Here is a 55,969-nt window from a genome sequence, read left to right as displayed (position 1 = left end):
GTATGGATCAGTTCTTTCCTGTGAAAGATACCTTGTGGGAAAACGCCTGGTTTTGTGCTTTAATCGCTTTTATTCTTAATACGTCGGCTTATACAGCAGAAATTATTCGTGGTGCGATTAATGGCTTGCCCAAAGGTGAAGTAGAAGCTGCCAAAGCGTATGGGATGAGTAAGTTTATGACATACAGACGTATCATCTTGCCTAGTGCACTGCGTCGAGCATTACCAGCTTATTCAAACGAAGTGATTTTCATGCTGCACGGTAGTGCGGTCGCGGGTATCGTTACCATTATGGATCTAACTGGCGCTGCGCGTTTAGTTAACTCACGTTACTATGCGCCATTTGAATCTTTCCTAACGGCGGGGCTGTTCTACATGGCACTGACGTTTATGATCTTGTGGTGCTTTAAAGTGGCAGAGAAGCGCTTCTTGGCATACCTACGTCCTTTAAGTTAATAATTAATGTCAGCAATGGTATCGAAATGGGTACCATTGCTTTTTGATGATTTTGTTATCTTCATTCCTATTTTTCCTACCGATACAAAAGACTATTTCTTTTTATTCATGTACTTACATTAATATTTGATAAACCCATTGTTTAGTAAGTAAAAATGAAAAAAACAATTCTATCGTTGGGCCTTGCCGCCGTTGCCACTGGATGTGGTGGGGGAGAGGGAGAGTCACAACCTAATGCTCAAGTAAAACCAACGCCAGTTCCAGTTCAACAAGCTCTGGAAACTGGTAATGCACTGCTCGTTTCTGACCCGAACGATTTCATTCGAGAAAGTCGGCAAGTTGTGGAAGGGCACAAGAAACAGTCGAATACGATCAAATCTGCAATTGCGAAAAACCTTTCTGGCCTTTATTGGGATCCAACCCATGATGCAGCGATCTTGGCACCTCAGTATGGGTTCAACGACACCATCTTGATGACCAACGAGGCCATGGCTAGCGGTTATAAAGATCAGGCGTTGTCAATTGGCGTTGCTGGAGAAAAATCTAATGGTCAACGTTATGCGCTATTAGGTAGTAACCCATTTAGAACGGCACAACGCTTTCCCGAGTCTTCGAATGCAGCGATGACGCAATGGCTAAGCAACCTGGTCACTTGGTTGTCAGGCGGAGCTACTTCAAACGTTGTCATCGCGCAAATGGATCAGTCTTATTACTTCCCTGATGAGCAAGCGACTCGGAATTGGCTGAAAGACAATGTTTCACAAGAGTTGGCGTTTAACGAGGCCAACCTATGCGATGGTTCGAAGCTACTTAGCTGCTTGCAAACCAATACTCCAAACTTATTGATCTTGTCACAGCATCTGCAATCTGGCGACACCAACCAACAAGTACTCGATGCTCTGGCATACGCTGAGCAAGCCCAAATTCCTGTTCTATACCTGCATTGGGATGGAGGACTAACTGAACTTGGCCGAGACATTTTGGAAAAATTCCATGTTGATTATGTGGGAGATAACTATTGGCGTAAGTTAGGCTTGGTTGATTGGGCGCCTTCATCACTCATGAACTTCGTGCCAGACTCTGTTACTATGCAACAAGCGCTGCTGTCTCGTTTTGAATCTCAAAACTTCAATGTTGACTTGTCACAGTGTGATGACAAATCTTGTCCTGACACTGCGAATATGGAAAGTCAATTTTATGCAGGGGCAAACAGTATTCGCCATCGGTTGAAAAAGCTTGATGAACAAAAAGTAGATTTGTTTAATCAAGATGGCTACCAATACGAAAAACTCATGGTATTGCTGGCTGATCACTATCGTCAAACGGTTGTGTTCCCAATGGACAAACAATCAACCCAAACGACCGAATTCCTAAAATCGTATTTTGCCGATTACGTACAATACAACAGCCGAAGCGTGAACCCAAAACAACCAAATATGGGGAACTTCAGCCGTAGTGAGTTTAGCCCTGAAGTAAAGAGAATCAGCGCAACGATTAATATGGAATCAAAGCGTAACTTCCGCTCTGCTGGTGTGTATGCGCTTCCTGGGGAGACCTTTACGGTCACGCGCAATGACAGTAATGAAGTGACGACTAAAATTGTCATCAACAGTTTAAGAAGTGGCGCAACTCATGAGTTCAGCAAAGATGGATACACGCGACCAAAAATGCTGACTTCTTTCGCCTATGAGGTGAAGCCGGGTGAAACCATCACGCTGACTTCACCTTATGGCGGGCCTATCCAGGTTCACTTTAACAATAATGATGTACCAGTAGCTCTAACATTTAGCCATGTAGCGCAACACCCTGTATGGAGAAGTGAAAAGGATAACGATGCGTTTATTCAGGAGCTTGAAGCGAATTTGTTCGATTGGGCTGAACTGATCACGCCTGGATTTGAGGTACACTCTAAACGTGACAAAATGCTTGAATCTGTCAACGATGAGATGTGGTCGACACCGGCTGAAATGGCGCTGGCGACAGAAGAGTATGTTCATAACTACCCACATGTCTTGGCTGGTTTCCAAGGGCCGGGTATCGATGAGGTTCCGGAAATTATCCAGTATGCCAAAAATCAAGGTTGGGAAATCGCCAATATTGATATGGTGAAGCATATGAACGCTGACCAAGCGACGTGTGGTTACGGCTGTTCTGGTAACCCATACGATGCTTACTGGTCATTCAGCCCACTCGGTCACGGTGATTTACATGAGCTTGGTCATGGCTTGGAAAAAGGTCGATTCCGATTTGCAGGCTGGGAAGGGCATTCAACGACCAATTACTACTCGTATTACAGTAAGTCTCGTTTCTTCCAGAATACGGGGAAAGTTTCAACTTGCCAAAGCTTAGATTTCAAAGGCCAGTTTGAATTATTGCAAGCAAGCCGAACTCAAGCGGATCCAAACGCTTACATGGCAGCGCAAAATCAAACTGGTTGGAGTTGGGGAGCTCGCGTTTACATTCAAATGATGATGGCGACGCAGCATGAAGGTGTACTGCAAAATGGTTGGCATTTATTGGCGCGATTGCACCTGATTGAACGTGAGTTTAACCGCTTGAAATCGGATGATGCGCTTTGGAATGAGAGACGATTGAGTATTGGTTTCACCAACTACTCTCGTGAAGAGGCAAATAGCATCTCAAACAACGACTGGTTGCTTATTGCTCTGAGCTACATCTCTCAGCGAGACATGACGAGCTATTTAGATATGTGGGGCTTCTCGTTCACAGAAAAAGCGAAACAGCAGGTTGTGGCGCTGAATCTACCGCCGATGCCTCTCACTTACTTTGCAAGCAGCAATACCGGCTACTGTCTGAACGAATTTGCTCAAACGCCAGTCAGTGTTGATGGTCAAACGGTTTGGCCGCTGAACTAGCTGAGTAGAAAGTAACTTGCATGAAAAAGGGAGACAGAGTCTCCCTTTTTCATGGGTTAAGCTTAGCGTTGAGTCCCGCTTATTGCTCAGTTATGTATTACTTGAACGTCGACCAAATTGGAGCGTGGTCTGAAGGTTTTTCAATACCGCGCAATTCATAATCGATACCCGACTCAATACATTTTTGCGCGAGAGAAGGGGTCGCCAAAATGACATCAATTCGTAGACCTCGGTTATCATCAAACCCGCGAGAGCGATAATCAAACCACGAGAATTGATCGTTCACTTCTGGATATAGCTTGCGGAAGGTGTCCTCAAAGCCCCAATCTAGCAAGGTTTTCAGCCATTCGCGCTCTTCCGGTTGGAATGAACATTTACCTGTTTTTAGCCAACGCTTACGGTTTGGTTCGCCGATACCGATATCTGCATCAATAGGGCTGATGTTGATGTCACCCATAACAATCAATTGCTCGTCACTATTGTGATGATCGTTTAGGTAGGTCATCAGATCTTTATAAAACTGACGTTTGTATGGGAATTTTGTTTCGTGGCTGATGTTATCCCCTTGAGGGAAGTAGCCGTTTAGCACCGTGACCTTTTCGCCGTTTTCATTTAAAAACGTTGCCATGATCATGCGCTTTTGGTGCTCTTCGTTATCCGTCGGGAACCCTTTTTGTACGTGTAGAGGCTCTTGCTTACAAAGCATTGCTACGCCGTAATGTGCTTTTTGACCATGGAAATACACTTTGTAGCCCATGGCTTCGACAGCTTCAATCGGGAATGCTTCATCGTGAACTTTAATTTCCTGAAGACCAATCACATCAGGTTGGTGTTTGTCGATTAGCGCTTGGAGTTGGTGCAGTCGCGCACGTAGTCCATTGATGTTAAAGCTGATTACTTTCATATGCTTTTAAACCTATTGTTATCCCTTGCAATGCCTTTTGGCTAAAGGGTTTTTTAAAACTACTAAAATGTATGTTGATGGATAATAGTGAAGTTTGTTGAGCAATGCCGCCACTTTGTCGCCATTTATGTCGTTATACTTTAAGGCCGCTGATAGGGTTGAAATTGACTACCGACGAAAGGTGATCTGGCGAAAAATGGGCGTAAACCATCGTTTGTTCAATTTTGACATGGCCTAGTGCCGCTTTCAAATCGAGGATGTTACCGCCATTACGCATGAAAGCCGTGGCGAAAGTATGGCGCAAAACGTGAGTAGCTTGTCCCTTAGGTAATTCAGGTAACGCTTTATCAATCCACTTATGCGCGACACCATAACCACATGTAAATATTCGACCGCTGGATGTGGGGTTAAGCTCTGCAAACAACTCTTCAGAGATTGGGATAGTTCTGTTTCGCTTACCCTTGGTATTTACAAACGTTATCTTATTACCGAATACATGCTCACCTCGGAGTAAAACCGCTTCATTGATGCGAGCACCAGTGGCTAAGCAGATTTTATAAATCAAACGCAGTTCGTCATGTAGCCAGCTTTTCTTAATCGTTTCAAAGAGGCGGATAATCTGTTCTTCCCTTAAAAACGTCAATTCAGATTGCGCCTTTTTGACAGGCTCGATGCCTGTCACGGGATTTGGGTTTCGCCACTCATTGAGTGCTATCAAGCGATTGAACATTGATTTCAACAGCGCAATGTCACCGTTGTTAGAGCTGATCGCCATTTCCCTGTTTTCACGGCCGCGACCTTTATTTACACGAGCAGCCCGGTAATGGGCGAGGTCATTAGAAGTCAGTAAAGACGCAATCGGGTTATTTAGTTCTTTGGCCGTAAGCATCATGCGGTATCTTGAACGCTCACCGGATTTCAGGTTCTTACCGTGCAGTTGGTACCACAGTTCAATCACATCGGTTAAGCGGCGGTGATCGGGCTTATCGCCAAGCCAGGGCTTGTCGTTAACTTCGCGCATGGTGAACTGCTCAAAGGAAACCGCTTCACCTTTAGTAGCAAAGCGTTTGCGAATGCGCTTACCAGTTCGGCCCTGCGGATAGCACTCACAGAGCCAAGGCTTTTTACTGGCGTCTTTAAGATTTCGGACGGTCATGGTTTAACGGAAGAAAAAGGACATGATTTCAATGAACAGATAAACAACGACCAAGGCAAATAAAAGACCACCAATTGAATACCGAGCAGACCAGAGGATGTATGTCTTTGGCTTTAATACCTTTTCGAAGTGGCGAGTTTCAACTTTACTAATGATGATGTCGCAAGTCTCTTGAAGTGAAAACTTTAGTGAGCCCTTTTCTTTGTTATCGGTATCTTCATCAACAAAAGCATCGATATCAAAATCATATAGGGCTCTCAGTTCGTCTTCAGGGACTAAGTCACAAGACGCTAAAGTGTTCAGCTGTTTGACTTTCCAAAAAACGCTTTCAACTTTTGTGTTGTACCTTTCGCTTTGATAGAAAGAATTATCTTCCTTGTCTTGCCATGAAAGGTCGGAAATGGAAGATAGTGCATCAACGAGGGAATCTTTGTGATTCAGAATCGCAACCCGTTTGATATTATGGTGATGAATGAAGAGCGATATTATCCAGCTAATAAACACCCATTCAAATACAAAGCCTTTAACCATTTTGAGTACGTTTCAACTCTGCAGCTGCGATTCGTTCGTTCACTATATCTATGAAGTTTTGATTGGTATCGTGCTTAACTACTAGTTTTGCATCCAATTGAGCCTTGGTAAGCCCTTCCCTAGAAATAAGTCCAGCAAAGGCTTCAGATAAAAATGAACGACCGTATCGGTTGTAGCCAGTTAAATCTACAATAACTTTTTCGTACTCTTCATTTTTCATCGCCTTGATGAGTATGTTTTTTCTAAAAACCTCACCTGCCGTAAATTCACAACCAGGTGCATCTGTTGCGTACCTACCTTTAGGACGGGTGTGAAACTCATCGACCAACTTGATTTCTCTAATCGAGCTCATCTAAATTTATACTCCATTGTAGCATTGTGCCGGGCAGCTCATGTGAATGTTCAATTCGTGAATGTTCTTCACTGTGCCCTTTGTTGTATTGATAACAACCTTTATTACTAAACACCAGTAATAAACTGTCTGCGTCATTTGTAATGACGTCTTTTATTGATTTACTGCCTTGGCCGTGATCTTCGTCATCTAACCTTGTTAAGTCTTGCATCATTGACGCATAAATTAAACCTGAATCTCCAATCATATTCCTAAACGGTAAAACGTAAGAGCCAAATGTTCTCGCTATTCCAGTAAGAGCATGTTTTTTATTTCTAGCAACATCATCGCCTTGGATCAACGTTTTATATTGTTGAGGATAGTGCCTTTTAACCCTATTTTGAAAAACGGGGCTATCCGAGAACGATGATGGAATACCTCTTCCTGCATCATAAATTGCCAAAAACATATACCTATCAGTTGCGTTCGCATCAGTGTGCCCAACAGAGCAAATCAACCACCACTTTTTATTGAGATCTCTTTTTTCGTCTGGATAGGCATGACGTCCAACGTTTTCTAAAGTTTCTGTAACGGCTTGGGCAATTTTATCTTCTACTTTCGTGGGAATATCGCCATCGTAGAACTTGTCTCGAATAGCATCAACAAGTATGTCGGGGAAGTCAACGAACTCTTCATTGCTGCCGCTAATAACGGGTATTCTAATGTCTTCACTATCAGCAAGGGTAGCTCTGCGCTTACTTGCGCTCTCAAAAGCTCCTGCTTCGATGATAGCTTTGTTTACAGCATTAAACTTATTGCTTGCCCAGATGACAGATATCTTAGCGTTATATTTCTCTTGAATTGCAACGAGCATCAAGAACATCGGAAGCCTGACTTTTTTCGTCTCTTTGAATGACAGGTAAATGTGATTGTATTCACTTAATAAACTTTCAAGATAAGTAATAAATATGACAAGTTCTTCTGAGAATCCATCTCTCGAAAGATCTAAGTACTCGGGAACGGGGAGTATAGGTTTTCCAAACAACGTGTTAATTGTTTCATACTTAGATAGTTCTGTAGTACCTAACCCATCGAATACTTTTCTATTTTTCCTAGATGAACTACGAGGCTTCAAATACCTTTTGGCGTATTCTCTATCTGATTGTTGTAATTTTTGTTTCATGCCTATACTAGCCAGTTAATCATTATTTTTGCCGTTAAACATCCGCTGGCACTTCACCAGTTTCCAACAGTTCTTAATTGGTGACGGTCTAAAATTGTTACGCCTTTAGCCAATAACTTTACGAGCTATGCGACTGCTTCCGCTAGCTGCTCTTTAGCGATAGCAAGACTTTCTCGGTACTCAGCTGCTTCTGCTTTAAGAGTCCAATGAACATCCGTAACCCCATTTTGTTCTACAGCTTGTTTGATTTCCGCAACCGATGTTCTGAAAAACTCTTTGCGTGGATTAACCTTGTTCACAGAGTCCAAATCAAACCTTCTATGAAGTTCTTTTTCTAGAGCTGGGGCGTCTTCACTGTAAATCATTGCATGGACATCAAATGAGAACGGAACGGAAGCGTCTCCTAGTTCTTTGACTCGATCCATTGGCTCTAACCTTCGAGTCATACCAATCTTAAAGACTTCTTCACCAAAGCTGCCGATGTTACTAATAACGTAAACGTGGCCTCTGCGAGTTTGTTGGGCCATAGATAGGGCGCGTTGGCCTTTCTCTTCTGCTTCTTTAAGTTTGCCTTCGAGTTCAGCAAGCTGTGATTCATACTGAGCTCTTTGCTCATCATTCGCGGCTGCAAGTTCAGCGCGAGCTTTCTCAAGCGCTTTTTGAAGCAGGCGCTCTTCTTTCTCTGCCTCTTTACGAGCCTTTTCCATTTCTCGAATAGCTCGCTCTTCTTCTCGAATTTGCGCTTTGATTTCGGCTTGCTCTTCTCTTTCGATTTTTTTGAGTTCAAAAGTAGCTACTGCCCACTTAAGCTCATTGAGTCTCGCGTCTAGATACTCTTGGTTGATACGTGCATTTCTGAAGGGGGCGCCGTTATGATTAACGAGAGCAAAAGCATCGATGATTTCTTGCTTAATTTTCCCGTAATTATCATGTTTAACTTTCGATAGTGCGCTATCTACTTTCCCGTTAAAAGCGTCGACAGCAAAATGAATGGCATAGGTTTTACGGTGAACTTCTGCATAATCACATGCACCGGCATAACCATCCTTAACCATATCACGAACTCTCTTTCTTGCCGCTTTGAGTTCTTCACCAGCTTCCTTATGACCAAACTCATCAGCTAGATCGTCTAACACAGAGTGGTTCGGGATGATGTAGTCATCTTTGTAGCCTTCAATGGTGTTTCTCATTGCGCGAATAGCTTTATCATACGAGTCTGCTTTCGCTTTGGCTTCGTAAGCGTCACCTGCAATTTCCTTAGCTTGAGCCTCTGCAAAGCTGATAACCTTCTCAGCTTCGACTCTGGCTTCACTCTTAATTAATTCGGCTTTTTCTTTCGAATCTTTCAATCTTTGAGTCGCTTCTGACCTAAGGGACTTAGCTTCCTGGCGAATTTCGTCCGCATTTGCTTCGGCTTCAGCTAACAACTTTAAAGACTGATCACGTTTAGATGCTGCATCTTCTTCTGCTTCATCGAGTAATTTGGCGGCATGGCCTTCTATATCTATGATCGGGCCATACTTAGTTTTCAAGTCTCTTCGCTCTTCTTCAAGGCGAGCTACTTTGCCATATACATACTCGAGTTGTTTGTTAGAGTCTGCGAGTTTTTCTTCATAAGCCTTCTTGTTCTTTTTACCTCTCATCCAGCTGATGACGAGTAACAATAAAGGTAAAAAGAAAATAATGAGGGCAGTTAATGCACCTTTATCCATATGTTTTTGCTCCTAGACAACCAATTAATATTTATTATTTTTATTTCCACACCGACACGCGGCGTTTTATTTTGTACCAGCCGTTGTTAGGTTTTACCCTTCACATTCGCTAGAAAACTTCTCAACTGGCACTCGCATCATTTTCCATTGCTCGGTCATACCGGCTTTATCGCCGTTATTGCGGACACGGTTATAAACTTCTTGAACGAATAGCTTTGTACGGATGACAAACTCGGTGCTCACCTCGTGAGATATCGGTTTGTCTTTGTAACGAGCTGCCGCATCGTAAACACCGTAATGCGTGTCAATTTCTTCCATCGCAGGGTTGAACACCTTGACGCGCCACTGAGCTACTTCTTTGTAGTCTTTTGCAGATGAAAGCGACATGGCCTTTTGAATATACGGAGTCGTATCTTGAATCATATGGCCTGCTATTTCGCAGTCGCTCATCGTTGATAAATCTTCAACGTTAACAGCTTGGGCTTGTGAGGTTACTAGGGCTAACCCTAAAGCTATTGGGATTAGTTGTTTCATTACTTTTTTCCTAGCCAATTTTTATTATTTAAGTTTTGTTTCTAACACTACCTTACCGATTACCTCGATATCACCGTCCTGAACTTCAATCGTTTGTCCGTCGAAAGCGATGGCGAGTTTACCGGGTAGGCGTTGAATCTGGTTAATTGAGTGTCGGCCGTCGATGCCTATGAGGTAATTACCGTTCATTGCGTCGTTCTCTTTCTTATCGACCAGTACCACACTTTGGTTGGTTTCAATTTCAATGAGATCGGCATTCTCCAAACCAAAGCCATTAATGCGACGAACTGAATACGGCACTTTGCCTGTATCTAGCAGCTTTCCATTCGTTAAGCAGTAGCTTTTTATGATGACTGAGCTGTGCTGCGGGTTTTCCAAACGCTCAGCGCTATGATAAGTCGCCGCTTTTTTTGCTGCGTCACTGCTTCTTACTTTATCTCGGTCTTCCGGTTTTAAAGCCAGCTCTTCAATAGGCACACCCAAAGCTAAATGAAGCCGAACCATTAACTCATGTGACGTGCGATCGTGAGTGTTCCATGTGCTGAAAGTTGTTTTTGGAACGTCAAGTAACTCGCTTAGTTCTTGGAAATCATTGCAATCAGTTAAAAGCTTTAATCTCCTCGTAAAATCACTACCTTTCAAGTAGTCAAACGGAAGTATTTTTCGTTTTTTCATATGCCAAGTTTGTCCAATATCTCAAAAATAGTCATTTAACTATTTGCACAAGTCGTATGACGATCTAAGATTCTCGTGTCTCAAGATTAGTTCGAATAATCGTGAGTACAGTGAAATGTTATTAAATCAACTAAATAGGATACCACCATGTTGTCATACAACCCAGTATTACCCGTGCCATTTGTGACGTTTGAAGAATACTCACGCATCACTGGCCTAAAGCTTGAAACGATTCGAGACTACGTCCGTAAAGGCCGCATCATCATCCAAGAAAAAAGAGCCCCAAAAGAAAAGCCGCTGGTAAACCTCATTGCAATGAATGAGATAGCCGCTCGTGAAGCGCTGGCAAAACTAGGATAACCCATGCGTTTTTCCTCCCTGATTCCAACCAAAACTTACTGCCCGCTTTGGCTTCATTTATTTGCCTGGGCAGTCATTTGCATTCCAACGTTGCTATAAGGATTGTCAAACATGGACGCAAACATCGCCATGTGCAGATTACGTGAGGCCAAACAAAACGCGTTTGACGAGGCGTGCTGCGCATTTGCAACCAATCACAACATGGCAGGGTTAGCCAGAAAGATGGACATGGGCGAAACCATGCTGCGCAACAAGCTCAACCCAGAGCAGCCGCACAAGCTCTACGCCATTGAGTTAGCCTGGTTGTGTTACCACTCCGGCGACTACTCAATCCATAACGTTCTTTATAGCAATTTGGGCACCGTAACCGTGGCGCTGCCAAAGGAATCAGAACAGAAAAACTTCATCGAGCGCACGTTACTTAACAACGCGCTAAGCGGCGAGCTTTCTGGCGATGCAATGCAAATGTGCACCGCAGAGCGCCTGCCGCGTTCAACCAAAAACAAGACCTTAGCCAAAGCGCATGCCGCGCTCGGCAACCTTGTTTTGATGATTTCCGATTTAGAGAACCGCACGACTGGCGTGACCCCAATGTTGTCTATGGGGCTGGATTTCTTTGCCAACGGTGCGCCAATTCCCGGTTTAGCCTAAGGAGAACCAATGAGTCAGTTAGCTATTCAACAAGAACCATTACAACAAGCACCCAACGCCAGCGAGAGCATTGCCGCATGCAAAGCGCTTTTCAATGGTTCCGCTACACGCGGCAAGTTGAGAAAAATGTTCAACGAGCTGCCAGACAAAAGCCGTGGTTTGGTTCTTATCGCTGGCGGTATGTCACCAAAAGATTACCAACGTGAGTTTGAGTCGTTCAACGATTTAGAGCTGCAAAAAATCCGCTCAGGCATGCAGTACCTCAAAGAAATGATCGTGGGCTTTGACAACACACTCGGCGATGTTCGTCGCCTCAAACATTACCAATTCAGTAACACCCATTAATCACCAAGCCAGCCTTGCCCCCGCTGTATCCATGGGGGCCTTTTTTTCGTCTAAGCGTAGGAGCAAAGAAGATGAATACTTATGAAAAATTAACTCAAGCAAGGAATCTCATAGACGAAGCGTTAGCCACTAACACTAACGTTGGTTCTATCGGTCACCAAGAACTGCCAGCCGAAGCCTTGGCACAAAAACAAAAGCTGTTCAGTGGTCTGAATAGTGAAAAAGAAGTGTTCGGCATTGTTAACGCAATCAACGCTCTGGCTATGGAGAATACGGATGTGATGCACATCTTCACGAGCTTTTTAGGTCATGTGAACAAATTAAACGTCCATGCGGTTCCGGCTAACACGGATTACCAATCTAATAATTACAGCAGGGTATTAGATGAGTCAGTTCGTCTGGAAAGTAAAGATGCACTACAGCAACTTTTATTTATCGAAGGGAAACTAACTGAACTAATCATTGAAGCCCGTGAAGCTGCCGAAGCGAAAACGGAGGTGGAAGCATGAGCACACACGTAATGTTAGATCTAGAAACCATGGGCAACACCAGTAACGCAGCGATTGTCTCTATTGGCGCCGTTGTTTTCTCTCCGGTCACTGGTGCACTTGGTGCGGACTTTGAAGTTGTCGTTAACCTGAACAGTTCGGCTTACTACAGCGATATCGACGCATCGACCGTTACTTGGTGGCTAACGCAAAGCGAAGAAGCCCGTTCAATATTCTTGAGAGATACGCCTAAGTCATCACTAAAAGATGCGCTACTTGAATTAAACCAATGGTTCGCTGACTTGGGTGATGCAAAAGATATCCAAGTGTGGGGCAACGGTAGCGGCTTCGACAATGTGATCTTAATGAACGCATTCAAAGCGACTCGCATCAAACCTAACTTCACGCATTGGAATGACCGAGACGTAAGAACCATCGTTGAAATGGGACGTTCAATTCTCGGTATCGACCCGAAAACAACCTTTATCCGTCAGGGTGTTCACCATTCCGCGCTAGATGATGCGAAGTTCCAGGCTAAATACGTTTCAGAGATTTGGCAGTCTTTTGCAAAGCAAACGCAACAGAAGGTGGAACTATGAGCATCCTGACTATCTATCGCAAAGACTTAGAGTTCGGCCTTCGTAGCGAGGGCTTCACCTCACGCAAAATCGAGCAGTTTATTCGCGTATTCAATCCGGTGGAATCAAGCCAGGGCAACATGCTGGAGCTTGATTCTACTCGCGCCATGTTGGTGAACGTGAATGGCACTGAGCAAGGTTTGTGTCTGGAAGACTTCATCACCGCATGGTGGGTTTACTGGGTGGTGGTATTCAACCAATCAACAGACAACGCAACGCATCATCAGGCCATTGGCGCAATCCGCGCTCTTTTCTTTATCTCTGCATGCACGAAAAGCACAAGCCAAAACACCACCATGCAAACGTGGTGGCGCGACTGTGAACCTCTGCATGGCTACCCAACGCTGGAGGCAATTTGATATGGCATCACTCACTCAGTTATTTAATGAAATCGGTGACGAGAACGTAACGGTTCAAGCGCTTCACCAGTGTATGGACTCAGCCCAATACAACAAAGGGCGCACCACAATCAAATTCAAAACCGATGGTCTTGGTGCCACCGAACTAGCGGACGGCAAAAAGACCGCTCTTATCGTTTGGGTTGATGCAGCTCAATACAACAATGCACTAGCGAACGCCAAAACAATGAAGAAACCGAGCATTGTGGAATCACTACGTGAAGCTATCCAACAGGCCGAAGAGCTAGGTTTAGTCAGAACTGAAGATGGCACGGTCATCACCGGAGCTATTGAAACTGACGATGGCATTGTTTTGGTTAAGGAGTAAAGAGCTAATGGAATATGCAGCAATCATGCTTTGCCCTGATGGTGGCGTTGTTCGCCATGAAGACACGCAAGAAGTTGCCAATGTAATGGTTGGCGATTTCGACTCACTAGACCAAGCGATAGAACAGGCATGTGTTTCCCTTAGCTGTACTCACCTAACCAAAGGTGTGTTGAGCAAAGGAAACGGAAAAGGCGGTTTTATGTTGGTTACGACTCAGGAATTGGAGGCGGTATGAGTGGAGCTACAGAAATAGCGGGTTTAGCACCTCAGCGAATAGAGGAACTTATTGAAGAGCTTGTCGCCAGTGACTACGCAGCAAATGAAGTGGCACTTGGGACACTAATCTCAGGAAACACAGAGATCCAAGTGCAACTTCGGATTGTGAGTGTACCGCAGCTGTTTATAGAAGAGGACTAAATCCAATGTGGACTCAAGATGAGAAACGGTTCCTGCAGTCTAACGCGGGCGTGTTAAGCGGGACTGAAATAGCAAAGAAACTTGGTAAGTCTTTTCACTGTGTAGCGCAGTACGCATCAAGAGCGAATATATCTCTAAGGGTAAAGAATTCATCTCATAGAAAGGTTTACTCCGATGAAGTTGTACTTCGAGCTAAGGAGCTGATTAAAAGTGGTGAACTAACAAATAAGGATATAGGTAGCCGACTGAATCTACCTGAGAACTACGTAGCGCAATTGAAGTTAGGCAGGTTCCGTTCGGAAAAACCGCAAAACATTCAAAAGCGGGTGAACTCGGATTCACTCTGGGGAATTGCATTAGGTAAACAGGTGACAGTATGAGATCCGATTACATCTACGAACTAGACGGTCACAAAGGTCAATCCGCGATCGCGAAAGCGTTTGGCGTTCCTCTGGGTACTTTGAAATCTCGCTTACGTAACGGCAAGACGATTCGTGAAGCGGTTCATTTTGTTGATGGCCGTGAGAACAATTGCGGCGTTGCTACTCATGAGTGGAAGGGCATCAAAGGTATCGACAATATCGCTAAAGCGATTGGTACCACGCACACCACAATCTACAAGCATTTGAAAGCAGGTTGCACTCTGGATGAAGCAGTAGCCAAGGTTCAGAAAAGCCAAAAGCGAGCTGAGCAAGTTCGCAAACTTCGCGCTAAATCAACAGCCAAACCAATTGAGCAGGTTGGCATCAAGAAGCCAACTGAAGTTCCCGAGCTATGGCGTTTGGCTCTAGGTTTTGGTGGATAAAAATAACCGTGTCGAAGTACCTAAGTGAACCAACAGAAATCGAACTATTAGACTTGGATAAGTTCGGTTTTGACCATGACTACAAACGTGCTGCTTCTCTGGCTTGTCAAAGTTGGGGAAGTTTGCACGTTTTTCCGCAAGCGCCAAAAATACTAGCGGATGCTTGCTTTGGTGCAAGACGTTTTGATGAGTCGCAAGAGCCTGACGACCTGAGTGTGCTCGAACGTAAACTATTCGAAGCGAATCCAGATGATTTTGAGTGGGCAAAAGACAAAATCCATGGCCTGCCAGACTACTTAACCAAGTACTTTGTAACTCGATACATTTCAGTTTTCGAAAAGAAAGGCCGTAGAGAAGCAAACATCTTCTTGCGTGAGCGCATGGGGCCAGCTGCTGATCGCGCCGTTATGGTTTTACGCAAATACAAAAAGCTACCAACAACCCAAAAGGTTTCTTTGCTCAGTGAAGAATTAGATAACACTGACCAAAGTGACTTTACGTCTGCACACCCAGAGTTAGCAAAACCTCAACTTCGCTTTGATTTCGACAAGGCGGAGAAAAACCGCAAGCCAGTAAAAAGCCGCATCTTGGCAGAATTAGAACAAGATGAGCTCAAAGAGATGGCGTTCAAGATTGGCAAAATCATGAATGCTCGTTTCCAAATTATCTCTTCTAAGTTGGCAAGCATTACTGAAGCTGAGCTGGAAAAAGACGATACGTTCTGTCCTGTCGTTGAAGGTTACCATCAGTTAGCGGCTTTCACTTCTCTGTTTGGCATCAAGCCGCCTTGTAAATACAAGAAGCAAAATGAGCTTTCCGCCCTGCAAGACATCTCTCGCATGATTAGCGAAAAGTGGTGGCTTGGTCGTTTGGTTAAAGCTCGCAAAATTATGCGTGAGCACCTAGCCATTGCAATGGGGCAAGTATCTTCAAAAGCTTCTGCTTATGCGTCTTGGGATTGCGTTCGTGAGCACCAGGAGCAACAAAAGCGCAACTGGGAATACATCAAGCAGTGTGAACTCTTCGACGAAGAAACCGAAGAGAAAGCAGACCTGTCCGAAATGGTTCTGAAAAGCGTGTCTAACCCTGCGATTCGCCGTCACGAATTGATGGTGCGTTGTCGTGGTTGTGAAGACATCGGCAATGAACTTGGGTTACAAGGCTTGTTCCTGACTCTGACCACGCCGTCGAAATACCACAACTCCTACAAGAAAGGCGGTTTCATTGAGCATTGGAACGGTGCAAGCCCACGAGAGGCGCAAGCTTACTTAAACAATGCTTGGCAGCGTATCCGCGCTAAGTTAGGCCGTGAAGAAATCCGCTGGTTTGGCGTACGTGTTGCCGAGCCTCATCACGATGGCACACCACACTGGCATTTGCTGATCTGGGTAAAACCAGAAGAAGTGGCGCAGGTGCGTGACATCTTTATTTCGTACGCTACCCAAGAAGACCGCGCAGAACTGCACCCGCAATACGAAAAGGAAAAGCAAAAGCCATTTCGTAAGTGCACTTATGTTGGTCCTATGGATTACCGCCCACGTTGTGACTTTGGTTACATCGACCCAGAGAAAGGCACAGCAACAGGCTACATCGCGAAATACATTTCTAAGAACATCGACGGTTTTGCTATGGACGATGAAGTGTCCGACGAAACAGGCAAATCAGTCAAAGACATGGCGAAGAACGTCAGCGCATGGAAAAGCCGCTGGGCGATTCGCCAGTTTCAATTTTTTGGTGGTGCGCCGGTGACGACTTACCGAGAGCTACGTCGCTTCGCCAGTCAAAACAAAAAAGCCTTTATGGAATACGTGTTCATGCAAGAACGCGCTGACCTGTTGGATATGTACCACATGCTGCATCGCCATGTGGTTGGCCCGGTAAAACCTGATCGCCTGCTAACCAACAAAGAGTTGGTGGAAGTGATCGGCAAAAACTACCAGGCACGAATCCAATCTGATGAAGCTTGCATCGTAGACACGATGAAAGCCGCAGACCATGGCAACTGGCAAGGTTACATCATGGGGCAGGGTGGGCCATTCGTTAAACGCGAAGATTTGCTGATCACCAACTCATATCAAGTTCTTCCTTTCGCATCACCTCACGGTGAAGACGTACGCAAGGTGGAAGGTTTCCAAACACCAGAAGCAGTCGTGAAAACTCGCACTAAAGTCTGGACGATTCAGAAAAAATCAAAGGTAGAAGCGGAAGTTGAAGCGATCACCCAAGGGAGCGCAGCGACCGCTATTGGAGCCTCTGGCTCCTCTCGGAGTTCTGTCAATAACTGTACGGAGCATCGCGAGGTACAGGTCAGCGATCAGCTAACCCGAATTTTAGACCCGGTGAATAGTCGGGCGAATAATCCGCCAAATATTGATGAAACGGCACTGGCCGCACTCCTAAAAGGCAGCTCAATTCGCATCGACGATGCAACCAGTATTCAAATCCGCCCTGCGGAGGTAGACGAACACGGCAATAAACGTCCGGCGCAGCTGGTCGAAGTAAGCCGTGCACCTGCAGATGATCTTAAATGGATGGATTTCGAAGGTTGGGACAAGGTATTCGCCCAACCAGAAAAGCAAGAGTATCAACAACCAGACCTGTCGTTCTTCCCTGATGGGGACGACTGGCCGTTGGTTTAGATTAAATCAACTAGCCAGTAAGCTAGTAGTTTATGGATTTTTTGATTGAGAATTCGGAGTAACTGAAGCTTGCATTTTTGAGCACTGAACTAAAAACTTATCCAGAGAGTCTGCTGTTGATTTCGCTTGAGTACTAGAAAATGATTCGTCTAAGTTGTAGTCAGCTTTTTTTCGCAAAGTTTTATAAATTTCTAAGAACGTTTTTAGCCGTCTTAGATCATTCTTATCATACGGCTCATTTTGCTTTGCATCATAAGATACTAAGTAGTGCTTAAGTGATTCGTGACACCCGACACCTTGAATAGGTACCGGGTCGCAAGTCAATATTTCTAAAACACCGTGATACATACCATAGTAACTTCTACTGATTATGTTTCTGAACTCAATTTCAGTTGTAGCACTAGACAATGACTGTTTGACTAAAGTATTAAAATTTTGAGCGTTAACCGACATTTCGTAACCTCGTTGCAAGAGTCGGTGTATCATCACCGACTAGTTCGAAGTGTGTTATACATTTAATATCGTCAAGGTCAGCCTCAACTAATTCGCCTGACAAATCCCAGTTCAAATCGAACAGTTGTTCAGGTTCGCACTCAACGTAAATCGTTAGCGTTGCGTGTCCTGACTCTGGTGGTATATCTAATAAAGTGCCGTTAAGCACAACGCCCTTGTGAGTTTCTGCAACTCTTGCAGCGATTAAAGATAAGTCGGTAATTGTGTTTGATGAAACGTCAAACCTTGCTTCAATATCACGCATAATCATGCGTCTAACTCCCGTACCTTTTTGAATTCGCGTCAACAACTCGTTTTGTTGAGTTCTTGATAGCCACTCTACTAATTTGGCATCTAGACCAAAGTCATTGAACAAAAAGTTAGTACTTACAATGTTCTCTACATCATATTCATCTGCACATTCTAGTGGCATACGCTTCACTATTTCGTAAGCTACAGTAGGCATACCGAGATAGAGCATTGTCCAGATTAAGTTGGAAGATACAAAAGATTCATGCGCGTATGAACGAGATATACTCATAGCTTTATCTTTTACTTCATCCAATCTATCAGCGGCACAATATACGAGAACTTCAATTAAAGAAGATTCTTCAATACTTGGAAGATTTAAAGCTTCTCTCTTATACGTGGCAAACTCAATATCGTTCAGCTTTTCATCGCTAAAGATAACTGCGCGTAATTCATCGAGTAATTCGTTGGTTCGTGATTTTGCAACAGATTCAGTCAAGGTTGAGCCCCAAGTTAAGAACTAAAAAGTAAATATAAATATAATTTTTAAGAGACGAAACTATACCCCAGTTGAAATCTTCAAACAATGTGCACATTGTCAAAAATTAACCAATATGCGACAACATTCATCAATATGCGCCATGTGTCAATGGCTATTATAGTCCACTCCCACCAAAACTATTCACAATTCTAAAAGTGTATTTTCTGTGAGCTTGATCACGTTTCTAAGACCTTGCGCGATCTGGAACCTAAGTTAGCTTGGTTTGGTAAACAACGCATTTGCCCATTTAGGAAATGCTTTACCGCCTGTTTAAATGATGTAGCAGCGTGATTTCTATTAACTCGAAGTAACAAAGGAAAATTCTTAATGAGTGAATTATGTCTAAAAACTACTGTAGAAACCTGTATGGATATACAGTATTATTTCCGAATTCAGTGGTTAGGGGGTGCTATGTTGTTGAAAAATGAGAATGAATTACAACAAGCGTTAGACATCATTATTGATGGAATAGCAGTGGCATATGCAAAGCCGGAAATGATAGCGATGGGTGTAAAGATGATGAACATGGTGCTGGCGAACTACCAGGGAGAAATCGACGAGAAGAAGAGGCAAGCCATTCAGTCGATAATCCAAATGGCTGCGGAAGTAGATAGTCCGGTATTTTCTTTATAATATCGCAAGCTGTTGCTTGAGTGATTGCCGCTGTTCTGGCGGCAACGCTTTCACCAGGTTAAAAGCCAGTTGGCTTGTCGTTTTTGCCGATGGACTCAACGTATGGCTATAAGACAAATTCATCACAAATGTGTGTCCACATTCTGGGTCACTGCAGCTGCAATACAAATCTGAATGACTGTTGGTTAAGCGGTTGGATTTTTGGATTCGGCTTTTGCTACCACACTCCGGGCACAACACTCTCATATAAAACACCTAGCTTATTGACTGACTTGATAATCATACGTTAAAAGGCTGGTTTTTTATACAGCTTTTGAGAGGGGTTTAGGCCGTATCTCCATGTATTAAATTGAAATTAAGCCGCAAATGTTTAGGCACCTCTGGGTCTGAGTTCACCTCATCCATTATCAGCTCACACACTGGAATGATCTCATCCTTGGCGTATTCACTGCCAATCTTCGTTGGGTCGCCCAAACTGGTCGTGCCCTGCGGAATAATGCCAGCTTTACCCACCGGGAAGCGGTGGCCGACAAGAATGTCCTGCGCGGTAATATTTTTGATGCGCTCAAACTCATCTTTGGTGGCGATATCACCAACCGGAATCAGCTGAATCCCTTTCTCTTTGCCGTTCGGAATATTCACAAACATACTACGGAAGTTGCCAACGCCTTTAGAGCTGGCGATCTTCTGCTTCAACATTTCTTCATCTTCTTCACTAAGGTTTGGGTCGGTGGCGTAGAAGATAAAGCCCATGTGTGCGCCGTTCTTGTAATAGCGGCGGCGGAACAAAGTCGCGTCTTTATTCAGCAAGCTGCTCTGAATGCTGCCTAAGTAATCCGCCAAACCGTAGATTTGCTGCTGCGGGTCATACTGAGGCAAGAAAATAACATCTTCCTTTTTATATTCACGCTGCTGGTTATCGCGTTCCAGAATGACGAAATTGCCGTTCTTTCGTCGGCGAAGGTACATGCCAGGTAATGGGTGCAAGCGAACCACACGTTTGAAACCATCGCGGATTTTAAGAAATGCAGCATCACCAAAGGTGAAGTAATCACGGCAAAAAGCTTGGACGTGTCGGCGGCGGGTAGCGCCTCCACTTTGGAAACGTCCGGCTACGTAGTTTGCCCGAGCAATCAACAATGAGCCATGATAGGCGTTGGCTCGGGCGATATCGGCTAAGCCACTGCGTGAAATCGGTGGCTCCCAATAGTTATCGGCATCGTTGTAGAACAAATCTGAATAGGTGGTCATCCAACTGTTTGAGTCGATGGACTCTGGTGAGGAGTCGATGTGATAGACCGACTCTGGCGCGTGTTCTTCTTGTTTGACTAAAGTGTTCATTTGCTCGGTCATGCTGCAGTGGCCCAGGTTGATTTAGTTGGTGTTGAGTGATCTAACGGCTCGTTAATGATGGCGTGAGAAATCGCCCAGAATGCATCGGCGTGTCCGGTCGTTTCACTGCGTTCTGCTTTAAAGGTCATAGCGTTACCGCTGGCGGTGGGTACGCGCTTAATCGCCATAAACGCCATGGCAATGTCTTTGTGTTCGGCATCGAACTGCAGGCGTTTGGCTTCTACTACATCAATCATCTTCATTACCAGGCGGTTTTTGTTTTCATTGCTGTAGTGGATGGCGTGAGCTTCACGTGGGTATTTCTTCGAAATTAAGTCCCAAACACCGCCACCAATACCTGTGGTGTCGACGCCGATGTAAGTCACTTTGTAGCGCTGAAAGACTTTGTCTATTTCCGCTACGTGATATTGGAAGTTCAGCCCTTTCCAATAGTGCTTTTCTAAAACGCGGAAACGTTCACCCGCGACGATAGGCGGAGCGACAACCACCAAACAGGCATTGTCTCGGGTGCGGCTTGGGTCGTAACCCAACCAAACTTCACGATTGGCAAAAGGACGTTTGTTATTTGGCTTGAAGTCCTGCCAGTGGGCGGCATCCACCATGCCTTTTTCAAGGTCAGAGAATTTGAAGACAGACAGCGAGCCATCGACAAACACGCACATAAACAGGTTTTTGAAGTCATCATCACTGTATTCTTCGCGCAGTTCGTCAATGTCAAACAGGTCACAACCACCGTTTGCCGCATCTTCAATGGTGACAACATAACGCCACTGTTTGTCGGGGCAGAGTCGCCCGCCGTCTCGGAATTCATCAAAAGTCGGGAATTCGACGTGGGCGCGAGAGTCTTTACCTTTGCGCCACTGGTCACCAGTCCAGAACGGGTAAGCCTGGTGCATTTTCGACGATGGCGTAGAAAAGTAGGTTTTGCGCCACTTCTTATGCGTTGCCATTGCCGAAGCAAGTTTGTTCAGCTCGTCGAACTTAGGTATCCAGAAGTATTCATCGACATAAACGTGGCCGTGGTAACTCTGCGCGGTTTTGCTGTTGGTGGACAAAAAGCGCAGTTCGGCACCATTGGAAAGAATAATAGGGTTGCCGGTTAACTCGATGTCTAAGAACTCTTTACCAATCGCAATGATGTAGCTGCGGAAAACCTCAGCCTGTGCGCGTGATGCAGAAAGAAAAATTTGGTTGTCACCAGTCAGAATCGCATCTTCTAAGGCTTCACCACTGAAATAGTAGGTAGCACCAATCTGGCGGGACTTGAGAATATTACGAATACGCTGTTTGATGTTGTTGCGCATCGTGTGCTGGTATTCGAACAGCGATTCGTGCCAGCCTTTAAAGTCATCTTCTGTTAGGTGCTCAATGCTGTTTTTCTTACGGCTTTTTTTACGGTTGCCATTACTGCTGCTTTGTTTTGATGAGTCACCATCACTCTTTGGTGAGCTGCCTTGCGAAAGGTGTCGCTCTGCTTTGGCTTTTGCATCAGCGTGAGCTTTTAACAGCTTAACGTGGTGATCGATAAGCTTGTCCATTTCCTTGAGCTGCTGATCGGTTTTCTCATCCTTATCTATCAGCACCGCCAAACGGCGGTTAATCATTTCCTCAACAGAAAGTTCATTAAGCAACAAAGCCCAGCCGAATTTCTCCGCCCAGGTATAAAGGATGCGCTCACTATTAAGGTTCAGTTGCGCCGCAATTTCTTTCGGAGGAACACCGCGTAAATAGAGCTTTTTCGCAGCTTCTCTTATTTCATCTGAATATGCCATAGCTGCATCATACGCGCCGAAAACTTGCAGATGACCTAGATAAATTCTTGAAAATTCTAGTTTTGATTAAATCCGAATTGGCAGGAAATGAAGTGGCTGAAAGCCGTTATTCAAAGGCGTATTGTTTGCCGTAACCAGGATTTATTTGACGTAATTAACTAGGCAAACGACAAACATGAGCAAAACCAGTGATTGGATTATTGTTGCAACAGAAGGCGCCACGGTAGACGGTCGTCAGATTAGCGCAGCGCAAATTAAAGAGATGGCTGAGTCTTATTCGCCTGAACTTTATGCCGCATTAATTTGGCCTGAACATTCTCGCTCTCATTGGAACGTATTCGAAGGTAATAACTGGGGTGAAGTGCCAGAAGTTAAAGCCGAAAAACGAGCAGGTAAATTACGCTTGCTTGCCAAAATTACGCCAAATGAACTCTTACTATCCGCTAACAAAAAAGGTCAGAAGCTCTATACCTCTATCGAGTTGCATCCAGATTTCCAAGGAACGGGGCGAGCTTACCTGATTGGCCTAGCTGTGACTGACTCCCCAGCCTCAACGGGCACGACTCGCCTCAAGTTCTCTCGCAAAGTGGGTGAAACTCAAGAGATTGAAACCGATTCATTAGAGCAAATAGACCTTAGCGAGTTTTACTCTGTCAATCCGTTAGCGCACGCATTTGCGACCATCGCAAGCTATTTCCAATCTGGTGGGGAACTACCAGAAACACCAACTGAACAGCCAGAACCAGAGGAAACGGAAGTGACCGAAGAACAATTAAAAGCAGCACTGCAAGAACAGTTTTCTGCATTCAAAGGTGAGTTCAAGCAAGAACTGAAAGAAGAGTTCAACTTGCAAGACGAACCAGAAACACCAGAGCCAGAAACTCAGGGCACAACCGTTGAGCAGTTCTCTGCCACTCTGGACGAGAAGCTAAAACCGTTAACTGAGAAAGTGAACGGTCTGGAAACCAAATTCGCTGAACTTTCACAAGAAGTACCAGGTCAAGAACCAGATGGTTCTGGCGCTGACGATAAATTCTCAGCTAAGGAGATGTTTTAATGCTGAACGCAATTTCAACTCAATACCTGCAAGAGTTCTCTGCAACAATGTTGACAAGTGCAGGCGCGTCAGCAGGTCAAAACATGTTTAACCTAACGCCGCCAATGGAAACTAAGCTGCGTCAGGCAATTATGCAGTCAGATGCCTTCTTAGGCATGATCGCGATGCTGCCTGTACAGCAAATCAAAGGCCAGGTTGTTGATGTCGGTAACGATGGTCTATCAACAGGCCGCGGCAACAATGAGCGATTTAGCGTAGAAGTTGGCCAAAGCGGTAACACCTACGAGTTGGTTAAAACTGACTCGGGCGCGCACATTCTTTGGGAAACCATGACTCAATGGGCGAACTCAGGCTCAAAAAATGAATGGTTGAAGATGATGCAAAATGCCATCTCGCGCCGTTTCGCTCTCGATATTCTGCGTGTAGGTTTCAATGGTACATCAGCTGCAGCGGTAACAGACCCAGTTGCCAATCCGCTTGGTCAGGATGTTAACAAAGGCTGGTTGACCATCGCTAAAGATAAGAAAGCGAGCCAAGTCCTTGCTTCTGCCCAACTCGACCCAACTGGCGCAACCGCGGATTCCTACAAAAACCTAGATTCGTTGGTTCAAGACCTGATTAATACAACGATTGCACCAGAACACCGCCAAGACCCTGATCTAGTGGTACTAGTTGGTTCTAACCTGGTCGCTGCCGAACAGCACCGTCTGCTGGAAGCGGCAAACACGCCAACCGAGCACAAAGCTGCGCAGCAGTTAGCCAAAACCATTGCGGGTAAACAGGCTTATACGCCGCCGTTCTTCCCTGCCGATACAGTTTGGGTAACCAACACCAAGAACCTGCAAGTGCTCACGCAGGAAGGTACGCAGTGGCGCAAGCAAAAGAACGATGAAGACACGCTTCGCTTCAAGCAAAACCACATCCGTATGGAAGGTTATGCAATCGGCAACCTGAACAAGTTCGCTGCGATTGAAGCGGTGACCGTTGTTGAGCCTGCAGCTTAAGGAGTGATGCATGGTTAGCCCATTAGCAAAACAGCGTCGAAAGCTCATTGAAAAGCAAGCTAACCAGTCTGCACCGGGAGTAAGTTCCGGTGCAGATACCGACAGCCTGCACATCAGGCTGATTGAGTTTGAAGAAGACCGCAAGTATTTGCGCTCACTCAATGCCATCGCTGATCGAATTAAGCACAAGCGTGAAGTGCTGGTACCGAAGTACAAGCCGTATGTTCAAGCCTACTTAGAAAGTGGTGAAGCGTTCGAAAACCCAATCTTTACCAACTTGGTGGTTTGGCTATTCGACATTAAAGAGCTGGATACCGCAATTGAATGGTGCATGAAAGCCATTGAGCTGGACTTACCTACACCAGAAAACTTTCGTCGTGACTGGCCGACGTTTTGTGCTGACGAAGTGTTGGCATGGGCGGAGAAAGAATCTGAACGTGGTCATTCCATCGAGCCTTATTTCTCCCAGGTATTCGAAAAGGTAGAGAAAGACTGGCGCTTACACGAGAAGGTTCATGCCAAGTGGTACAAGTTCGCGGGTTTATACCTGATTCGAAATGAAGAAGGTCAGCCGCAAGCCACTGCTGTTGGCAATGTGGAAACATTGGAAAAAGCCCTGGCTCTGCTTCAACACGCTCACGAAAAGCACAGCAAAGTGGGGGTGGGTACCCAAATTAAGAAGATTGAAGCCCGTATTCGCGCCATTAACGAAGGCAAGAATCTATAAAGACTCCTACGCCACCGCGCCTCGGCTGGTGAGGTAAGAGAAGCCAACCGGCTAACTCGATACCGTCGACCCAGTGGCTAGAGGCGCCCTAATTTAACTAAGCAAGGAACCGTTATGAGCTTTGGCGGAAATGTTAACAGCGCAGTCGATATCGCCATACCAGATGAAGGATGGCCGGATTTATCCACGGCTGAATTCCGCAGTTTACGCCGTGTTCCCCATACGTTTGATAACGACTCTTTGAACTACGCGGTGACCATCGCCGCGCTGAATATTCAAGAACGATTAGAAAGCTTGATCGTAGATGGTGAAAAGCCAGTGCTGAGCAACCCGAAAATCATGCTCTACAAACGTGCGGTTTATGGTCGGGCTCACGCCGAGCTGCTGAAAGAGTTTGCGACCCAAGACCGCCGAAAAGAAGGTGAAAGCGTGGCAACGGATGAACCGGAACAAGAGGCACGTTTTCTCGCCCAGAGTAACAAAGATGTGCGCGCGCTACTTGGCCGCAGTGCGAATGGGATTGACTCGATATGAGCGAAACCACTTACAACAAAACCAAGCTGGAACACCTGACGGATTACATCGTCAGTCACCTGAATTCCAATGTGCTCGATAACAAAATTGATGCTTGGCAGGAAAGAGCCGCAATCGTGGTTGATGGTGAAGACCGTGGGAACGGTGGACACATTGCTGCGTATTGGCGTTATGAAGCCGTTATTTCGATAGAAGAGTTTCCGCATCGCCAGTTAGACCCGCGCAATTTGTTTGCTTTGGTTGCGTGTTGGTTATCTGACTTTGATAGAGAGCGCGACATTCACGAACTTGATGATCCTGAAATTAGTGTCGATGTGATTAGCCATGAAGCTGCTGACGTCCTCATCGAAATCGAAATGATGGAGCCCATCGAAATGATACCGGATGAGCAAGGTTTGATTACGTGGCGTGGGGCCAAGTACCGAGTACAGGCAGTGCCAATTGATACCGCCGAAGAATACGAGTTAACCAATGGATATTAGTTTAGTAGGTAAGGACGCCATCAATGCGAAGAAAGCACTTGAAGCGCTGTCGTTTACAAAGAAAAAACGGTTCTGGTTGCTCAAAGATTTGGGGCGTTGGGAACGCAGTATGACGCGCAGTCGTATCCGTAGGCAAAAGGATGTCGACAACCAAAAGTTTGAAAAGCGTAAACGAGGTGAAGGTGCGGTGCTTACTTCATTCGCTAATGGAATGGAACCTTACGTTCTGCATGATGCCACCATGCTTGATTTGACGTGGAAGCAAAAAACAAAGGCTAGAAAAGCTGCGGTGCACCAAGCCGGATTAACCCAAACGATTACGGCTCATGAGCACATAAAGGAACAAACAAAGCGAAGAGGGGAACCGGATTACGGCGCACCCTGTACCAAAGCGCAAGCAATAGCTTTGCGTAGGCTTGGCTATCGAATTCGCCGTAAAGACGGAAAAGGTTGGAACAAACCCAGTGTTCGCAACTTAGAGAAGCGACTTACCTTGGGGCAAGCTGGCCTGATCATTCGAATGATGAGAACAGGTAAAGAGAAAGGTAAGCAAAAGTGGAAAGTACACACCCCACAACGCCAAATGTTAGGTACTAAGCCCCAAAAAGTAAGAGAGCGCTTCATTAAGAATATCGAGAAGGCTCGCGTAAAGAAATAATACTCTGTGTAAGGAAAATCACCAATGGCAACCGGAAAGGTAGAGGTTAACAATCTCAATTTGGCACAAGGCGGTATCCCTGAGATAGAACGTCACGTGCTTTTCATCGGGCGCACTGACCAGGTAGAACTGCAAGGCAAAGTGACCCGCATTAATAACATGACCAACCTTGACGAAGTTGTCGCCGATGATGCGCTTGGTCTGAACGTGAAAGCCGCCCAGCTTAACGGCAAACAAAACTGGACGGGTGCGATTGTTGGCTTAGATGCAGATGATACCTGGCAAGGCGCTGTTGATTTGGCGAACCGGACAGACTCGTTCGAAGGCATCGCTATTTGTGACCCAGTCACCGTAAAAACTCAGTTTGATGACATGCAGTCGAAAGCCACCGAACTAACCAGCAAACTTGGCCGTTGGGTGTTCTTCCTTGCAGCTTGTGCGGGTATCGATTCAGACCCGGATACAGGCCAAACGTGGGCAGAGTACGAAACCACCATGCTTGACCTGGTGAAAGATGTTTCTGCAAACCTCGTGACGCCCGTTCCTCAGCTTAACGGCAATAACCTAGGTGTGTTGGCTGGCCGCTTGTGTGACCGAAGCGTCACGGTAGCAGACAGCCCGATGCGTGTCGCAACTGGCTCAGTCTTGAGTTTGGGAGACATGCCAACGGACAGCGCAGGCAAAGCATTAGAGATGAGCACCATCGCAACGCTAGCTGATGCACGTTACTCATTGCCGCAGTGGTACGCCGATTTAGAAGGGGTGTACTGGTCGGACGCAACCACATTGGAAGCCAAAGGTGGCGATTATCAGTACCTCGAATACGTTCGCCCGGTGCACAAGCTTAACCGTCGTGTGCGTATCAAAGCGATTCGCCGTATTGCAGACCGGATTCTTAACTCAACGCCTGCAAGCATTGAGCTGAACCGCACTTACTTCCGCAAAGATATGCGTGATATGTCGAAAACGACAGAAGTTGGTGGCATTACCTTCCCAGGTGAAATCATGCCGCCAGAAGATGGTGACGTCACCATTCAGTGGGTAACCAAAACCAAAGTGTCGATCGGTTTGATGGTTCGCCCTCATAACTGCCCGAAACACATCGTGGTCAACATCGCGCTTGATCTTACTAACCCTGCAGATTCGGAGGCGTAATCCATGAGAATTTCCGGCAAGAACATGCATTTCTCTTTGGGTGACTACAAGCTCAAAGCACAAAAAGTCACCTTATCTATTACTGATAATTCCGCCGTCAATAAAACTTCTGGTGTGCCAGATGGTTACGTTGACGGAGATGTTGAGGCTAGTGGTGAAATCGAGTTGACCACGCAGCAATTCAACCTGCTAAGCAAAGCTGCGAAACAAGCCGGCTCTTGGCGTGGAATGCCTGATTTTGACGCGCTGTTCTACGGCAAGATTGATAAAGACGAGCTCAAAATTGAAGCTTTCGGGTGCCGTATCAAAATCTCTGACCTGCTTGATGCTGATTCGAACGGAGGCAGTGCATTAGTTCACAAGTTGCCGTTTGAAGTAACCAGCCCAGATTTCGTCAGCATCAATGGTGTGCCGTACCTGCGCTCGGATGAAACCGAAGACTTGGTTCAATAACAAGGAGGCATGATGGCAGATGTTATCGACCATGCCTGCGGTCTTGAAACCCAATTCACAGAAGTGGCGCTTGCCAACCAACTGGCAAGGGCTAAGCGAATTGAAGAACGGGAAAGCGCACATGAATGCGGCGAATGTGGCGACCCAATCACAGAAGAACGCCGCCAAAAAGTACCAGGTTGCATCCACTGCACCCAGTGTCAAAGCGAATTGGAGCGAATGACCCGATGAATTTAGCAAAGCTCTTTGTAGAGAAAATCATGAAACCAGTCCTTGACCACTTAGATATGGCATCCGGTGGCAAAGGCACAATGAACACTCAAGCGGCGATTAATCTGATCCTGATGATTATTGCCCATGAGTCTGGAAAGTTTACTTACTCAAAACAAGTGCGTGGTCCTGCACTGGGCTTTACCCAAATGGAGCCCGCCACCTTCAACTGGCTTGTCGAGTGGTTAGGTAAGAGCCGACCTCACTTGTTGGATGCACTGTCGATGTTTGGCCCCGTTGATCACTTAGACCCGCGTTATATGGTGATTTCACCTGAGTTTGCGGTAGCCACTGCACGACTCAACTTAATTCGGTTCCCAGAAGCCTTACCGGATGCTGATGACCTAGAAGGTCTGGCTCGGTACGCGAAGAAGTACTGGAACACAAGCGCAGGTAAAGCAACCGCAGAAGATTACCTGCAGGCATATCAATCGCTAATCGGAGAAGCAGCATGAATTTCTTAACTGGAATCGTTGGCAAGACATTGTTGGAAGTACTGAAAGGTCTGTTCTTTCAAATTGGCTGGTCAATCATCCTTGAACGTTTCGCCACACGCCTTGTGGTATGGGGCTTGGAAACCTTGAAAGGCCTTAGCACAAACGATGTTCTGCAAGAAACGGTTGACGACATCATCAACGCATTACAAGGCAAACGCTTGAAAGAAGTTCCACAAAAGGAATAGCGATGGACCCAACCTGGTTATCAGCACTGGTTGCGCTTGCCACCCTTTTGGTGATGTTAACCGGTGCTCTAATCAGCAAGCTGTTTTCACTCTCTAAAGAGCTTGCTGAATACAAAACCCACGTGGCCGAGTATTACGCCAAAAAAGACGAAGTGAATGACGGCTTCGAACGTCTGGAACGTCAGTTGGAAAACGGTCTCACACGAATTTACGAAACATTAAAGCGAGAAGCAGCATGAGCAAACAAATTGTACTAACGGTTGGTGATGCAGATATCACGTTCGTCCCAACAGAAGCGGATTACAACGACTACATGAACGCATTGGCGCAGGGGGAAATCGTGAACTCTGCGCATAACTTTCTGATGAACACCGTTACAGAAGAAAGCAAAGAAGTATTCCGTGAACTGACGAACGAGAACCCAGGTGCAGCGATTCAGGTTGTGGGTGAAGTTCTCAAGGAATACACGCCGAAGCTGCAAATCAAAGTAAAAAAATAGATGCCCTTGTTCGGGCTATGGACTCCAACGAGCTCGAACAAATGCTCACCTGGCGCCGTAAGTGGTTGCCGGGTGAGACAGACAGCGAAGAGAACCTTGCAAGGGCGATTTGGTTAGAGCGTCAGTATTGGGAAAACATGCAAGCTGCTACCGCTAACGGGGTTGCCAAGGCGTTTAGCTGATAAGGAACACGATGTTACCAGAAGCACTCAGATTTCAAGTTGGATTGATTGACCAGATTTCTAAACCTCTGGGCAATATTCAACGCAATTTGAATGATGTCACCAATACCTACCGTCAGGGTACTCATACCATGATGGCAGGAGCGGCAGGCATGGTGGGTGCTGGTTTTGCATTGCAACAAGCCTTGATGCCAGCGATTGAGATGGACAGGGCATTAGGTGAAGTGAAATCACTTGGTGTTGCCGATGACCAGCTAAAAACCCTTACCCAAACCGCAATGAAGTTTTCGGTTGAATACGGTAAGTCGGCCACTGAATTTGTGGCGGCTTCGTATGATATCAAATCTGCTATGGGGGATATGACAGGCGATGAACTGGCGGGTGTCACAAGAAGCTCGGCTATTTTAGCCGCTGCGACTAAAGCAGATACGGCCACCATTACCAACTACATGGGTACCATGTACTCGGTTTTTAAAGACCAAGCCGATCGGATTGGTAAAGACAACTGGGCTGAACAAGTTGCAGGTATGACCGCAAAATCTGTCGAGAGGTTCAAAACCACGGGTCAAGGAATGTCGGATGCGTTTAAAGGTGTTGGCGCATTAGGTAAAACTCACGGCGTAGCCATTCAGGAGCAAATGGCAGTGCTTGGCCTGCTGCAAGGTTCTATGACAGGAAGTGAAGCGGGAACTCGTTATAAAGCCTTTATGAGCGGCGTGGTAAAAGCGCAAGACAAGCTAGGCATGGCGTTTACCGACAGCAACGGGAAGATGCTGCCAATGTTCGACATTATGTCGAAACTACGCAACCAATTCGGTGACTTAGATTCACTGGAAATTGACCAGATTAAGCAAGCTTTCGGCTCGGATGAAGCCGTGCTGCTTATCACCGACTTGATAGGTAAAACGGGTGAGCTGCAATCAAGCGTCAAAGACCTAAATGATGCCAGTAACTTAAATACGGCAATTAACATGGCTGGAGCGATGACCGACCAATGGGAACGACTTGAACAAGGCGTGTTTGCGGTTCGAACTGCTTTTGGCGCGGCGTTGTTGCCTGCTCTCTTGCCTGTGATTTCGAGCTTGGCCGATGGTGCGATAGAAATCATCGAATGGACAGAGATGTTCCCGAACCTGACAAAGTACATTGGTTTTACTGCCATGGCGATTTTAGGTGCTGCAGCAGCAGGTGGTGCTTTTACCTTAATGATGGGTGTCGGTAAACAAGCCATGGCGACTTATATGCTCACCATGAAGATGTTCACAGGGGTGAACTTTTTGCTAACCAAAGGAATGGCAGCGCTTCGCGTTGCAATGCTAGCGGCAAACATCGCAATGATGGCGAACCCCATTGGATTCATTGTTGGTGCTGTAGTTGCCGCAATCGCCGCAGTTGGTGCACTGATTTTCTACTGGGATGACCTGAAAGCTTCGTTTGGTGACACAACATGGTTCCAAGTACTAGAAGGGGCAATCACTTTAATCACACTCCCATTTAGAGCCATGTTTGAGTTTATCAAGGCGGGGTGGCAATGGGTAATGAGTGGCTTTACCGACACTAGTGGATTTGCCTTTATCGGTGATATGGCTAACTCCATTAAGGAAGTTTTTTCCGGAGTGTTCAATTGGATTACCCAAAGCCTAGCGGGAATTTGGGACTCAGTGAAAGGGCTCATTGATTGGATACCAGGCTTCGGCGGTGATGATGAACCTACTCAAGTGAAATCTAAATCGGTTCAAAGCGCTACGCCTCGTGCACAAATTCAACCAGGGGGCGCAGCCAAGAATATTGCCAGCTACCAAACCAGCTCGACAAATTATTACGCGGGTGGGATTTACCCAACTTACATGAATAGCGCTCAAGATTTTGCGAGCGAACTGGAATATGCGGCAGGCTAATGGCGGATTACAAATACCAGGACATTTTGATTGAGAACGGGGATGTGGTGCTCGATGCAGGCCGCAACCCAATCTTGATTCAAGACCGAGCGGTGATCGCCCAAGACATCAAACACGCCATCATCGAGAGCAACTTAGCGGTGGATTTAATCGCTGAGCGAAGCCCATCCAAGAAAGCCGATATCCGCACCAAGCTGGAATTGCTGGTTGAAGAAGACGTTCGATTGGTACCGGGTACCGTACGTTTGGATGAACCGACTGAGGGCACGATTTACGTGTTTGCCGACACCATGGACTTTGGCGAGTTGAAATTAGAGATAGTGAATAACGGAGAGCGTTAATGACTGATATTCCAAAACCAGACTATTCCGAACTGGTGAAGCAATCGGGTATCCCAACCGATGAAGCAGGGTGGAAGAAAGTACTCAAAGAGGAGATGGATAAAGAAGGTTCCATCATCTCAAACGACTCGCCGTTTTCTCCATTTTGGCGCCTCATTGAATCAACAGTGGTTAACGTTACCTTATGGCTGATTAACACGCTGTTGGTTGGCTATGTTCTACCAAACATGTTTGTGGCAACGGCCGTGGACCAATGGCTCGACTTGTTGGCGTGGCAATGCAAAATCACCCGCAAAGGCGCAACCAAAGCCAAAGGCATGATTGCCTTTCAACGTTCTGCGTCTAAAGGCCCTGCGTTGGTGATCCCCAAAGATACATGGGTTCAAACCGAACCGATTAACGGTACGATTTACCGAGTGAAGGTGCTTGCTGATACCACGATGCCAGAGAACGAAACCATGGTAATGGCAGAAGTCGAGGCGGAGAACGAGGGGGCGGCTTACAACCTAGGTGAAGGGTATTACCACATTTTGCCTACTGCGATCCCGGGCATTGGTGCAGTGACCAACCCTGCCGAATGGTTGAATGAAGCTGGGGCAGACAAAGAGAGCAATGACGAACTCCGCCTACGTATTCGTAACCAATGGAGCGCAGTAGCAAGATGGCACATTGACGCAGCTTACCGTTCACTGCTCACCAGTCGCGCAGGTATCAATGACGACAATGTCTATTTTGAGCACAACGCTCCGCGTGGCCCAGGTACCGCCAACGCTTTCATCCTTTTAGACACTGGTGAACCATCCGCCGAAATGTTGGCGGATTTGAATGAGTACATCCGTGTTGAAGGTCAGCACGGCCATGGTGATGATCTGCAAGTGCTCGCCATGCCAGAAACGACCCACGATATTGTCTGCCGAGTTTGGCCATTGCGTTCATTAACAATGGAAGAGCGAGACGCGCTACGCGTAAAAGTGGAGCAGTTCATCGGTGCGGCTTTCCGAGAGAACACCGATTACTCACCAACAGTGACCAGTCCGGTTCTTCGATTCAGCTTCTCTCGCTTAGGGCAAGAGCTTCACGATGAGTTCTCAGAGATTGAATCACTCGAATTCGATAACGCAGACATCATCAATAACTTGACGGTACCGCGCATTGGTTCTCTGGGGGTGACCGTTGAAAATTCCTGAGATTGATCTGCGTTACTGGATGGGGCGTGGCGAGCTGGCCAAGTTCGCCCGAGCCATGTGCAATTACTGGGAACATGTGAGAGCTGCATTTGAAATGCCATTGCAGCAGCATGACCCGTTAACCGCCCCAATGGCTTTGGTGAATATTCTTGCCTGGCAACGTGAAATAGAACGATTAGGTCAAGAGCCAGAAGCTGTGTTTCGAATCCGTGTCGCACATGCCTATGGATTTGCCCGTGAAGCAGGTTCTATCGCGGGTTGGGAAGAGATGTTCGCCAAGTTGGGCTATCCGCACATTGTTCAAGACGAGCGTTTGAAAAATGTTGATTGGGATGTGATCAGCTTAAAAATCAGAGATGGTGATTTAACCAATGTGCCCAAGTTATTAGACACCGTCATCAGGCAGTACGGGCGCACCTGCCGCCGCTATCAATACACCAGTTACGTCGAAATGCCTCTAGCGGCCAGAAGTAAGTGTATCGAAGCGCAGTTTTCAACGTCGCATGTCAAGACCCGATTAAACGTTGCTGGTTTACCGAAAGTGCTCCATGTCGATTGCGAATATTACCAAGCCACAGTGAAGGGCTAAGGAAATTATAAAATGGCAAATACCACTGATAAGTCAATTTTAACCGCTGCAGGTAAAGCGCTGTTGGCGCAGCTTAATGCCGAAGAAAAACCATTGATCATCGATAAGATGATTTTTGCCAACATACCAAACCGACCAGTTTTCCCACAACCGGATGATGTGCTCCCTGCGGATAACGTTGTTTATCAAGAAAGTGTCGATCAGCGTGGGAGGTTGTCTGCGGATTCTGTTATCTATAGTACGACACTAACCAGTGACATTGGACCATTTGAGTTTAACTGGACCGGGGCTTATTGCTCTGAATATGGTGTCTTGGTCACTATTGACCATCATACATTAACGCCAAAATCCGCCGACGAACCTGGTATTGCAGGAAATACTTTGGTTCGCTCGGTAGTTCTTGAATATAAAGACATCGCTGAAATTACCAACATCTCGGTAGATGCTTCGTCATGGCAGTACAATGCTATCCCTCGCATGCAGAAAATGGATGATGATGTGGCGCAAGCTATCATCGACCAGAACGGCAAAGACTGGTTCATCGAGGATAGCTTCTTGGTAACGACTCAAGAAAGTGCATTCAATATTAAAGCGGGAGCTGGTTATGTGTCGGGTAATCGTATCAGCCTTGAATTTGATCGTACTATCCAAGTGCTTAACAAACCTTCATTTATATACATCGATGCACATCGTGAAGGCACGCCAACAGGCGAGCAGCACACGGTGTTTGATTTTGTCATCACAGCTGAAGAGAAAGACGATTACATCGAGTCATCAATAGGCAAAGATACCCCACACTACGTGTGCAAAATAGCTGAGATTCATGCAGATGGCTCGGTGAGTGATTTGAGAACAGAGGGTCACAGTGCAGGTAAATCGTGGGTGGAAGAGAACTTCAGTGTGAAACGTGGTGAAAAAATTTACGCTGATGAATTTATTGAAAGTAGTAATGTGATGACTATTGAGGAGCAGTTATTTTTGCAAAACTGCGGTTGTACGGTTTTATGGCCGGATATAAATATAGGTTCACCACTTACTATTGACCTAGCAGATAATACATTCTGGGAAGCTATTAATCACGGAAAGGCAACGATTTATGCAATGCATAATGGCTACGTGTTTCACACTCAAAATAATAAACAGCCATCAGGTATTACCGGAATTGATTTGGATGGGAAATTGATTGCTAAATCGATAGCACAATTTACTAACTGTACTGGGAAAGTGACAGCAATTAACAGTAAAGCTAAAAATATCGACCCTGATGGTGTTGATAACTATGTTGGCGGATGGGTTTTCTTAAATTGCCCAGACGTAGAATACGATGGTCTTTCTGCAGAGAATATCAAACAGAATAACCCAGAAACACATGGCCAGTATCAGTCGTTGTCATTGAACAACGTTGCCAAAGTGAAAGGTGGTAGTTTCTACGGTGAGAATGTCGATAAGCTATTTCATTGTGCCGGTGAAGTTGGTGGTGTGATTGATTATCTAGGGTACAAAAACATTCTTGACAATGCGGTTTACGCAATGGGTAAGCCAAACGGTCTCACTATTAAAACTATTTTTGGCGACGGTTGCCAAGAAGGGATTGTTTACAACACGGATGGCCCAGATTGTCAGATGACGATAGAAACGGCTGTGCTGAGAAACTTGACCTCAAAAGTGATGACGCTACGGTCTGGATCTGGTTTGAAAGTTGGTTTATTGGATGCTAAAGGTGCGCGAACTGGCATCTCAGATCATGGGCATGACGGTGTTAACGGAGTCACAATCGATACCGCCATCCTAGATACCATATCTGAAGAACGAGCAGTTAACCTGAGTAAAACATCCGGCGGCATAAAAACGCTTATTACTAAGAAAGTGGATTCCACTCTTTATAATGAGGTTGTCAGATTAGGTGGGCTAGCAGATTTCACAATTAACTCTTGGGAAGACTCATTGGGTGGTGCATTTACGGCCTGTCGTTTGCAAGAGTTTACAACAGGAAAATGCAGGATTGGTTCGATTGATACCGATAAAACGCCAGTTGTTTATCAAGCGGATAAAGATTTTGGCGGTAAAGCTTATATTGGAATGATTAATGGGACGAATACCGATGGCGCTGGTCAGTCGCCATTAACCATCATTGGTGGGGATATCACAATGTCCCAGAATTTCCATAAGGTAGACACCTATGGCCAATCGGCTTTGGATGAGCTACATAACATTAATGGTGCACCTATCATTGGAGTAAGGTTAACGTTAACAACAGTTAGTAATGAGCGAGATGTCATCGTTAAGCATGGAACTGGCAATATAAAACTTAGAGATGCTGCAGATAAACGCCTGAACTCTATATATGATGCCATTTCGTTTATATGGAGAGGTGATTATTGGTGTGAGGTTTAAGTGATGCTAACCCTAAACGGCACTCAAATCTCACTTAAGAACCTACGCATCAGTGTACGCCAACAGCTCGCCGGACAAGATATGTCCGGCCAGTCCTCGGCGACTGACCAAGCCGAAACAGGCAACAAAGGTAAAGTGTTGTCCGTAAGTGGCGAGATCCCATTCAATAAGAGTGAAACCCTAAGCAACCTGTTCACCTTGGCTGGCGGGCAAGACAACAGTGCCCGCCAGATTTATCGTATCAGCAACAATACTGCCGCTGCGCTAAAGATTCGCCAAGTAAAGTTCCAAGGCACTATTCGAGCGGATGAACAAGAGAGCAACCGACAATGGAACGTTGCTTTTGAGTTGGTTGAGCACTTGTCCGTTCCTGAGCGTGTTGAACAGCGACAGGAAGATAAGCCAGCAACTCAACAGCAGGTGCAAGGGGTAACCACTCCGGTTGAAACGGGGCAAAGTGAAGACGTTCCGCCGGATACGAGTGTCGAACTCACTGGCATCATGAAGTTTCTCAAATCACTAGACGAAATATTGTCATAGGGGGAGGTAATGGAGCCAAATCATAAGTTTGTGTGCCGAGCCTATCTTGGTAGCCAGAAGGTTAAAGCAAAGAACCATCGTATTATCTTTGATGTGAACACGCCCGGTCGCTGCTCGATTTCCGTTGAAGGTACCCCGAAGGTAAACACCATTATTGCCGTAGACATCGGGTGGGGTGACAGCATATCGCGAGTATTCCTTGGTTATATCGAACGGGTTCAAGCATCAGAAAAAGGGTGGTCAGAACTGTTTTGTCGCGAGTTGGCGGCATTGTTGTTTAAGCCACTCGATATCACGCTTCGCCACCCAACGTTGATGCAGTTGCTTAGTGATGTGACCAACAAAACCGGACTGCAGTTTGTGGTACCAGAAGCGGCCTACAGTAAAACTTCTATCCCATGCTTTTACAGTGACGGCAATGGCTATCGGGTGATGGACGAGCTGTCTCAAGCCTTCGGTATTGAAGACCTGTTTTGGCAACAGCAGGGTAACGGCCAAATCTATGTGGGCACTTGGAAAGACTCTTACTGGGCAGATAAGTCGGTCACTATTCCAGATAGTCTGATGACGGGACACACGACGGCCAAGTCCGTGAAAATACCTGCGAGCCCTAAGTTAAGACCGGGGGCAGTCGTCAATGGCTTGCGTTTGGTGGGCGTTGATTTCCAAGGAACAGAGGTGAAGCTGACATGGACGTAAATGCAATAAAGCGGATCATCTTCCGACTGTTTCCAGAACTAACAGGACGCTGGCACTTGCCACGATGGGGTAAGGTGGTTGCTTTACCTGAGCTGCCGGAAGAGGGCGATATGTCTGATCGCTTTTATCCGCATTACGCAGTGGACGTTCAGCTGCTTGATGAAAAGGGCCTGGAGTTCAAAGATAAATCACCACTTCAGGCGGTACCGCTTCCGGTACCAGGTCTTGGCGATCATGCTGGCCGTTTGGAGCCGCCCGCAATTGGTAGCATCGTAGAGCTAGGTTTTATGTTCGGCCAACCGGACAAACCTTTTATTCGCTGTGTGCTTCCGCTTGGCTTTAAGTTACCGGGTATCAAAGAAGGGGAAAGCCGGTACCAACAACGCCAAGGTGTTTACCACCTAGTAGATCAAGATGGAAACTTTGAACGGAAGACAGATAAAGAAGATCGGCTGGAATGCCTTACCCAACGCATCAAAGTGCTCGAAAACCGCATTGCTGAAATTGATGGTGACCATACGGAAACCGTCAAAGGGAACAAGGCAACCACCGCCAACAATATCACCGAGGATGCTGACACGATAAAGATGAATGGGGGCAAAGGAGTTTGTACCGGTGCAACCATCTGTCCGTTCGTTGGTAAACCTCACGTAGACGTATCAACCACCGTATTTGCAGGTAAGTAAGATGGCACTGAGCAAAGCATCACTGAAACAGAAGCTAGAAAACGAACTGAAAGCGCAAGGGTTTGTTCTTGATGGTGAATTCGCTATGGCAGGGAAGATGGCAGAAGCGATCGCCAATGCTGTCGTGGATGAGATGACAAGTAATGCAGAGGTACCTGTAAGTAAGGGGAGTTCTTCAGGTACCTATCAAGTTATCTAAGCTGTTTATGGTTTGTAGTTAATAGTCTGTATTACTTTTCCCACTATTTGTATGTTTAGCTCGTCATAACAAATTGGTGGGATAGGGCTATTCTCATCAAGAGCGCATAAAAATGGACTATCCGGAACTCCTTCTTCAATGAACACTTTTCTGATCCCAACTTCTCTACTGTCTCTGTATTTGAAGACAACTTCTGAGCCATGATTTAGCTCTGAATTTCCATGCTCTACAACGATTACGGTAGCCATGTCATAGCCTGCACTGGGAGCATATATTTTATGATTTCGATATGCGCACACTTTGGCTATGTTTTTTGCGTAAGCGATAACTGTTTCTTCGGTCTCTTTTTTCTTTTTGTAATTTACAGAGTGTATGTCTGCCCAATCTAAAACAGCAGCCTCCACTTTTCTTAATGGTCTATTGGCAAATGCTCTATGTTTTTTCTCCTTTAGGTAATCGTGTGTGTCCTTAGAGCGTCTAAAAAACAGTTGTTCTACATCTACGGTTAGCGCATTTGCCAATTTTTCTGCCGTTTCTCCGTTGGGGATTGACTTCCCCGACTCATATAAAGAAATTTGACGCTGACTCACCTGCGCTTTTTCTGCTAATTCCTGTTGTGTTAATGAGTGCTTTTTTCTGTAATGAAGCAAATTGGATGCAAAATTTACGTACTCTCGCTGTCCGCGTACGATATTGTGGTCACCACGTTCATCTTTAGTCATTATGTTACCATTAAAGTTTGCTATGATTCATTTTTTTCTATCTTATGAGTCATAAGTGACTATTGTCAAGTAATAATGATCCGTTAAAATTATGAGCCTTCATTCTATTGACGGTCATACATAAGTGAAGACTTCTCTCACGTAATCCGCACTCCTCCTCCCCACCTGCGACATTTTTGGATCACTTTTTTTGCAATTTTGGATGTACGCAATTCTATAGCGACACTTCGTAGTTAAATCATAGTCTCAGCGTTACACAGCAAAGGGCTTAGGCTTTAACTTTATATGGCGAAACCGTTAGAAAGCGCTGTATATAAAATTTCTGTCATTGATCAAAATTGAAAAAAGATCGCGTGTGATGATCTGAGTAGGGGCTATTTGGTATCTGTAAGTGATTGAAAAATATTGGTTGAGTTAGATTTTGTCACGTTTTTAATGATCTGATGTGCAACTTTTATGATCGCAGTCTGCTTTGCAAAACCCTTATGTAATAAGGGCTGAGTGCCGATTTAGGCTCAAATTACTTTTTCAAAAATGAAAAAGGTCGCACTGGGTACGACCTAAATAGAAAAATTTAACTATTTTTTACACGGAATCTTCAATTTCAGCATAACCTTCAGATTGTAAGTCTACTGTATTTCGATTAGGTTGAGGGATCACTTCTCTTTCGTGTTTAATAGACGACACCAGCTTTTCTCTTGACAAAAAGTCAAATAAATCAATGAAATATGTAATTGCTGTGTTATCAAGAATAATCTGATCATTTTCAGTCTTTACTAGCATAAAATGTTCTGCAAACTCTCCATATTCATCATTGATAATTTTTGGAGATAATGATTCCAATTTGTTATTTAATTGGTTGTGCAATCTTCCAGCTTTAAAAGATTTATCTATGAATAGTTGGCTAGCTGATAGTATTTGTTTCTCTGTCATTGGGGATTTATTAGCTGTGCAACTATAAAAGTTAGATGCTAGTTTACGGATTTTTCTGTTTTTACGTTCTCCATCAATAAAAATGATAAGGCCAATAACAAAAAGGAAAGTACAGAAAAAAGCTGTGCCTAGCAGCAGAAACCTACCAAAGTTTATCTGCCAGTTGTCAGAGAAAAGCCTCCCAAATATTGAACGTTCATCCGCTAATTCTGGGTTGTGGATGACTCTTACTTTGTCCACGCCTTCTATTACACCGAATGCGACAATATCTGGTGTCTCGTCTTTGTTATGTAGAGCGATTAACTTGACTTCATAGTAATCACCAGAGTTGATAATTACTTTTGGTAGAACAATTTTATTTGGCTTTGTTTGTGAAAGAGCAATATTGTCCTTTTTATACGATGTGTTTGAAATGGTCACGGTAGGTTCTTCTGGAATAATACCTTTGGTTAACTCGAAACTTGGGAGTGCCTTATCATCGTATGAGCTAACCCGAATGTTGTCATCACCATTATTAACGATCTTAAGTGTAATTACAGAAAGAGACTGACCGTATTCATTGAGGCTTTTACCTCTGTATATAACGTCTAACTTACCTAGGCTTTCTTTGACATCGAGTACGTTAAAGTTAGACACAACCTCTATATCTAACTGCGGGGACGGTTTGTAGAATATGGTGAATACAATACCACCAACACCGATTAAAATACTCGCAATTATACCTAATAAGCCATATGGGAACTTATTTTCATGCTGACGTAGCTTTTCGATAGTGCCTGACATTTTAGACTCGCATGGGATAAAGAGAAAAATTATATACTCAAAGGAGCTATGACCAAAGCAACAAACACACTGGCAAAACGTAAAGGTTTACGTTTGGTCAATGAAGCAGGATTTCAGAGCTTCTAAGCCAGATTACAACTACAACAAAACTAATTGATGAGATGATGGGAGTGAGCCGAAATCACCGCCCATTGAGTGTCCATAGCCTGTGGTCACAATCAACAATAATAAAGTGTCCATTAAGTAATGTGTCGCCATTTTGTCGCCATTACTGATTTTAAATTAAATTAACTATATGAAATATAAAGGATAAAGTATAAAGCTAATATTAAAGCTGATTACTTTCATTATTTATCCTTTTGGGGGCGTACTTTTTTATGAATAGTATCATTGTGTAAGAGCACTGAAAATGAGTCTCGTGAAAGGAGTGAAACGCTCTGAGCTACTTTGCTTTTAATTTGTTTTCTAAGTCATTTTGCACGATCTTCAAAGCGTTAAGCGCAACTTCTGGATCTATCTCATTGCTCTCAAGCAAATAGATTAAATCGACAGCCAGTTTGATCTCTTCAGGTGCGTCATCTAAAGGCGAGGTTGGTTGGTCAGCCATTATTGATGTTTTTCCCTATGTGTAATTTGGTTCTCTAGCTTAAGAAGTGCTGCTTCACAACGCGCTAAACGTTGCTCGGTTGCTAGTAACACTTTTTGAGCTTCGGCACGCATAAAACTCGGAGCGCTTTCGACAGCACGTTCTTTTTCTAACACCATCTCGCGCAAGCGTCTTGCCCACTCTTGGTGTTGAGCGAGCTCCTGATAAAGCACGTTGATAGGCTTGCGGAAATGGCTGCTATGTTTGATTTCATTCTTACGAATTTTAGTGGTAGAAATCTCGCGTTGAATCGCACCGACTTGCGATACTAACCGTTCAGTGAGGTACTCAGCACGCAAAGCGGTGAGCTTACCTTCATTTTGCTCACGCACAATCGCATCCAGCGTAGCTTTTGCTTCTTTTACGCAAGGAGTAAGTAAGCGAGAGCGACAACCAAATAAGCGCTCATCAAAAAGCGGAACATGGTGTTCGCCTCTTTGACGGTCAAGAACAGCGGCTTGCTTCGCCATTTGTTCTAGGCTTTCCTGGAGTTGAGAAATGTTCATGACAAACCTACAAACCATGCGTCATAAGCCAATTTTATGGCCAGTATACTGACGACAGTAACAAATACAGGGCGAATGAATTTAGAACCAAACCGAATGGCGGAGTGCGCGCCAACAAAAGCGCCAGCCATTAAACATACCCCCATTGTTAAGCCTAGCACCCAGTTGATATGACCGAGGACTGCAAACGTAATCAAAGAGGTAAAGTTGCTGGTAAAGTTCATTGCTTTTGCTAAACCAGAGGCGAGCAAGATATTCAGCCGATACAGAGCCATTGAACTGACCGTCCAAAAAGCCCCAGTTCCAGGCCCTGCGAGCCCGTCATAGAACCCTATGGATAATCCTTGCATGTACTGTTTTCTATGAAGTTTTGGGCAAGGCTCGGGAATTGGACTTTGATGAGGAGAGTGCGGTGTTTTATGGAAGACGGTATATAACGCCGCCGCTAAAATAACAAGGGGTAACCCTTTTTCTAGCCAATCCGTGCTAATCGCGTCCACAAGTAGGGTACCTAATGTTGCTCCGACAAGCGTCGCTACAAATGCTCTTCCCCAGCATTGAGGCTTGAATAAACGTTTCTTGTAGTACGTAAATGCCGCAGTAGAAGAGGCAAAGGTAGCCGCAAGTTTATTGGTGCCTAGTGCAATATGGGGCGGCAAGCCCAACGATAGTAGAGCAGGTACGGTTAGCATGCCACCACCACCGGCAACTGCATCAATAAATCCAGCGACAAAAGCGACAAGCGCCAACACCAACAGCATAGTTGGCTCAATCATTTCCATAAATGGTGATTCTTCTAATATTCTATTTTACGTTTAAATGGAGGTAGTGAGTCGATTAAGGCTTGTCCGTATCGCTTAGTGACTAGGCGTCGATCAAGAATCGTTACTCTACCAGAATCTCTCTCTTTACGCAGTAAGCGACCTACGCTCTGGATCAGCTTTTTGCTTGCGTCAGGTACAGTTATTTGCATAAACGGGTTCCCTCCTTTTTTCTCGATATATTCGGAGTGAGCCTGTTCGACAGGGGAGGTTGGAACACCAAATGGAATTTTTGTAATCACCAAGTTTTCAAGTAATGCGCCAGGTAAATCTAGCCCCTCAGAGAAACTGCCAGTACCAAATAAGATGCTGGTTTTATTTGATTCTATTAGCTTTTTATGTTTTTTTAGAATTTCTTGACGTGAGCTTTCACCTTGAACTTGCAACGCCCAGCCTTTTTTTATGAACTCCGAAGACAGCGCCTTCGCAACTTGGTTCATCTGCCAATAGGATGAGAATAATACTAAGTTGGCTTTCTTGTCTTCCAAGTACTTAGGCAATATCTCAATAAGATATTCAGTAAATTGAGGCGCTGGTGGTTCATATTTCATCGCAGGGATGAGCAATTCTGCCTGGTTTTGGTAATCGAATGGTGACGCAAGCGCTAAAAACTGTGTGCCTGATTCTGGTTTTCCATCAATACCAACCTGATGGCAAAAGTAATGGAAGGAGTTTAATGCACGCATCGTTGCGGAAACTAAAATGGCGCCAATGCACCTGCTCCAAATTTGTTGGTCGAGTTGCCATCCAATTTCAAGCGGAGAAACACTCACAATGAAATCACCCTCGCGATCGGGGTGGGTTTCTAACCAGCGAGCCAAAGGCGCACCTTTTTCACGAGTTGGCTCAGCCATCAAGTGCCAGACTTGCGCTAGGTTTTCTAACCTTTGAATGTAGAAGCCGAGCTCTGCAAGCGCTGGATCAGCCAATCTTGTCGCAAGCTCCCCATCTTTTACTCTTTCCGCAATAAGGTCGGCAATTTTTGCCACACTTTGATTTGCTTTTTTACTGAACTGCTTTAACTCTTTGGATTGGTTCTCTAGCCATTCTGGCAGTTCACCGTGCTCAAAGCGGTAGATACTCTCTTCAAATTGAGCTGGATCGAACTGTTTAGGCAGTTGAGTCAGTGCTGGTATCAAGTTCTGAACCGCGTCTTGAAGGTCGTTGCGAAATCGAGCTACGCGCTTCTCGTCTGCGAGCGATGAAAACTTGCTAATCGACTGATTTAACTTCTCAAGCCATGCTGCCGCACCTTTTAAGCTCGCAGATGCTGAAGCATGATCGCGGGCGACGTGAGGTAAGTGATGTGCCTCGTCAAAGACGTATATCGTGTTTTCTGGCTCAGGTAAGATTACTCCGCCCCCCAAGTCTGCGTCTGCCATGACGAGAGAGTGGTTCGCAATGATGACATCATTCTTATCCAGCTCCGAGCGCGCTTTTTGAAATGGACAGCCGCGATGGCCGGGTAAGCTGTTATTACAACTGTGTTTATCACTAACAATCAGTTGCCATAGCTTATCATCAATGGTTTTAGGCCAAGAATCACGGTCACCGTCCCACTTACCTTGCGCAAGAGAGCGATGCATTGTTTCCAACAGCTCTATATCTCTTTGCTTGGGCTTGGTTTCGAACATGGCTAACTGACCACCATCAGCGCCACAAGCTGAAGCAAGTTTTTCTGCACAACAATATCGTTGACGGCCTTTTGCCAAAATAAAAGAAAACTCTCGGTCGGTAATCCGACGAAAAAGAGGGAGGTCTTTATTTATGAGCTGTTCTTGCAGAGCTACGGTCGCCGTTGAGATAACCACTTTTCTATTGTTATGTACAGCCACGGGGATGGCAGCCATTAGATAGGAGAGCGACTTACCAATTCCAGTCCCTGCTTCTGCAACCAGTATTCGGTTAGATTTGTGGTACTGACCGCACAGCGTTTTTGCAATCTCTGCAACAAGGTAGTTTTGTGCTCTTCTAGGTACAAAGTTATCAAGTTGATCTTGCAGGTTTTGATAGCTATTACGAATCGATTTTTGAATGTTACTGGTCAGCATACGGGCCTCAAATGCGTTGGAGGCGAATAGTAGCACACATCACTAGTTGTACAGTAGTTCACAAAACGGAATGCTTTTATGAGGAATGTAGATCTTCTTCACAAAAAAATATTGAACCTTATCTAAATGAAATTAATTTCATTATATGAAAAATATAAAACTCCAAATATGATATTTGTATGGTTTTTTATTCTATATATTTTGTTTTTTAGTATTTGTTTTGGGTTTAAAATCTCATTGTTAATGGTTTTATAAATTATGAAAAATCAAGAGGATTGATTAGATGTTCGTCGAATAAATAAAGATAAACTTTTCAAGTTATTGTTTTTAAATGTTATTTTTGTTTTTTTACATTGGTATTTAGAAAATTTGACAGCCAGAATAATCTTTTGCACTCTTAGCTCCAGATTTTGAGAAGGCGCTGTATAACGTTTTGTTAACGCTCTATCTCAAACATATAAAAAAAGGGAACCGGACAAGGATATCCCGAACTAAGAAAAGGCAGTGGATTAATTATGAAAAAAACTCTATTAGCACTAGCTGTAGTTGCGTCTGCAACTTCAGTGAACGCAGCTGAAGTATTCAAATCTGAAGAAGGTTCTGTAGATTTCTACGGTCAGCTACGTCCAACTCTTCTATTCCTAGACAGCACAGACCACACTGCAGAGCTAAACACTAGCTCTTCTCGTATGGGTGTAAATGGTGTTTACGTTGTAAACGACAACCTAAAAGTTCTAGGTGAAGTTGAAATCGGTGTTGCTCTAGGTGACAACTACGGTGCAGGTGCTGATTCAAGCGAGCGTACTGATGACTCAGTATACGTACGCCGTCACATCTTTGGCTTCGACATGGGCGATATGGGTACACTTCGTTTTGGTAAAGAAGGTACTTGGGCTGATGACATCTACGGAGCTGATTACTCATACTTCTTCGGTGGTTCTGCACTTCTTTACGGACACGCGTGGAACAACTCTTCTCAAATTAAATACGCTTACGAAAATGACGCATTCTGGCTAAAAGCTGGTTACGCGCTAGGTGAGAAAGATCAAAACGAAGAAATCCGCGAAGTATTCGTAGGTAAGTCTTTCAATGACCTATCTGTACACGCTGGCGTTCTTTCTTCTGAGAACAAGATTGCTTCTAAAGGTAACAACACTGAAAACCTATCTTTCGAAGTAACTGCTGAATACGCTCTAGATGAGCACACTCTAGGTGCTACGTACTACTACAACGAAAATGAAGACAAAGCAGCTAACGAGACTATCGATTCTCACGGTATCTCTCTAGCAGGCATGTTCGCTGTAGCTCCTAAAACAACACTTTACTCTGGCTACGAGCTAGTAATGTCATCTTCTGACAAATCTGGCAAGAAAGATGGCGACCAATCTAAGTTTTACGCTGGCGTTGAATACAAGTTCTCTAAATGGGCTCGCGTATTCGCAGAAGCGGGTTACAATTTTGATGGTGATAAGCTAGAAGCTGGTAAAACAACTGCAGAAACTGATTCTAAAACTGACTTCGGTGTTGGTGCACGTTTCTACTGGTAATCAATACCCAGTTTGATATTGTAAGACCCAGCTATATGCTGGGTCTTTTACTATGAAGATAAGGATGAAAAACTCTATGCAGTTATCATTAAAAGTGGCAATGGCGTTGTCTATTCTTGCCAGTACAAACCTTTATGCTGCAACGACTTTAGTGGTTCCAGAAGACGTGAAGTTACTCGCCGTCAATATGGAGAAGCCAAAACTTGAGGGGGGACTTTTCTCTAGTGAGAAGACAATTGAGATCCCCGACGGAACTAACCAAATTGTCTTCAAATATCAACCTGCTTTTGAAACAAACGAAAACCTTAAGACAGTTTACAGTGACGTGATCATCGCTAAGTTTGATGTTGAAAATGAAAAACTAAAGTTTGAACTACCAGAGTTTAAAACTCTTCGTCAAGCGCAAAACAACATCTCACCTTTAGATTGGCAACTTCTGGACACCAAAGGTCAACCTATTGCTTTGGTCGAAGATGTATTAGAGTCAGATGGTGTTCAGATTGGTCGTAATTACCCTCAAGAATCTCGTAACTACAATATTGCAGGAGGTATCGCGAGTGTTGCCGTTAGTTATGTAACTGTGAACCAGCATCAGCAATCAGTAAGCGATATTGAGCCTCGAGTTGAGACTAGCGATACCCGAACAATAACAGTGCCTGAAGACAGTCCAATGGTTGATGTATTAAAGACGATGTACAATAAAGCGTCTCCAGCGGAAAAAGAGGCATTTAAAAACTGGCTAGCTGAGCAGTAATCCCTCAATTTGTTAGATAGGGTTTGACGGAAGAAGTTGAAACGCTTCCAAGAATCTAAAAAGCAGGCTTTAAGCCTGCTTTTATCTTTTCTGCCGTATTAGAGAGAGATTTCTCTCCATTCACCAGGCATCAGGTCGTTAAGGACGATATCACCCATCGAATGACGGATGAGGCGCAAAGTAGGGAAGCCAATGTGTGCAGTCATGCGACGCACCTGGCGATTTCTTCCCTCGATAATGGTAATGGCTAGCCACGTTGTTGGGATATTTGCCCGAAAACGAACAGGAGGGGTTCTATCCCAGACTTGTGGTTCTGGAATCACTTCAACTTCGGCTGGTAGGGTCATACCATCTTTTAGCGCTACTCCCTTTCTCAATTTTTCAAGATCTTGCTCTAGAGGAGCGCCATCGACTTGAACCCAATAAGTCTTCGGGGATTTTGACTTTGGCTGCGTGAGCTTCGCCTGCAAGATGCCATCGTTAGTGAGCACCATCAAACCTTCGCTGTCTCGGTCCAATCGGCCAGCCGCATAGACATCTTTGATTGGGATATAGTCCGCTAACGTTTTGCGACCATCACCATCGGTAAATTGACTGAGCGTGTCGTAAGGCTTGTTGAATATAATGACTTTACGGTCTTTTGGATCCACTTTTGGCTTTTGGTTTCTTGCTGAGCGAACAGGGCGACGGTTTGTTTGAGTACGAGTCTTTGAGCTATTGCGAGCTCCTGAGTGTTTAAATCGGCCCGTTTGGGATTGATTGCGACCGCGACCTTTTTCATGACCTGTACGAGATGACATGTTAACTACCCTGCAAAAATGTAAATGAACTGTGTTTGAAAGTTTTAAGTTTTCTCATGATCGGATATGATTTGCGCGCCTAAAACTAACAAACGCGCACAGAATGATAGACTAATTCGTGTTATTTGTTTAATTATATCAGTGCACTCATGGATTCAGAGCCCAGAGCTTCAAACTACAACAAAGAGTGCGAACCGCATGTGGCGTTAGTGAGGAGACATGTACTGCTAACGTGCAGCAATGCGTCAATTAAACCAACTCAGACGCTGAGTTGATCAGCCAACAAGTTGATTAAAAAATAGGGAAATTTCATGCCTACAGAAAAACCTACAATTATCTACACCATCACTGATGAAGCGCCGGCGCTAGCAACTTATTCATTACTACCAATCATTCAATCATTCACAGCATCGTCTGGCATCAATGTAGATACTCGTGATATTTCACTAGCGGGTCGAATTATCGCTAACTTCCCAGAGCATCTAAAAGAAGAACAGCGCATTGGCGATGCGTTGACAGAGCTTGGTGAACTAGCTCAAACACCAGAAGCAAATATCATCAAGCTACCTAACATTTCAGCTTCAGTTCCTCAGCTTAAAGCGGCGATTAAAGAGCTTCAGGCGAAAGGTTACGATTTACCAAACTACCCAGAAGAACCGAGCACGTACGAAGAGAAAGCGATTAAAGCGGCTTACGACAAAATCAAAGGTAGTGCGGTTAACCCAGTACTTCGTGAAGGTAACTCAGACCGTCGTGCTCCAACTTCGGTTAAGAACTACGCGAAGAAAAATCCACATTCAATGGGTGCGTGGTCATCAGAGTCTAAGTCTCATGTCGCGAGCATGTCAGATAACGACTTCTTTGGGAGCGAAAAGTCGACAACCATCTCTGGCGCAACAGAGGTCAAAATCGAGTTCGTCGGTAATGACGGTACAGTTAAAGAGCTTAAGCCGGCTTTCCCATTACTAGATAAAGAAGTCATTGACACTTCAGTGATGAAGAAGAAGGCGCTGGTTGAATTTTTCGAGAAAGAGATTGCTGAAGCGAAAGCACAAGACGTGCTGTTGTCTCTTCATATGAAAGCGACGATGATGAAGGTTTCTGACCCAGTCATTTTCGGCCATGCAGTGAAAGTTTACTACAAAGACGTTTTCGATAAATATGGTAAGCTGTTTGAAGAACTGGGCGTTGATGTAAACAATGGCATTGGTGATGTCTACTCGAAAATTGAGTCTCTACCTGAAGCGCAAAAAGCAGAAATTGAAGCGGCCATTCAAGCGGTTTACCAAACTCAACCAGAACTTGCGATGGTTGACTCTGATCGTGGTATCACAAACTTACATGTACCAAGCGACATTATTGTAGACGCTTCTATGCCAGCAATGCTTCGCTCTTCTGGTCAAATGTGGGGACCAGATGGTAAACAAAAAGACACCAAAGCGATGATACCAGATCGTAGCTACGCAGGTATTTACCAAGCGGTGATTGATTTCTGTAAAGAGCACGGCGCATTTGACCCGACCACTATGGGTAGCGTGCCTAACGTTGGCTTAATGGCTCAAAAGGCAGAAGAATATGGTTCTCACGACAAGACGTTCATTCTAGATGCTGCGGGTACCGTTCGCGTTGTTGATACTGCGGGTAACGTATTGTTAGAGCAAGCGGTTGAAGAAGGCGATATCTTCCGTATGTGTCAGGTGAAGGACGCACCAATCCAAGATTGGGTTAAACTAGCAGTGACTCGCGCACGTGCAACAGGTGTTCCAGCCGTATTCTGGCTAGACGAAAACCGTGCGCACGATGCTGAACTCATTAAGAAAGTAAATACCTACTTACCAGAGCACGATACTGACGGTCTAGAGATTAAGATCCTATCTCCTGTTGATGCTTGTAAGTACTCGCTAGAGCGTATGAAAGCGGGTCTGGATACTATCTCTGTAACGGGTAACGTTCTTCGTGACTACCTAACAGACTTGTTCCCAATTTTAGAGTTAGGCACGTCAGCTAAGATGCTATCTATCGTTCCACTGATGAATGGCGGTGGTCTATTTGAAACAGGTGCTGGTGGTTCTGCTCCTAAGCATGTTCAACAAGTAGAAAAAGAGAATCACCTTCGTTGGGATTCTTTAGGTGAGTTCTTAGCACTAGCTGCATCCCTAGAACATCTAAGTGTGGTGGCAAACAACCCGAAAGCGCAAGTTTTGGCGGATACGCTAGACAAAGCGACTGGTGAGTTTTTAGATACCAACAAGTCTCCGTCACGTAAAGTGGGCGAATTAGATAACCGCGGTAGTCATTTCTATCTCGCACTTTACTGGGCGAAAGCACTTGCCGAGCAAACAGACGATGCTGATCTCGCTGCTGAGTTTGCACCGATTGCGAAAGCGTTGTCAGAGCATGAAGAAAAAATCGTCGCTGAGCTAAACAACGCACAGGGTGTGAAAGGAGAACTGGGCGGTTACTACCTGCTAGACGATGCATTGGTTTCTAAGTTGATGCGCCCAAGCGAAACCTTTAACGCGATCATTAACAAGTAAAATAGATGAAAAGAGCACGTCGCTTTCGGCGTGTTTCTTCTTTTATCAATACTTTGTATGTGGTCTATCTGTATTTCATAAGCTACAAATAGTAAGAAACCCGCTATCTTGGCGGGTTTATTTTTCTCTTCAGAACATCAAAATGACGTTTCGAGAGCAATATTTTTATTTTTCGACAGCGCTCTAATTATTTGGCTTGACCTTCAAGAGGCACGACGCTACTCGCGTGACAGCCTTTGGGACCTTTTTCAATCTCGTATGAGACTTGTTGGCCTGCTTTCAGTGTACGATAACCGTCCATCTGGATAGTTGAGTAGTGGGCAAAGATATCTCCCTCTTCTTCATCTGAACAAATAAACCCAAATCCTTTGGCATTGTTAAACCACTTTACTGTACCTGTAGCCATGCTTTTACATCCCTCATGCATTTTTTACTGAGTTGTTACAACAACCAAGTTATACCTTTAACCTGGTACTACTATTGTCAGCGAACGCTAACAAACATCTAGTCAATGAGAAATCACATTCACCAAGCTGCTTAAAAACAAATGGATTCAAAATGACGATTTATGCATCAACACTTTCCACTGTAGTCAATGAATCCCGACAGTCAATAGCATTAAGCAACAAACAGAAACATAATTGAAAACAAATCACTTTTGAGATTAACAAATTTGCAAACAGTTTTTCGTATATACGCGGAAGTTTGGTCAATTAGCCTGCAAAGTAGTATTCACTGGAAAAACCATACTGTTCGTGTTGCTTATGATAGATGAATCCTCTAACTGAATAAAAAATGAAGTTTTCGTGATAATTACCCCATTCTCAGTTAGGAAGTGTGATCTCGATAGAATACTGAGAGATGTTTCGCAATAGCTCGGAGGGGGTAAAAAGAAAGTTATTTTATAAGTAAAAATGTGTAACTTATCGACAAGCATCTTTTATTTGCGCCCCCTCAAGACCTGCATTAGTCTCTATATTAGGTAGCAACTTTTATCGATCAAAGATCGAATTCGGTGCCATATCTCACTACACCGCGCTGCACGCTTGTGGTAGATTGTTTTTATAGGTCGAAAACATCAACCCTTTGATACGATATCTTTGAATTGCCATGAGTAAAAATTTTGAATGGGTCACTCCGGACTCTGATCTTCTGGAGCGAGAAAGTACGAAAGTTCAGCCACCTAAGCTGTACAATGTTGTACTAAATAATGATGACTATACACCTATGGATTTCGTCATAGAGGTACTTGAGCGATTCTTTTCACATGACATTGATAAAGCGACTCAGATCATGCTCAAGATTCACTATGAAGGAAAGGCAATCTGTGGCACATACAGTGCAGAAATTGCCGAAACAAAAGTAGCGCAAGTTACGATGTACGCAAGGGAAAATGAACATCCGCTACTTTGCACTATGGAGCAAGCGTAAACAAAGAAGACTTGCTCGAACAACCCAAGTTGTTTTTTCGGGAGGTACTTATGCTAAATAAAGAACTAGAGTCAAGCCTTAACGGTGCATTTGCTCGGGCGCGAGATAAACGCCACGAGTTTATGACTGTCGAACACCTCCTACTTGCATTATTGGAAAATGATGCAGCTAAGGAAGCCCTTTTAGCTTGTAAAGCGGATCTTGACGCTTTACGTAACGAACTCGATATATTCATCGATCAAACTACGCCTCTTATCCCAGACAGTGATGAGACGCGTGAAACCCAGCCGACTTTGAGTTTTCAACGTGTGCTACAACGCGCCGTCTTTCATGTACAGTCGTCTGGCCGCAACGAAGTAACAGGTGCAAACGTGCTTGTGGCGATCTTCAGTGAGCAAGAGTCGCATGCCGCCTACCTACTGAAGAAAAACGACATCTCCCGATTAGATATTGTTAACTTTATCTCCCATGGTATTACTAAAGCGTCAGGTGCAAGCGAAGACCCATCATCAGATTCGTTCAGTTCAGAGAGTGTCGAAGAGCCGAATTCTGAAGAACGTTTGGAAAGCTTTGCGACTAACCTTAATCAGGTCGCTAAAGATGGCAATATCGATCCACTGATTGGTCGCGATAAAGAGCTAGAGCGCACTATTCAAGTACTTTGCCGCCGCCGCAAGAATAACCCATTATTAGTGGGTGAAGCCGGGGTAGGTAAAACAGCCATCGCAGAAGGTCTTGCTTGGCGAATTGTAGAAGGGCAGGTCCCGGAAGTTATTCAAAACAGCGTGATTTACTCATTGGATATTGGTTCTCTATTGGCTGGTACTAAGTACCGTGGTGATTTTGAAAAACGCTTCAAGGCGATTTTGAAACAGCTTGAAAAAGAAGAAGATGCAATTTTGTTCATCGATGAGATACACACAATCATCGGTGCGGGTGCGGCTTCTGGTGGTCAAGTTGATGCCGCAAACCTTATCAAACCTCTACTAAGTAGCGGTAAGTTGCGTTGTATCGGCTCGACTACATACCAAGAATACAGCAACATTTTCGAGAAAGAGCGTGCGTTGTCCCGTCGCTTCCAAAAGATTGACGTTGTAGAACCTTCTCTGGATGACACAACTAAAATCTTGATGGGCTTGAAGCCGAAGTACGAAGCACATCATGAAGTACGTTACACCAATAAAGCACTGCGTGCCGCGGTAGAACTTTCGGCGAAATACATCAATGAACGTCATTTACCAGATAAAGCCATTGATGTCATTGATGAAGCTGGCGCTCGCAGTCGTCTTGCTCCTGCAAGCCGCCGTAAGAAAACGGTTGGTGTTGCCGATATCGAAGCGATGGTTGCCAAGATGGCACGAATCCCAGAGAAGTCGGTTTCTTCTTCAGATAAAGACATCTTGAAGAACCTAGATAGCAAGATGAAGATGTTGGTATTTGGTCAAGATAATGCGATTGATGCATTATCCGAAGCGATCAAGCTGACACGTGCAGGTTTGGGCGTGGATAACAAACCAGTTGGTTCATTCTTGTTTGCTGGCCCTACTGGGGTGGGTAAAACAGAGGTGACGGTGCAGCTATCTAAGCTTCTAGGGATCGAGCTACTTCGTTTTGATATGTCGGAATATGGTGAGCGTCACTCCGTGAGTCGCTTAATTGGTGCACCTCCTGGTTATGTCGGTTACGACCAAGGTGGCTTGCTAACAGACGCTGTTATCAAGCACCCACATTCAGTCGTATTACTCGATGAGATTGAGAAAGCGCATCCAGATATCTTTAATTTGCTATTGCAAGTGATGGATAATGGTACGCTAACGGACAACAACGGTCGTAAAGCAGACTTCCGTAATGTCATCCTCGTTATGACAACCAACGCGGGTGTGGCTGAAACTGAGAAGAAATCAATTGGTTTGATTCAGCAAGACAACAGTCACGATGCGATGGCGGAAATTAAGAAGGTATTCACTCCTGAGTTCCGTAACCGTCTTGATAACATTATCTGGTTTAACAGCCTTGATGAAAGCGTTATCCATCAAGTTGTTGATAAGTTTATTGTTGAACTGCAGGTGCAACTTGATGCTCGTGGCGTATCAATGGAGGTATCGCAAGATGCACGCCATTGGTTAGCGAATAAAGGTTATGATAAGGCGATGGGTGCTCGCCCAATGGGACGTGTTATCCAAGAGCAACTTAAGAAACCTTTGGCTAATGAATTGTTGTTTGGCTCTCTAGTCGACGGCGGCACTGTGAAAGTAACGCTAGTAAACGACACACTTAAATTTGAATATTTGAGTGAGAAAGAGGCTGCGATGCATTAATTGCTCCGTAGGGAAGTAAAAGCGCACGATTTTATCGTGCGCTTTTTGTTTGTCTGAATCTACTCGGAAGTAAAAATCATGCAATAAAAAACGGAGCAGTTTGCTCCGTTTTTTATTGCATCCGAAAATCAGAGATTAACGAGCGCGGAAGACGATGCGGCCTTTTGACAGGTCGTATGGAGTCATCTCTACAGTTACTTTGTCACCCGTTAGGATACGGATGTAGTTCTTACGCATCTTGCCAGAGATGTGAGCAGTCACAACGTGACCGTTTTCAAGTTCAACACGGAACATAGTGTTTGGTAGAGTGTCAAGGACTGTGCCTTGCATCTCGATTACGTCTTCTTTAGCCATTTAATCCTCTTTAGAAATTAGGCAATATTAGCGGGCTATATTCTGCCGCTAAATAGTAATTATGTAAAGTTGAGGCGTATTCTACCCTCGCCAACGCTGATTTACTAGCCTTTGGTGGCGTTGAAAGCGTGTTTTGTAGCTCATTGCTGGGCACTCATCAATCTGATAACCCAAATAAAGCCACTGTTGTTTGTTTTCTTGGCAGTATTTTATTTGATAAAGCACTGCCAAAGTGCCAAGAGATAACGGGTAGTCAGGGTCAAAAAAAGTATAAAATGCACTCGAACATTGAGTCATTACATCCGTTACCGCAATGGCGAGTAATTGATTTGACTCATCGTAAATATGCAAAAATGAAGTGGTCAACCAGCTGGTTTGGGCAAACCGATAAAATTCATCACGCTTTGGTGGGTACATAGTGCCGTTTTTGTGTCGTTTGGCAATGTAACGACTGTAAAGCGCAAACCATTCCTCATCCATTTCGGGTTTCATTTCCCAACGTAAAGGCTGTGCTTTACTGAGCAGCCTCTTCTGGCTTTTTGATAGCGTCACATCCGGAATCGAGACTCGAATTGGCTGGCAAGCATTACAATGCTCACAGTGCGGTTTATATATGGTATCTCCGCTACGACGAAAGCCGTTGGCCATCAGCAGTTGATAGTTTTCTTCAGTATGCAGCCCTGCATCAAGTGCTACCGCCACACGCTCTTGCCGTTCAGGCAAGTAACTGCAAGGGTGATTATTCGTTAATCCAATTCGAATATGTTGTATATCCGTACTCATACTGAATCCTGCAAAACTTGGGGCTTATAGGTATCAAATAGTGTTTGTTTTTCTCTTAAAGATAGTAGTTTTTGCATAAACTCGTTACGCTCTAGTTCAAATGCGCCAAGTGATGCCAAGTGCGAGTTCATAACCTGACAATCGATTAATTGACCTTGCTTTGACGCCAAATGGTTGCATAAGTACCACAATGCAATTTTAGATGCGTTATCTTTTAGGCTAAACATCGACTCTCCGCAAAAAAGTTGACCAACGCAGATGCCATATAGTCCCCCAATGAG

General features: G+C 44.8%; 66 protein-coding genes (2 of these 66 cut by a window edge). 42 read left to right on the top strand and 24 right to left on the bottom strand.

All coding sequences use genetic code 11. The features are described from left to right. Positions 1-455: the 3' portion of an ABC transporter permease gene (locus CBX98_RS03155; RefSeq protein ID WP_109168564.1), read on the top strand. 223 nt of this gene lie to the left of the window's left edge; only the last 455 of its 678 coding nucleotides appear in the window; the start codon falls outside the window, past its left edge; the stop codon is at positions 453-455. Positions 456-610: 155 nt separating this feature from the next. Further along, positions 611-3,331, top strand: a complete 2,721-nt coding sequence (locus CBX98_RS03150) for an ImpA family metalloprotease (protein ID WP_109168563.1) — start codon at positions 611-613, stop codon at positions 3,329-3,331. 97 nt (positions 3,332-3,428) lie between these two features. On the opposite strand, the gene xthA is transcribed toward CBX98_RS03150, so the two are convergent. The 8 genes from xthA to CBX98_RS03110 form a co-directional block, all read right to left on the bottom strand. After that, entirely contained in the window at positions 3,429-4,235 is an 807-nt protein-coding gene (xthA, locus tag CBX98_RS03145) for an exodeoxyribonuclease III (protein WP_048626179.1), read from the bottom strand. A gap of 133 nt (positions 4,236-4,368) precedes the next feature. Continuing rightward, on the bottom strand, positions 4,369-5,391 hold the full coding sequence (locus tag CBX98_RS03140) for a tyrosine-type recombinase/integrase (RefSeq protein WP_109168562.1): 1,023 nt from the start codon (positions 5,389-5,391) through the stop codon (positions 4,369-4,371). A 3-nt stretch (positions 5,392-5,394) separates the two neighbouring features. After that, complete coding sequence (locus CBX98_RS03135) at positions 5,395-5,922, bottom strand: hypothetical protein (RefSeq protein ID WP_065870449.1); 528 nt, start codon at positions 5,920-5,922, stop codon at positions 5,395-5,397. Beyond that, positions 5,915-6,274: an STAS-like domain-containing protein gene (locus tag CBX98_RS03130; RefSeq protein WP_065870450.1), complete on the bottom strand. Its 360-nt coding sequence runs from the start codon at positions 6,272-6,274 to the stop codon at positions 5,915-5,917. Before CBX98_RS03130 ends, CBX98_RS03135 begins: the two co-directional genes overlap by 8 nt. Next, complete coding sequence (locus CBX98_RS03125; protein WP_109168561.1) at positions 6,261-7,436, bottom strand: hypothetical protein; 1,176 nt, start codon at positions 7,434-7,436, stop codon at positions 6,261-6,263. Before CBX98_RS03125 ends, CBX98_RS03130 begins: the two co-directional genes overlap by 14 nt. 125 nt (positions 7,437-7,561) lie before the next feature. Then, positions 7,562-9,148 (bottom strand): DUF4041 domain-containing protein, encoded by a 1,587-nt coding sequence (locus CBX98_RS03120; protein WP_060469885.1) that lies wholly within the window; start codon positions 9,146-9,148, stop codon positions 7,562-7,564. A 93-nt stretch (positions 9,149-9,241) separates the two neighbouring features. Then, a complete protein-coding gene (locus CBX98_RS03115; protein ID WP_109168560.1) occupies positions 9,242-9,682 on the bottom strand; it encodes a hypothetical protein in 441 nt (146 codons plus the stop codon). Between the two features lie 24 nt (positions 9,683-9,706). After that, complete coding sequence (locus CBX98_RS03110) at positions 9,707-10,357, bottom strand: phage repressor protein CI (RefSeq protein ID WP_109168559.1); 651 nt, start codon at positions 10,355-10,357, stop codon at positions 9,707-9,709. A gap of 147 nt (positions 10,358-10,504) precedes the next feature. On the opposite strand from CBX98_RS03110, the gene CBX98_RS03105 reads away from it, so the two are divergent. The 11 genes from CBX98_RS03105 (at position 10,505) to CBX98_RS03050 (ending at position 17,426) form a co-directional block, all read left to right on the top strand. Next, entirely contained in the window at positions 10,505-10,717 is a 213-nt protein-coding gene (locus tag CBX98_RS03105; protein ID WP_045588167.1) for a hypothetical protein, read from the top strand. 111 nt (positions 10,718-10,828) lie between these two features. Next, positions 10,829-11,368, top strand: a complete 540-nt coding sequence (locus CBX98_RS03100) for a phage regulatory CII family protein (RefSeq protein ID WP_109168558.1) — start codon at positions 10,829-10,831, stop codon at positions 11,366-11,368. Between the two features lie 9 nt (positions 11,369-11,377). Further along, positions 11,378-11,713, top strand: coding sequence for a hypothetical protein (locus CBX98_RS03095; RefSeq protein ID WP_109168557.1), 336 nt, complete (start codon positions 11,378-11,380; stop codon positions 11,711-11,713). A gap of 71 nt (positions 11,714-11,784) precedes the next feature. Beyond that, entirely contained in the window at positions 11,785-12,222 is a 438-nt protein-coding gene (locus tag CBX98_RS03090; protein WP_109168556.1) for a hypothetical protein, read from the top strand. Continuing rightward, positions 12,219-12,800, top strand: a complete 582-nt coding sequence (locus CBX98_RS03085) for a 3'-5' exonuclease (protein WP_172605912.1) — start codon at positions 12,219-12,221, stop codon at positions 12,798-12,800. The genes CBX98_RS03090 and CBX98_RS03085 overlap by 4 nt, the downstream gene beginning before the upstream one ends. After that, positions 12,797-13,198: a hypothetical protein gene (locus tag CBX98_RS03080; protein ID WP_064376264.1), complete on the top strand. Its 402-nt coding sequence runs from the start codon at positions 12,797-12,799 to the stop codon at positions 13,196-13,198. Before CBX98_RS03085 ends, CBX98_RS03080 begins: the two co-directional genes overlap by 4 nt. Position 13,199: 1 nt before the next feature. Further along, a complete protein-coding gene (locus CBX98_RS26540; protein WP_242446573.1) occupies positions 13,200-13,565 on the top strand; it encodes a hypothetical protein in 366 nt (121 codons plus the stop codon). A gap of 7 nt (positions 13,566-13,572) precedes the next feature. Next, the gene (locus CBX98_RS03070; protein ID WP_047508607.1) at positions 13,573-13,800 is read left to right on the top strand and encodes a hypothetical protein; all 228 of its coding nucleotides are present in this window, start codon (positions 13,573-13,575) and stop codon (positions 13,798-13,800) included. Further along, positions 13,797-13,982: a hypothetical protein gene (locus CBX98_RS03065; protein WP_109168555.1), complete on the top strand. Its 186-nt coding sequence runs from the start codon at positions 13,797-13,799 to the stop codon at positions 13,980-13,982. The genes CBX98_RS03070 and CBX98_RS03065 overlap by 4 nt, the downstream gene beginning before the upstream one ends. 376 nt (positions 13,983-14,358) lie before the next feature. Then, positions 14,359-14,787: a hypothetical protein gene (locus CBX98_RS03055; RefSeq protein ID WP_109168553.1), complete on the top strand. Its 429-nt coding sequence runs from the start codon at positions 14,359-14,361 to the stop codon at positions 14,785-14,787. 8 nt (positions 14,788-14,795) lie between these two features. After that, positions 14,796-17,426, top strand: coding sequence for a replication endonuclease (locus CBX98_RS03050; protein WP_242446572.1), 2,631 nt, complete (start codon positions 14,796-14,798; stop codon positions 17,424-17,426). A gap of 30 nt (positions 17,427-17,456) precedes the next feature. On the opposite strand, the gene CBX98_RS03045 is transcribed toward CBX98_RS03050, so the two are convergent. Then, complete coding sequence (locus tag CBX98_RS03045; RefSeq protein ID WP_109168551.1) at positions 17,457-17,879, bottom strand: hypothetical protein; 423 nt, start codon at positions 17,877-17,879, stop codon at positions 17,457-17,459. Continuing rightward, positions 17,869-18,666, bottom strand: coding sequence for a hypothetical protein (locus CBX98_RS03040; protein ID WP_109168550.1), 798 nt, complete (start codon positions 18,664-18,666; stop codon positions 17,869-17,871). Before CBX98_RS03040 ends, CBX98_RS03045 begins: the two co-directional genes overlap by 11 nt. 369 nt (positions 18,667-19,035) lie before the next feature. Here CBX98_RS03040 and CBX98_RS03035 point away from each other — a divergent pair, with 369 nt between their 5' ends. After that, complete coding sequence (locus CBX98_RS03035; protein WP_109168549.1) at positions 19,036-19,341, top strand: hypothetical protein; 306 nt, start codon at positions 19,036-19,038, stop codon at positions 19,339-19,341. Here CBX98_RS03035 and CBX98_RS03030 read toward each other — a convergent pair. The 3 genes from CBX98_RS03030 to CBX98_RS03020 form a co-directional block, all read right to left on the bottom strand. Continuing rightward, complete coding sequence (locus CBX98_RS03030) at positions 19,336-19,587, bottom strand: ogr/Delta-like zinc finger family protein (RefSeq protein ID WP_109168548.1); 252 nt, start codon at positions 19,585-19,587, stop codon at positions 19,336-19,338. The genes CBX98_RS03035 and CBX98_RS03030 overlap by 6 nt on opposite strands. Positions 19,588-19,665: 78 nt before the next feature. After that, on the bottom strand, positions 19,666-20,694 hold the full coding sequence (locus CBX98_RS03025; protein WP_109168547.1) for a phage portal protein: 1,029 nt from the start codon (positions 20,692-20,694) through the stop codon (positions 19,666-19,668). Beyond that, complete coding sequence (locus CBX98_RS03020) at positions 20,691-22,466, bottom strand: terminase family protein (RefSeq protein ID WP_109168546.1); 1,776 nt, start codon at positions 22,464-22,466, stop codon at positions 20,691-20,693. The genes CBX98_RS03025 and CBX98_RS03020 overlap by 4 nt, the downstream gene beginning before the upstream one ends. 175 nt (positions 22,467-22,641) lie before the next feature. Between CBX98_RS03020 and CBX98_RS03015 the strand changes: the two genes are divergently transcribed. From CBX98_RS03015 to CBX98_RS02910, 23 genes are all read left to right on the top strand, one after another. Next, complete coding sequence (locus tag CBX98_RS03015) at positions 22,642-23,523, top strand: GPO family capsid scaffolding protein (protein ID WP_109168545.1); 882 nt, start codon at positions 22,642-22,644, stop codon at positions 23,521-23,523. After that, entirely contained in the window at positions 23,523-24,527 is a 1,005-nt protein-coding gene (locus CBX98_RS03010; protein ID WP_109168544.1) for a phage major capsid protein, P2 family, read from the top strand. The genes CBX98_RS03015 and CBX98_RS03010 overlap by 1 nt, the downstream gene beginning before the upstream one ends. Positions 24,528-24,537: 10 nt before the next feature. After that, complete coding sequence (locus tag CBX98_RS03005; protein ID WP_109168543.1) at positions 24,538-25,254, top strand: terminase endonuclease subunit; 717 nt, start codon at positions 24,538-24,540, stop codon at positions 25,252-25,254. Positions 25,255-25,368: 114 nt separating this feature from the next. After that, entirely contained in the window at positions 25,369-25,788 is a 420-nt protein-coding gene (locus tag CBX98_RS03000; protein WP_109168542.1) for a head completion/stabilization protein, read from the top strand. Continuing rightward, positions 25,785-26,270: a phage tail protein gene (locus CBX98_RS02995; RefSeq protein WP_109168541.1), complete on the top strand. Its 486-nt coding sequence runs from the start codon at positions 25,785-25,787 to the stop codon at positions 26,268-26,270. The genes CBX98_RS03000 and CBX98_RS02995 overlap by 4 nt, the downstream gene beginning before the upstream one ends. Next, positions 26,260-26,928, top strand: a complete 669-nt coding sequence (locus CBX98_RS02990) for a hypothetical protein (RefSeq protein WP_109168540.1) — start codon at positions 26,260-26,262, stop codon at positions 26,926-26,928. The genes CBX98_RS02995 and CBX98_RS02990 overlap by 11 nt, the downstream gene beginning before the upstream one ends. A 24-nt stretch (positions 26,929-26,952) precedes the next feature. After that, positions 26,953-28,083 (top strand): DUF2586 domain-containing protein, encoded by a 1,131-nt coding sequence (locus tag CBX98_RS02985; RefSeq protein ID WP_109168539.1) that lies wholly within the window; start codon positions 26,953-26,955, stop codon positions 28,081-28,083. A gap of 3 nt (positions 28,084-28,086) precedes the next feature. Then, the gene (locus tag CBX98_RS02980; RefSeq protein WP_109168538.1) at positions 28,087-28,536 is read left to right on the top strand and encodes a phage protein; all 450 of its coding nucleotides are present in this window, start codon (positions 28,087-28,089) and stop codon (positions 28,534-28,536) included. Positions 28,537-28,548: 12 nt separating this feature from the next. Continuing rightward, positions 28,549-28,767, top strand: a complete 219-nt coding sequence (locus CBX98_RS02975; RefSeq protein WP_109168537.1) for a TraR/DksA C4-type zinc finger protein — start codon at positions 28,549-28,551, stop codon at positions 28,765-28,767. A gap of 29 nt (positions 28,768-28,796) precedes the next feature. After that, a complete protein-coding gene (locus CBX98_RS02970; protein WP_237459160.1) occupies positions 28,797-29,261 on the top strand; it encodes a hypothetical protein in 465 nt (154 codons plus the stop codon). Next, the gene (locus CBX98_RS02965; protein WP_025605241.1) at positions 29,258-29,488 is read left to right on the top strand and encodes a hypothetical protein; all 231 of its coding nucleotides are present in this window, start codon (positions 29,258-29,260) and stop codon (positions 29,486-29,488) included. Before CBX98_RS02970 ends, CBX98_RS02965 begins: the two co-directional genes overlap by 4 nt. A gap of 2 nt (positions 29,489-29,490) precedes the next feature. Then, complete coding sequence (locus tag CBX98_RS02960) at positions 29,491-29,727, top strand: hypothetical protein (RefSeq protein WP_025589374.1); 237 nt, start codon at positions 29,491-29,493, stop codon at positions 29,725-29,727. Continuing rightward, positions 29,724-29,987 carry a putative phage tail assembly chaperone gene (locus tag CBX98_RS02955; protein WP_025517572.1) on the top strand — a complete coding sequence of 88 codons (264 nt, stop codon included), beginning with the start codon at positions 29,724-29,726 and terminating at the stop codon, positions 29,985-29,987. The genes CBX98_RS02960 and CBX98_RS02955 overlap by 4 nt, the downstream gene beginning before the upstream one ends. Before the next feature lie 17 nt (positions 29,988-30,004). Continuing rightward, positions 30,005-30,169, top strand: a complete 165-nt coding sequence (locus CBX98_RS26260; protein ID WP_154020278.1) for a hypothetical protein — start codon at positions 30,005-30,007, stop codon at positions 30,167-30,169. Between the two features lie 11 nt (positions 30,170-30,180). Beyond that, positions 30,181-32,067 carry a phage tail tape measure protein gene (locus CBX98_RS02950; protein WP_109168535.1) on the top strand — a complete coding sequence of 629 codons (1,887 nt, stop codon included), beginning with the start codon at positions 30,181-30,183 and terminating at the stop codon, positions 32,065-32,067. Then, the gene (locus CBX98_RS02945; RefSeq protein ID WP_065302671.1) at positions 32,067-32,408 is read left to right on the top strand and encodes a DUF2590 family protein; all 342 of its coding nucleotides are present in this window, start codon (positions 32,067-32,069) and stop codon (positions 32,406-32,408) included. The genes CBX98_RS02950 and CBX98_RS02945 overlap by 1 nt, the downstream gene beginning before the upstream one ends. Beyond that, positions 32,408-33,595, top strand: coding sequence for a baseplate J/gp47 family protein (locus tag CBX98_RS02940; RefSeq protein WP_109168534.1), 1,188 nt, complete (start codon positions 32,408-32,410; stop codon positions 33,593-33,595). Before CBX98_RS02945 ends, CBX98_RS02940 begins: the two co-directional genes overlap by 1 nt. Further along, positions 33,582-34,184 carry a phage tail protein gene (locus CBX98_RS02935; RefSeq protein WP_109168533.1) on the top strand — a complete coding sequence of 201 codons (603 nt, stop codon included), beginning with the start codon at positions 33,582-33,584 and terminating at the stop codon, positions 34,182-34,184. Before CBX98_RS02940 ends, CBX98_RS02935 begins: the two co-directional genes overlap by 14 nt. 12 nt (positions 34,185-34,196) lie before the next feature. Next, positions 34,197-36,578, top strand: coding sequence for a phage tail protein (locus CBX98_RS26535; protein WP_242446570.1), 2,382 nt, complete (start codon positions 34,197-34,199; stop codon positions 36,576-36,578). Positions 36,579-36,581: 3 nt separating this feature from the next. Then, positions 36,582-37,118: an adenine glycosylase gene (locus CBX98_RS02925; RefSeq protein ID WP_109168532.1), complete on the top strand. Its 537-nt coding sequence runs from the start codon at positions 36,582-36,584 to the stop codon at positions 37,116-37,118. Between the two features lie 9 nt (positions 37,119-37,127). Continuing rightward, entirely contained in the window at positions 37,128-37,817 is a 690-nt protein-coding gene (locus tag CBX98_RS02920; RefSeq protein ID WP_109168531.1) for a hypothetical protein, read from the top strand. Beyond that, positions 37,808-38,503, top strand: a complete 696-nt coding sequence (locus CBX98_RS02915) for a hypothetical protein (RefSeq protein ID WP_109168530.1) — start codon at positions 37,808-37,810, stop codon at positions 38,501-38,503. The genes CBX98_RS02920 and CBX98_RS02915 overlap by 10 nt, the downstream gene beginning before the upstream one ends. A 1-nt stretch (position 38,504) precedes the next feature. Next, positions 38,505-38,702, top strand: coding sequence for a hypothetical protein (locus tag CBX98_RS02910; protein ID WP_109168529.1), 198 nt, complete (start codon positions 38,505-38,507; stop codon positions 38,700-38,702). A gap of 5 nt (positions 38,703-38,707) precedes the next feature. Here the strand turns inward: CBX98_RS02910 and CBX98_RS02905 are convergent, their stop codons facing one another. The 6 genes from CBX98_RS02905 to dinG form a co-directional block, all read right to left on the bottom strand. Continuing rightward, entirely contained in the window at positions 38,708-39,424 is a 717-nt protein-coding gene (locus tag CBX98_RS02905) for a helix-turn-helix domain-containing protein (protein ID WP_109168528.1), read from the bottom strand. A 585-nt stretch (positions 39,425-40,009) separates the two neighbouring features. After that, positions 40,010-41,140, bottom strand: coding sequence for a hypothetical protein (locus tag CBX98_RS02900; protein WP_109168527.1), 1,131 nt, complete (start codon positions 41,138-41,140; stop codon positions 40,010-40,012). A 442-nt stretch (positions 41,141-41,582) separates the two neighbouring features. Then, positions 41,583-41,747: a pleiotropic regulatory protein RsmS gene (gene rsmS, locus CBX98_RS02895; protein WP_005378432.1), complete on the bottom strand. Its 165-nt coding sequence runs from the start codon at positions 41,745-41,747 to the stop codon at positions 41,583-41,585. Further along, positions 41,747-42,292 carry a primosomal replication protein gene (locus tag CBX98_RS02890; RefSeq protein ID WP_109168526.1) on the bottom strand — a complete coding sequence of 182 codons (546 nt, stop codon included), beginning with the start codon at positions 42,290-42,292 and terminating at the stop codon, positions 41,747-41,749. Before CBX98_RS02890 ends, rsmS begins: the two co-directional genes overlap by 1 nt. Continuing rightward, on the bottom strand, positions 42,289-43,074 hold the full coding sequence (locus tag CBX98_RS02885) for a TSUP family transporter (RefSeq protein WP_005390688.1): 786 nt from the start codon (positions 43,072-43,074) through the stop codon (positions 42,289-42,291). Before CBX98_RS02885 ends, CBX98_RS02890 begins: the two co-directional genes overlap by 4 nt. Positions 43,075-43,088: 14 nt before the next feature. Beyond that, on the bottom strand, positions 43,089-45,164 hold the full coding sequence (gene dinG, locus CBX98_RS02880) for an ATP-dependent DNA helicase DinG (protein ID WP_109168525.1): 2,076 nt from the start codon (positions 45,162-45,164) through the stop codon (positions 43,089-43,091). A 515-nt stretch (positions 45,165-45,679) separates the two neighbouring features. On the opposite strand from dinG, the gene CBX98_RS02875 reads away from it, so the two are divergent. Both CBX98_RS02875 and CBX98_RS02870 read left to right on the top strand, forming a co-directional pair. Then, on the top strand, positions 45,680-46,711 hold the full coding sequence (locus tag CBX98_RS02875; RefSeq protein WP_006742133.1) for a porin: 1,032 nt from the start codon (positions 45,680-45,682) through the stop codon (positions 46,709-46,711). A gap of 76 nt (positions 46,712-46,787) precedes the next feature. After that, positions 46,788-47,465, top strand: coding sequence for a DUF2057 family protein (locus tag CBX98_RS02870; RefSeq protein WP_104972064.1), 678 nt, complete (start codon positions 46,788-46,790; stop codon positions 47,463-47,465). A gap of 98 nt (positions 47,466-47,563) precedes the next feature. On the opposite strand, the gene CBX98_RS02865 is transcribed toward CBX98_RS02870, so the two are convergent. After that, positions 47,564-48,265, bottom strand: coding sequence for a pseudouridine synthase (locus CBX98_RS02865; RefSeq protein ID WP_109168524.1), 702 nt, complete (start codon positions 48,263-48,265; stop codon positions 47,564-47,566). A 311-nt stretch (positions 48,266-48,576) separates the two neighbouring features. Here CBX98_RS02865 and CBX98_RS02860 point away from each other — a divergent pair, with 311 nt between their 5' ends. Continuing rightward, entirely contained in the window at positions 48,577-50,802 is a 2,226-nt protein-coding gene (locus tag CBX98_RS02860; protein ID WP_053807162.1) for an NADP-dependent isocitrate dehydrogenase, read from the top strand. 187 nt (positions 50,803-50,989) lie between these two features. Here the strand turns inward: CBX98_RS02860 and cspD are convergent, their stop codons facing one another. Then, positions 50,990-51,208: a cold shock domain-containing protein CspD gene (gene cspD / locus CBX98_RS02855; RefSeq protein WP_005378407.1), complete on the bottom strand. Its 219-nt coding sequence runs from the start codon at positions 51,206-51,208 to the stop codon at positions 50,990-50,992. A gap of 704 nt (positions 51,209-51,912) precedes the next feature. Here cspD and clpS point away from each other — a divergent pair. Continuing rightward, the gene (gene clpS, locus CBX98_RS02850; protein ID WP_031780157.1) at positions 51,913-52,233 is read left to right on the top strand and encodes an ATP-dependent Clp protease adapter ClpS; all 321 of its coding nucleotides are present in this window, start codon (positions 51,913-51,915) and stop codon (positions 52,231-52,233) included. A 50-nt stretch (positions 52,234-52,283) separates the two neighbouring features. Continuing rightward, on the top strand, positions 52,284-54,551 hold the full coding sequence (gene clpA / locus CBX98_RS02845) for an ATP-dependent Clp protease ATP-binding subunit ClpA (protein ID WP_005390700.1): 2,268 nt from the start codon (positions 52,284-52,286) through the stop codon (positions 54,549-54,551). A gap of 135 nt (positions 54,552-54,686) precedes the next feature. On the opposite strand, the gene infA is transcribed toward clpA, so the two are convergent. The 3 genes from infA to aat form a co-directional block, all read right to left on the bottom strand. Continuing rightward, positions 54,687-54,905, bottom strand: a complete 219-nt coding sequence (gene infA / locus CBX98_RS02840; protein WP_001040192.1) for a translation initiation factor IF-1 — start codon at positions 54,903-54,905, stop codon at positions 54,687-54,689. A gap of 81 nt (positions 54,906-54,986) precedes the next feature. Beyond that, positions 54,987-55,688 carry an arginyltransferase gene (locus tag CBX98_RS02835; protein WP_109168523.1) on the bottom strand — a complete coding sequence of 234 codons (702 nt, stop codon included), beginning with the start codon at positions 55,686-55,688 and terminating at the stop codon, positions 54,987-54,989. Continuing rightward, a protein-coding gene (aat, locus tag CBX98_RS02830; protein WP_048626183.1) for a leucyl/phenylalanyl-tRNA--protein transferase crosses the window boundary here: on the bottom strand, positions 55,685-55,969 show its 3' portion. Its footprint extends 423 nt past the window's final position; only the last 285 of its 708 coding nucleotides appear in the window; its start codon lies off the right edge, out of view; its stop codon occupies positions 55,685-55,687. The genes CBX98_RS02835 and aat overlap by 4 nt, the downstream gene beginning before the upstream one ends.

The organism is Vibrio sp. T9, assembly GCF_003123985.1.
Taxonomy (GTDB): Bacteria; Pseudomonadota; Gammaproteobacteria; order Enterobacterales; family Vibrionaceae; genus Vibrio; species Vibrio diabolicus.
Note: the sequence above shows the minus strand (reverse complement) of the source record. Positions and strands in the feature narration are given on the sequence as shown.

Coding starts and splice junctions, on each gene's coding strand:
- CBX98_RS03150 (WP_109168563.1), top strand. CDS start 611: ATGAAAAAAACAATTCTATCGTTGGGCCTTGCCGCCGTTGCCACTGGA.
- xthA (WP_048626179.1), bottom strand. CDS start 4,235: ATGAAAGTAATCAGCTTTAACATCAATGGACTACGTGCGCGACTGCAC.
- CBX98_RS03140 (WP_109168562.1), bottom strand. CDS start 5,391: ATGACCGTCCGAAATCTTAAAGACGCCAGTAAAAAGCCTTGGCTCTGT.
- CBX98_RS03135 (WP_065870449.1), bottom strand. CDS start 5,922: ATGGTTAAAGGCTTTGTATTTGAATGGGTGTTTATTAGCTGGATAATA.
- CBX98_RS03130 (WP_065870450.1), bottom strand. CDS start 6,274: ATGAGCTCGATTAGAGAAATCAAGTTGGTCGATGAGTTTCACACCCGT.
- CBX98_RS03125 (WP_109168561.1), bottom strand. CDS start 7,436: ATGAAACAAAAATTACAACAATCAGATAGAGAATACGCCAAAAGGTAT.
- CBX98_RS03120 (WP_060469885.1), bottom strand. CDS start 9,148: ATGGATAAAGGTGCATTAACTGCCCTCATTATTTTCTTTTTACCTTTA.
- CBX98_RS03115 (WP_109168560.1), bottom strand. CDS start 9,682: ATGAAACAACTAATCCCAATAGCTTTAGGGTTAGCCCTAGTAACCTCA.
- CBX98_RS03110 (WP_109168559.1), bottom strand. CDS start 10,357: ATGAAAAAACGAAAAATACTTCCGTTTGACTACTTGAAAGGTAGTGAT.
- CBX98_RS03105 (WP_045588167.1), top strand. CDS start 10,505: ATGTTGTCATACAACCCAGTATTACCCGTGCCATTTGTGACGTTTGAA.
- CBX98_RS03100 (WP_109168558.1), top strand. CDS start 10,829: ATGGACGCAAACATCGCCATGTGCAGATTACGTGAGGCCAAACAAAAC.
- CBX98_RS03095 (WP_109168557.1), top strand. CDS start 11,378: ATGAGTCAGTTAGCTATTCAACAAGAACCATTACAACAAGCACCCAAC.
- CBX98_RS03090 (WP_109168556.1), top strand. CDS start 11,785: ATGAATACTTATGAAAAATTAACTCAAGCAAGGAATCTCATAGACGAA.
- CBX98_RS03085 (WP_172605912.1), top strand. CDS start 12,219: ATGAGCACACACGTAATGTTAGATCTAGAAACCATGGGCAACACCAGT.
- CBX98_RS03080 (WP_064376264.1), top strand. CDS start 12,797: ATGAGCATCCTGACTATCTATCGCAAAGACTTAGAGTTCGGCCTTCGT.
- CBX98_RS26540 (WP_242446573.1), top strand. CDS start 13,200: ATGGCATCACTCACTCAGTTATTTAATGAAATCGGTGACGAGAACGTA.
- CBX98_RS03070 (WP_047508607.1), top strand. CDS start 13,573: ATGGAATATGCAGCAATCATGCTTTGCCCTGATGGTGGCGTTGTTCGC.
- CBX98_RS03065 (WP_109168555.1), top strand. CDS start 13,797: ATGAGTGGAGCTACAGAAATAGCGGGTTTAGCACCTCAGCGAATAGAG.
- CBX98_RS03055 (WP_109168553.1), top strand. CDS start 14,359: ATGAGATCCGATTACATCTACGAACTAGACGGTCACAAAGGTCAATCC.
- CBX98_RS03045 (WP_109168551.1), bottom strand. CDS start 17,879: ATGTCGGTTAACGCTCAAAATTTTAATACTTTAGTCAAACAGTCATTG.
- CBX98_RS03035 (WP_109168549.1), top strand. CDS start 19,036: ATGAGTGAATTATGTCTAAAAACTACTGTAGAAACCTGTATGGATATA.
- CBX98_RS03030 (WP_109168548.1), bottom strand. CDS start 19,587: ATGAGAGTGTTGTGCCCGGAGTGTGGTAGCAAAAGCCGAATCCAAAAA.
- CBX98_RS03025 (WP_109168547.1), bottom strand. CDS start 20,694: ATGACCGAGCAAATGAACACTTTAGTCAAACAAGAAGAACACGCGCCA.
- CBX98_RS03020 (WP_109168546.1), bottom strand. CDS start 22,466: ATGGCATATTCAGATGAAATAAGAGAAGCTGCGAAAAAGCTCTATTTA.
- CBX98_RS03015 (WP_109168545.1), top strand. CDS start 22,642: ATGAGCAAAACCAGTGATTGGATTATTGTTGCAACAGAAGGCGCCACG.
- CBX98_RS03010 (WP_109168544.1), top strand. CDS start 23,523: ATGCTGAACGCAATTTCAACTCAATACCTGCAAGAGTTCTCTGCAACA.
- CBX98_RS03005 (WP_109168543.1), top strand. CDS start 24,538: ATGGTTAGCCCATTAGCAAAACAGCGTCGAAAGCTCATTGAAAAGCAA.
- CBX98_RS03000 (WP_109168542.1), top strand. CDS start 25,369: ATGAGCTTTGGCGGAAATGTTAACAGCGCAGTCGATATCGCCATACCA.
- CBX98_RS02995 (WP_109168541.1), top strand. CDS start 25,785: ATGAGCGAAACCACTTACAACAAAACCAAGCTGGAACACCTGACGGAT.
- CBX98_RS02990 (WP_109168540.1), top strand. CDS start 26,260: ATGGATATTAGTTTAGTAGGTAAGGACGCCATCAATGCGAAGAAAGCA.
- CBX98_RS02985 (WP_109168539.1), top strand. CDS start 26,953: ATGGCAACCGGAAAGGTAGAGGTTAACAATCTCAATTTGGCACAAGGC.
- CBX98_RS02980 (WP_109168538.1), top strand. CDS start 28,087: ATGAGAATTTCCGGCAAGAACATGCATTTCTCTTTGGGTGACTACAAG.
- CBX98_RS02975 (WP_109168537.1), top strand. CDS start 28,549: ATGGCAGATGTTATCGACCATGCCTGCGGTCTTGAAACCCAATTCACA.
- CBX98_RS02970 (WP_237459160.1), top strand. CDS start 28,797: ATGAAACCAGTCCTTGACCACTTAGATATGGCATCCGGTGGCAAAGGC.
- CBX98_RS02965 (WP_025605241.1), top strand. CDS start 29,258: ATGAATTTCTTAACTGGAATCGTTGGCAAGACATTGTTGGAAGTACTG.
- CBX98_RS02960 (WP_025589374.1), top strand. CDS start 29,491: ATGGACCCAACCTGGTTATCAGCACTGGTTGCGCTTGCCACCCTTTTG.
- CBX98_RS02955 (WP_025517572.1), top strand. CDS start 29,724: ATGAGCAAACAAATTGTACTAACGGTTGGTGATGCAGATATCACGTTC.
- CBX98_RS26260 (WP_154020278.1), top strand. CDS start 30,005: ATGGACTCCAACGAGCTCGAACAAATGCTCACCTGGCGCCGTAAGTGG.
- CBX98_RS02950 (WP_109168535.1), top strand. CDS start 30,181: ATGTTACCAGAAGCACTCAGATTTCAAGTTGGATTGATTGACCAGATT.
- CBX98_RS02945 (WP_065302671.1), top strand. CDS start 32,067: ATGGCGGATTACAAATACCAGGACATTTTGATTGAGAACGGGGATGTG.
- CBX98_RS02940 (WP_109168534.1), top strand. CDS start 32,408: ATGACTGATATTCCAAAACCAGACTATTCCGAACTGGTGAAGCAATCG.
- CBX98_RS26535 (WP_242446570.1), top strand. CDS start 34,197: ATGGCAAATACCACTGATAAGTCAATTTTAACCGCTGCAGGTAAAGCG.
- CBX98_RS02925 (WP_109168532.1), top strand. CDS start 36,582: ATGCTAACCCTAAACGGCACTCAAATCTCACTTAAGAACCTACGCATC.
- CBX98_RS02920 (WP_109168531.1), top strand. CDS start 37,128: ATGGAGCCAAATCATAAGTTTGTGTGCCGAGCCTATCTTGGTAGCCAG.
- CBX98_RS02915 (WP_109168530.1), top strand. CDS start 37,808: ATGGACGTAAATGCAATAAAGCGGATCATCTTCCGACTGTTTCCAGAA.
- CBX98_RS02910 (WP_109168529.1), top strand. CDS start 38,505: ATGGCACTGAGCAAAGCATCACTGAAACAGAAGCTAGAAAACGAACTG.
- CBX98_RS02905 (WP_109168528.1), bottom strand. CDS start 39,424: ATGACTAAAGATGAACGTGGTGACCACAATATCGTACGCGGACAGCGA.
- CBX98_RS02900 (WP_109168527.1), bottom strand. CDS start 41,140: ATGTCAGGCACTATCGAAAAGCTACGTCAGCATGAAAATAAGTTCCCA.
- rsmS (WP_005378432.1), bottom strand. CDS start 41,747: ATGGCTGACCAACCAACCTCGCCTTTAGATGACGCACCTGAAGAGATC.
- CBX98_RS02890 (WP_109168526.1), bottom strand. CDS start 42,292: ATGAACATTTCTCAACTCCAGGAAAGCCTAGAACAAATGGCGAAGCAA.
- CBX98_RS02885 (WP_005390688.1), bottom strand. CDS start 43,074: ATGGAAATGATTGAGCCAACTATGCTGTTGGTGTTGGCGCTTGTCGCT.
- dinG (WP_109168525.1), bottom strand. CDS start 45,164: ATGCTGACCAGTAACATTCAAAAATCGATTCGTAATAGCTATCAAAAC.
- CBX98_RS02875 (WP_006742133.1), top strand. CDS start 45,680: ATGAAAAAAACTCTATTAGCACTAGCTGTAGTTGCGTCTGCAACTTCA.
- CBX98_RS02870 (WP_104972064.1), top strand. CDS start 46,788: ATGCAGTTATCATTAAAAGTGGCAATGGCGTTGTCTATTCTTGCCAGT.
- CBX98_RS02865 (WP_109168524.1), bottom strand. CDS start 48,265: ATGTCATCTCGTACAGGTCATGAAAAAGGTCGCGGTCGCAATCAATCC.
- CBX98_RS02860 (WP_053807162.1), top strand. CDS start 48,577: ATGCCTACAGAAAAACCTACAATTATCTACACCATCACTGATGAAGCG.
- cspD (WP_005378407.1), bottom strand. CDS start 51,208: ATGGCTACAGGTACAGTAAAGTGGTTTAACAATGCCAAAGGATTTGGG.
- clpS (WP_031780157.1), top strand. CDS start 51,913: ATGAGTAAAAATTTTGAATGGGTCACTCCGGACTCTGATCTTCTGGAG.
- clpA (WP_005390700.1), top strand. CDS start 52,284: ATGCTAAATAAAGAACTAGAGTCAAGCCTTAACGGTGCATTTGCTCGG.
- infA (WP_001040192.1), bottom strand. CDS start 54,905: ATGGCTAAAGAAGACGTAATCGAGATGCAAGGCACAGTCCTTGACACT.
- CBX98_RS02835 (WP_109168523.1), bottom strand. CDS start 55,688: ATGAGTACGGATATACAACATATTCGAATTGGATTAACGAATAATCAC.